46 protein-coding genes, 1 pseudogene and 1 riboswitch (2 of these 48 running past the window's edge) are annotated in these 57,671 nt (G+C 72.5%); of the genes and pseudogenes, 21 read left to right on the top strand and 26 right to left on the bottom strand.

What is annotated here, in order from left to right:
* On the bottom strand, positions 1 to 558 hold the 5' portion of the coding sequence (locus OYE22_RS16385; RefSeq protein WP_277321097.1) for a DUF72 domain-containing protein. Its footprint begins 345 nt before the window's first position; the window shows 558 of its 903 coding nt (coding positions 1–558); the start codon lies at positions 556 to 558; its stop codon lies off the left edge, out of view.
* A 145-nt stretch (positions 559 to 703) separates the two neighbouring features.
* On the opposite strand from OYE22_RS16385, the gene OYE22_RS16380 reads away from it, so the two are divergent.
* Positions 704 to 1,624 (top strand): Cof-type HAD-IIB family hydrolase, encoded by a 921-nt coding sequence (locus OYE22_RS16380; protein ID WP_277321096.1) that lies wholly within the window; start codon positions 704 to 706, stop codon positions 1,622 to 1,624.
* Between the two features lie 40 nt (positions 1,625 to 1,664).
* Here the strand turns inward: OYE22_RS16380 and OYE22_RS16375 are convergent, their stop codons facing one another.
* The gene (locus OYE22_RS16375) at positions 1,665 to 3,167 is read right to left on the bottom strand and encodes an MFS transporter (RefSeq protein WP_277321095.1); all 1,503 of its coding nucleotides are present in this window, start codon (positions 3,165 to 3,167) and stop codon (positions 1,665 to 1,667) included.
* Between the two features lie 281 nt (positions 3,168 to 3,448).
* Between OYE22_RS16375 and OYE22_RS16370 the strand changes: the two genes are divergently transcribed.
* Entirely contained in the window at positions 3,449 to 4,156 is a 708-nt protein-coding gene (locus tag OYE22_RS16370) for a TetR/AcrR family transcriptional regulator C-terminal domain-containing protein (protein ID WP_277321094.1), read from the top strand.
* A 232-nt stretch (positions 4,157 to 4,388) separates the two neighbouring features.
* On the opposite strand, the gene OYE22_RS16365 is transcribed toward OYE22_RS16370, so the two are convergent.
* The 5 genes from OYE22_RS16365 to hisC form a co-directional block, all read right to left on the bottom strand.
* Complete coding sequence (locus tag OYE22_RS16365) at positions 4,389 to 6,197, bottom strand: GAF domain-containing protein (protein ID WP_277324168.1); 1,809 nt, start codon at positions 6,195 to 6,197, stop codon at positions 4,389 to 4,391.
* 238 nt (positions 6,198 to 6,435) lie between these two features.
* The gene (cydD, locus tag OYE22_RS16360; RefSeq protein ID WP_277321093.1) at positions 6,436 to 10,233 is read right to left on the bottom strand and encodes a thiol reductant ABC exporter subunit CydD; all 3,798 of its coding nucleotides are present in this window, start codon (positions 10,231 to 10,233) and stop codon (positions 6,436 to 6,438) included.
* Between the two features lie 253 nt (positions 10,234 to 10,486).
* Complete coding sequence (gene cydB / locus OYE22_RS16355; protein ID WP_277321092.1) at positions 10,487 to 11,491, bottom strand: cytochrome d ubiquinol oxidase subunit II; 1,005 nt, start codon at positions 11,489 to 11,491, stop codon at positions 10,487 to 10,489.
* Positions 11,492 to 11,515: 24 nt separating this feature from the next.
* Positions 11,516 to 13,117 (bottom strand): cytochrome ubiquinol oxidase subunit I, encoded by a 1,602-nt coding sequence (locus tag OYE22_RS16350; RefSeq protein WP_277321091.1) that lies wholly within the window; start codon positions 13,115 to 13,117, stop codon positions 11,516 to 11,518.
* A 564-nt stretch (positions 13,118 to 13,681) separates the two neighbouring features.
* Positions 13,682 to 14,767, bottom strand: a complete 1,086-nt coding sequence (gene hisC / locus OYE22_RS16345) for a histidinol-phosphate transaminase (protein ID WP_277321090.1) — start codon at positions 14,765 to 14,767, stop codon at positions 13,682 to 13,684.
* Positions 14,768 to 15,127: 360 nt separating this feature from the next.
* Between hisC and OYE22_RS16340 the strand changes: the two genes are divergently transcribed.
* From OYE22_RS16340 to OYE22_RS16330, 3 genes are all read left to right on the top strand, one after another.
* Positions 15,128 to 16,228 carry a LacI family DNA-binding transcriptional regulator gene (locus tag OYE22_RS16340; protein WP_176162861.1) on the top strand — a complete coding sequence of 367 codons (1,101 nt, stop codon included), beginning with the start codon at positions 15,128 to 15,130 and terminating at the stop codon, positions 16,226 to 16,228.
* A gap of 1,063 nt (positions 16,229 to 17,291) precedes the next feature.
* Complete coding sequence (locus OYE22_RS16335; RefSeq protein WP_277324167.1) at positions 17,292 to 18,410, top strand: metallophosphoesterase; 1,119 nt, start codon at positions 17,292 to 17,294, stop codon at positions 18,408 to 18,410.
* A 189-nt stretch (positions 18,411 to 18,599) separates the two neighbouring features.
* A complete protein-coding gene (locus OYE22_RS16330; RefSeq protein ID WP_277321089.1) occupies positions 18,600 to 19,490 on the top strand; it encodes a hypothetical protein in 891 nt (296 codons plus the stop codon).
* Between the two features lie 216 nt (positions 19,491 to 19,706).
* Here OYE22_RS16330 and OYE22_RS16325 read toward each other — a convergent pair whose 3' ends face one another.
* Entirely contained in the window at positions 19,707 to 20,606 is a 900-nt protein-coding gene (locus OYE22_RS16325; RefSeq protein ID WP_277321088.1) for a LysR family transcriptional regulator, read from the bottom strand.
* 76 nt (positions 20,607 to 20,682) lie between these two features.
* Here OYE22_RS16325 and OYE22_RS16320 point away from each other — a divergent pair, with 76 nt between their 5' ends.
* Positions 20,683 to 21,396 carry a hypothetical protein gene (locus OYE22_RS16320; RefSeq protein WP_277321087.1) on the top strand — a complete coding sequence of 238 codons (714 nt, stop codon included), beginning with the start codon at positions 20,683 to 20,685 and terminating at the stop codon, positions 21,394 to 21,396.
* A 183-nt stretch (positions 21,397 to 21,579) separates the two neighbouring features.
* Here the strand turns inward: OYE22_RS16320 and thiC are convergent, their stop codons facing one another.
* Entirely contained in the window at positions 21,580 to 23,370 is a 1,791-nt protein-coding gene (gene thiC, locus OYE22_RS16315) for a phosphomethylpyrimidine synthase ThiC (RefSeq protein ID WP_277321086.1), read from the bottom strand.
* Positions 23,363 to 23,521: riboswitch (TPP riboswitch) on the bottom strand. Its footprint overlaps the gene before it by 8 nt.
* Positions 23,522 to 23,820: 299 nt before the next feature.
* Here thiC and OYE22_RS16310 point away from each other — a divergent pair.
* A pseudogene (locus OYE22_RS16310) lies at positions 23,821 to 25,275 on the top strand (YibE/F family protein); the annotation flags it as partial.
* Positions 25,276 to 25,446: 171 nt separating this feature from the next.
* On the opposite strand, the gene OYE22_RS16305 reads toward OYE22_RS16310, so the two are convergent.
* The 4 genes from OYE22_RS16305 to OYE22_RS16290 form a co-directional block, all read right to left on the bottom strand.
* The gene (locus OYE22_RS16305) at positions 25,447 to 25,884 is read right to left on the bottom strand and encodes an SsgA family sporulation/cell division regulator (RefSeq protein WP_187060338.1); all 438 of its coding nucleotides are present in this window, start codon (positions 25,882 to 25,884) and stop codon (positions 25,447 to 25,449) included.
* Positions 25,885 to 25,986: 102 nt separating this feature from the next.
* A complete protein-coding gene (locus OYE22_RS16300; protein WP_277324166.1) occupies positions 25,987 to 26,796 on the bottom strand; it encodes a helix-turn-helix domain-containing protein in 810 nt (269 codons plus the stop codon).
* 364 nt (positions 26,797 to 27,160) lie between these two features.
* Positions 27,161 to 27,382: a DUF5326 family protein gene (locus tag OYE22_RS16295; protein WP_187060337.1), complete on the bottom strand. Its 222-nt coding sequence runs from the start codon at positions 27,380 to 27,382 to the stop codon at positions 27,161 to 27,163.
* Positions 27,383 to 27,857: 475 nt separating this feature from the next.
* On the bottom strand, positions 27,858 to 28,175 hold the full coding sequence (locus tag OYE22_RS16290; RefSeq protein ID WP_277321085.1) for a cupin domain-containing protein: 318 nt from the start codon (positions 28,173 to 28,175) through the stop codon (positions 27,858 to 27,860).
* A gap of 43 nt (positions 28,176 to 28,218) precedes the next feature.
* Here OYE22_RS16290 and OYE22_RS16285 point away from each other — a divergent pair, with 43 nt between their 5' ends.
* The 4 genes from OYE22_RS16285 (at position 28,219) to OYE22_RS16270 (ending at position 32,148) form a co-directional block, all read left to right on the top strand.
* The gene (locus OYE22_RS16285; RefSeq protein ID WP_277321084.1) at positions 28,219 to 28,596 is read left to right on the top strand and encodes a phage holin family protein; all 378 of its coding nucleotides are present in this window, start codon (positions 28,219 to 28,221) and stop codon (positions 28,594 to 28,596) included.
* A 251-nt stretch (positions 28,597 to 28,847) separates the two neighbouring features.
* The gene (locus tag OYE22_RS16280; RefSeq protein WP_277321083.1) at positions 28,848 to 30,098 is read left to right on the top strand and encodes a cystathionine gamma-lyase; all 1,251 of its coding nucleotides are present in this window, start codon (positions 28,848 to 28,850) and stop codon (positions 30,096 to 30,098) included.
* Between the two features lie 407 nt (positions 30,099 to 30,505).
* Positions 30,506 to 31,411, top strand: a complete 906-nt coding sequence (locus tag OYE22_RS16275) for a LysR family transcriptional regulator (protein ID WP_277321082.1) — start codon at positions 30,506 to 30,508, stop codon at positions 31,409 to 31,411.
* 212 nt (positions 31,412 to 31,623) lie between these two features.
* Positions 31,624 to 32,148 carry an NUDIX hydrolase gene (locus tag OYE22_RS16270; protein ID WP_277321081.1) on the top strand — a complete coding sequence of 175 codons (525 nt, stop codon included), beginning with the start codon at positions 31,624 to 31,626 and terminating at the stop codon, positions 32,146 to 32,148.
* Positions 32,149 to 32,229: 81 nt separating this feature from the next.
* Here OYE22_RS16270 and OYE22_RS16265 read toward each other — a convergent pair whose 3' ends face one another.
* The 3 genes from OYE22_RS16265 to OYE22_RS16255 all read right to left on the bottom strand — a co-directional run bounded on the left by OYE22_RS16265 (position 32,230) and on the right by OYE22_RS16255 (position 37,690).
* A complete protein-coding gene (locus OYE22_RS16265) occupies positions 32,230 to 34,107 on the bottom strand; it encodes a pyridoxamine 5'-phosphate oxidase family protein (protein WP_277321080.1) in 1,878 nt (625 codons plus the stop codon).
* A gap of 226 nt (positions 34,108 to 34,333) precedes the next feature.
* Complete coding sequence (locus OYE22_RS16260; RefSeq protein ID WP_277324165.1) at positions 34,334 to 35,986, bottom strand: globin domain-containing protein; 1,653 nt, start codon at positions 35,984 to 35,986, stop codon at positions 34,334 to 34,336.
* Positions 35,987 to 37,048: 1,062 nt separating this feature from the next.
* Positions 37,049 to 37,690, bottom strand: a complete 642-nt coding sequence (locus OYE22_RS16255) for an HAD-IB family phosphatase (RefSeq protein WP_277321079.1) — start codon at positions 37,688 to 37,690, stop codon at positions 37,049 to 37,051.
* Positions 37,691 to 38,005: 315 nt separating this feature from the next.
* On the opposite strand from OYE22_RS16255, the gene OYE22_RS16250 reads away from it, so the two are divergent.
* Positions 38,006 to 38,509: a DUF2269 domain-containing protein gene (locus OYE22_RS16250; protein ID WP_277321078.1), complete on the top strand. Its 504-nt coding sequence runs from the start codon at positions 38,006 to 38,008 to the stop codon at positions 38,507 to 38,509.
* Here OYE22_RS16250 and OYE22_RS16245 read toward each other — a convergent pair.
* Entirely contained in the window at positions 38,499 to 39,797 is a 1,299-nt protein-coding gene (locus OYE22_RS16245) for an MFS transporter (protein ID WP_277321077.1), read from the bottom strand. The two genes, OYE22_RS16250 and OYE22_RS16245, sit on opposite strands and share 11 nt — an antisense overlap.
* 397 nt (positions 39,798 to 40,194) lie before the next feature.
* On the opposite strand from OYE22_RS16245, the gene OYE22_RS16240 reads away from it, so the two are divergent.
* Together OYE22_RS16240 and OYE22_RS16235 are read left to right on the top strand one after the other, a co-directional pair.
* Entirely contained in the window at positions 40,195 to 40,611 is a 417-nt protein-coding gene (locus tag OYE22_RS16240; RefSeq protein ID WP_277324164.1) for a MarR family transcriptional regulator, read from the top strand.
* A gap of 21 nt (positions 40,612 to 40,632) precedes the next feature.
* Positions 40,633 to 41,106, top strand: a complete 474-nt coding sequence (locus OYE22_RS16235) for a GNAT family N-acetyltransferase (protein WP_277321076.1) — start codon at positions 40,633 to 40,635, stop codon at positions 41,104 to 41,106.
* Positions 41,107 to 41,372: 266 nt separating this feature from the next.
* Here the strand turns inward: OYE22_RS16235 and OYE22_RS16230 are convergent, their stop codons facing one another.
* Together OYE22_RS16230 and OYE22_RS16225 are read right to left on the bottom strand one after the other, a co-directional pair.
* Entirely contained in the window at positions 41,373 to 42,818 is a 1,446-nt protein-coding gene (locus OYE22_RS16230) for an SGNH/GDSL hydrolase family protein (protein WP_277321075.1), read from the bottom strand.
* Between the two features lie 658 nt (positions 42,819 to 43,476).
* Positions 43,477 to 44,904 carry a serine hydrolase domain-containing protein gene (locus OYE22_RS16225; RefSeq protein WP_277321074.1) on the bottom strand — a complete coding sequence of 476 codons (1,428 nt, stop codon included), beginning with the start codon at positions 44,902 to 44,904 and terminating at the stop codon, positions 43,477 to 43,479.
* Between the two features lie 350 nt (positions 44,905 to 45,254).
* On the opposite strand from OYE22_RS16225, the gene OYE22_RS16220 reads away from it, so the two are divergent.
* A complete protein-coding gene (locus OYE22_RS16220; protein ID WP_277321073.1) occupies positions 45,255 to 45,662 on the top strand; it encodes a VOC family protein in 408 nt (135 codons plus the stop codon).
* A gap of 257 nt (positions 45,663 to 45,919) precedes the next feature.
* Here OYE22_RS16220 and OYE22_RS16215 read toward each other — a convergent pair whose 3' ends face one another.
* The gene (locus OYE22_RS16215; protein WP_277321072.1) at positions 45,920 to 46,633 is read right to left on the bottom strand and encodes a helix-turn-helix transcriptional regulator; all 714 of its coding nucleotides are present in this window, start codon (positions 46,631 to 46,633) and stop codon (positions 45,920 to 45,922) included.
* A gap of 281 nt (positions 46,634 to 46,914) precedes the next feature.
* Between OYE22_RS16215 and OYE22_RS16210 the strand changes: the two genes are divergently transcribed.
* Entirely contained in the window at positions 46,915 to 47,643 is a 729-nt protein-coding gene (locus tag OYE22_RS16210; protein WP_277324163.1) for a phenylalanine--tRNA ligase beta subunit-related protein, read from the top strand.
* A 947-nt stretch (positions 47,644 to 48,590) separates the two neighbouring features.
* Positions 48,591 to 49,121, top strand: coding sequence for a DNA-binding protein (locus tag OYE22_RS16205; protein ID WP_277321071.1), 531 nt, complete (start codon positions 48,591 to 48,593; stop codon positions 49,119 to 49,121).
* A gap of 39 nt (positions 49,122 to 49,160) precedes the next feature.
* On the opposite strand, the gene OYE22_RS16200 is transcribed toward OYE22_RS16205, so the two are convergent.
* Complete coding sequence (locus OYE22_RS16200) at positions 49,161 to 49,817, bottom strand: M15 family metallopeptidase (protein WP_277321070.1); 657 nt, start codon at positions 49,815 to 49,817, stop codon at positions 49,161 to 49,163.
* Positions 49,818 to 49,956: 139 nt separating this feature from the next.
* The gene (locus OYE22_RS16195; protein WP_277321069.1) at positions 49,957 to 50,439 is read right to left on the bottom strand and encodes a hypothetical protein; all 483 of its coding nucleotides are present in this window, start codon (positions 50,437 to 50,439) and stop codon (positions 49,957 to 49,959) included.
* A 1,042-nt stretch (positions 50,440 to 51,481) separates the two neighbouring features.
* On the opposite strand from OYE22_RS16195, the gene OYE22_RS16190 reads away from it, so the two are divergent.
* The 4 genes from OYE22_RS16190 (at position 51,482) to OYE22_RS16175 (ending at position 55,231) form a co-directional block, all read left to right on the top strand.
* Complete coding sequence (locus OYE22_RS16190; RefSeq protein ID WP_277324162.1) at positions 51,482 to 52,783, top strand: DUF5933 domain-containing protein; 1,302 nt, start codon at positions 51,482 to 51,484, stop codon at positions 52,781 to 52,783.
* Between the two features lie 404 nt (positions 52,784 to 53,187).
* On the top strand, positions 53,188 to 53,748 hold the full coding sequence (locus OYE22_RS16185; RefSeq protein WP_277321068.1) for an RNA polymerase sigma factor: 561 nt from the start codon (positions 53,188 to 53,190) through the stop codon (positions 53,746 to 53,748).
* Positions 53,745 to 54,794 (top strand): hypothetical protein, encoded by a 1,050-nt coding sequence (locus OYE22_RS16180; RefSeq protein ID WP_277321067.1) that lies wholly within the window; start codon positions 53,745 to 53,747, stop codon positions 54,792 to 54,794. The genes OYE22_RS16185 and OYE22_RS16180 overlap by 4 nt, the downstream gene beginning before the upstream one ends.
* Positions 54,795 to 54,844: 50 nt before the next feature.
* Complete coding sequence (locus OYE22_RS16175) at positions 54,845 to 55,231, top strand: hypothetical protein (protein WP_277324160.1); 387 nt, start codon at positions 54,845 to 54,847, stop codon at positions 55,229 to 55,231.
* Here OYE22_RS16175 and OYE22_RS16170 read toward each other — a convergent pair.
* From OYE22_RS16170 to dnaB, 4 genes are all read right to left on the bottom strand, one after another.
* On the bottom strand, positions 55,146 to 55,742 hold the full coding sequence (locus tag OYE22_RS16170; RefSeq protein WP_277321066.1) for a hypothetical protein: 597 nt from the start codon (positions 55,740 to 55,742) through the stop codon (positions 55,146 to 55,148). The genes OYE22_RS16175 and OYE22_RS16170 overlap by 86 nt on opposite strands.
* A gap of 120 nt (positions 55,743 to 55,862) precedes the next feature.
* The gene (locus OYE22_RS16165; protein WP_277321065.1) at positions 55,863 to 56,258 is read right to left on the bottom strand and encodes a hypothetical protein; all 396 of its coding nucleotides are present in this window, start codon (positions 56,256 to 56,258) and stop codon (positions 55,863 to 55,865) included.
* Positions 56,259 to 56,362: 104 nt separating this feature from the next.
* Positions 56,363 to 56,695: a hypothetical protein gene (locus tag OYE22_RS16160; protein WP_277321064.1), complete on the bottom strand. Its 333-nt coding sequence runs from the start codon at positions 56,693 to 56,695 to the stop codon at positions 56,363 to 56,365.
* A 170-nt stretch (positions 56,696 to 56,865) separates the two neighbouring features.
* Positions 56,866 to 57,671, bottom strand: the 3' portion of a protein-coding gene (gene dnaB / locus OYE22_RS16155) for a replicative DNA helicase (protein WP_277324159.1). It continues 673 nt past the right edge of the window; 806 of the gene's 1,479 nt are visible here — the last part of the coding sequence; the start codon falls outside the window, past its right edge — the gene reads right to left on this strand; it ends in the stop codon at positions 56,866 to 56,868.

Genomic DNA, 57,671 nt, shown 5'->3' with positions numbered 1-57,671 from the left:
CAGCAGGTCGGCCGTCGCGGCTTCGCGGCCCTCCTGCCACCAGCCGGGGTGCCGGAACTCCACGGCCATCGGCCAGCCTGCCGCGCGTTCACGGCACCGGCGCAGGTACGCCTCCGCCGACCTGCCGGGCGCGAGGTGGGGCGGGAACTGGAAGAGCACGGTCCCCAGCCGTCCGGCGTGGCGCAGCGGTTCCAGCGCTCCGCTGAACCGGCTCCACGCCTCGTCCAGCAGCCCCGGGTCGGTGCCGGCCCGTGGCCCCTGTCGGGCGAGCGCCGGACGCAGGTCGGCCGGCAGCGCGCCGGCCCGGGTCGGGTGCCCGGTGAGCAGGGAGAACGCCTTGACGTTGAAGCGGAAGTCGGCCGGTGTGCGCGCGACCCAGAGCTGGCTGTTACGCGCGCTGGGCAGGCCGTAGTAGGTGGCGTCCACCTCCACCACCGGAAACTGGCTGGCGTAGTGCCGCAGTCTGCCCTCCGCGTCCCGGTGACCCGTCGGGTACCAACCGCTGGCCACCAACGCCTTGTCCGTCCACGAACAGGTGCCGACCCGTATCCGTCCCATGCCGCCCGTCTTCCCCGGCCCCGGCCGCGCCAACGTCCCCCGACGCCCACCGGTCCCCTCTGCCCCACCACTGCCCCGCCCGCCAGGGGGCGCGCGCAGGCCCCGGCGCGCCCGTACGCACACCAGTGCGGGGCGATGCGGAAGGATGGCAGGCGTGACCCCAGCTACCGAGCAGCAGCCCGAGCCCCCCGCGACCGACGGCGCGGCCGCCGCCCCCGTGGCCGACGGCGCGCCCGCCGTCCCCGTGCCCCCCACCGTGCCCCGGCTCATCGCGACCGACCTCGACGGCACCCTGTTGCACGACGACAAGTCCGTGTCCGATCGCACCGTCGCCGCCCTGGCGGCCGCCGAGGCCGCGGGCATCGACGTCTTCTTCGTCACCGGTCGCCCGGCCCGCTGGATGACCGTCGTCAGCGACCACGTACACGGTCACGGCCTGGCCATCTGCGCCAACGGGGCGGCCGTCGTGGACCTGCACCAGGGTCCCCGGTTCGTCCGCGTGCGCCCGCTGCTGCCCGACGACGCGCTCGCCGTCGTGCACGCGCTGCGCGCCGCCGCGCCGGGTACCGCGTTCGCCGTCGAGCGCACCGGTGGCATCCACCACGAACCGCAGTACCCGCCGCTCTCGTTCGACGCCGCCCTGACGCTGGGCCCCGTCGAGAAGCTGCTGTCCGAGGACGCGGACCAGGCGGAGCAGCCCATTCTCAAGCTGCTCGCCTACCACCCCGACCTCGCCCCGGACGAATTCCTCGCCCTGGCCCGCGCGTCCGCCGGGGCGCACGCCTCGTTCACCCGCTCCAGCCCCAGCGCCCTCCTGGAGATCAGCGCCCTCGGCGTCAGCAAGGCCAGCACGCTGGAGCAGTGCTGTGCCGAACGCGGCATCACCCGCGACCAGGTGATGGCCTTCGGGGACATGCCCAACGACGTGGAGATGCTGACCTGGGCCGGCATGTCGTACGCGATGGCCAACGCGCACCCCGCCGTCCTCGCCGCGACCGACCGACACACGCTGGCCAACAACGAGGACGGCGTGGCGGCCGTCATCGAGAGCGTGCTGAACCGCTGAGGGGCCGGCCGGGCGCGGCGGGAGCGGGCCGTCGAGCCCGTCAGGACAGCGGCGCGGCCTCCCCCGCCCGCTCGTGCTCCGTCCCCCCGCTTCGCGGCGTGCCCGTACCGCGCGCCCGGCGGACCAGCGTCAGCAGCGCGACGACGCACGCGGCGCCGAGCAGGATGCCGAAGGCGACGGTGAGCGCGGTGGTGTAGCCGTGCACGGTGGCCGCGGTCGGCGTGGGGTGTCCGGGGCGGGCCAGGTACGAGGCGGCGGCGCTGGCCGCGACCGTGTTGAGCAGGGCGGTGCCGAGCGCCGCCCCGAGTTGCTGGGCCGCGTTGTACGCCGCCGACGCGGCCCCGATCTCGTGCCACCGCATGTCCGCCGTGGCCAGGCTGGCCGTCGGGGGCATGACACAGCCGAGGCCCAGCCCGGTGAGGACCAGCGCGGGCGCGAGGTAGAGCGGCAGGATGTGCGCGCTGTCCGCCGTCAGCCAGGTCAGCAGGAACATCCCGGCCGCGGCGGCGAGCAGCCCCGGCACGATCAGCGCGGCGGGCGGCACGCGGCCGTGCAGCTTGCCGGCGATGAAGGTGGAGCCGACCAGGGCCGCCACGGCGTTGATGATCAGCGTGAGACCGGCCTCGACCGGCGAGTACCCGAGCACCGTCTGCGTGTAGTAGCTCATGAACAGGTAGAAGCCGAACATCGCGACGAACATCAGGGTGATCGCGGCGAACGCGGCGCCGCGGGCCCGGTGCGCGAGCACGCGCGGCGGCAGCAGCGGGTGCGGGACGCGCGCCTCGACGGCCGCGAACGCCGCCAGCATCAGCACCCCGCCGACCAGCAGCGCGAGCACCCTGACCGACGCCCACCCGTGCGGCTCGGCCTCGTTGAAGGCGTAGACGAGGGCGGCGAACCCGCCCGCGCTGAGCAGGGCGCCCGCGACGTCGAGCCGTCCCCCGTCGCGGACCGGGCCCTGCCCCGGCACGAGGGCCGTGCCGCCCACGGCGAGCAGGGCCAGCGGCACGTTGATGTACAGGCACCACCGCCAGCTCGCGTACTCCGTGAGCAGCCCGCCCGCGACCAGGCCGAGCGCCGAGCCGGCGGCGCCGACGGCGGCGAACACGCCGAAGGCGCGGCCCCGTTCGCGCGGGCCGGTGAAGGTGATCGTCAGCAGCGAGAGGCCGGCCGGCGCGAGCAGCGCGGCGAACACGCCCTGCAGGGCCCGCGCCGCGAAGAGCAGTTCGGCGTTGGTCGCGGCACCGCCGAGCGCGGACGCGGCGGCGAAGCCCAGCAGGCCGACGCGGAACGCGCGTCGGTGCCCGAGCGCGCCGCTGACCCGCCCGCCGATCAGCAGCAGTCCGCCGAAGGCCAGCGCGTAGGCGGTGATGGCCCACTGCCTGCTCGCGTCGGACATGTCGAGCGCGCGCTGCGCGGACGGCAGCGCGATGTTCACGATCGTCCCGTCCAGGACGACGAGGAGCTGGGCCGTGCTCACCGCCAGCAGCGTCCACCAGCGCCGCCGCCCCGCTGAGGCCGGCTCCCCCGACGTTTCTTCCATGATCCACGCACCGCCTAACAGTGTTCGGAATTACCTAACGACGTTAGAGACGCCGAACAACGTACTACACTGGCCCGACCGGTCATGGCCTCCGAGGCGACCGCACCGGCCGGCGACCATCCCCGGCCGGGGGCACGGGCGGAACCATCCGGCCGACCACGGCGGCGGCGGGCCAGGCAGGACAGCGGACCCGCAGACGACCGGCGCTCCGGTGCGGCGGCGGAACCGGTGGGACAGCGGAACGGCTCGGGCGACTGGGCGGCTGACGAAAGTGGGACACCGTGGGTGAGGCGCGCGGCCAACGCGGCGGCGGGGACGTACGGAGCGTGTGGTTGCGGCCACCGCGCACCTCGCGCGGCGAGCCCCCGCTGTCCCGCGCGCGCATTGTCGAGGCCGCCGTCGCCCTGCTCGACGAGGAGGGCATCGACCGGCTCACCATGCGGCGGCTCGCGGAGCGCCTCGCCGTCATGGCCCCGTCGCTGTACTGGCACGTCGACACGAAGGACGACGTCATCGACCTCGCGGTGGACGCGATCTTCGGCGAGGCGCCCCTGGCCGCGGACCGGACCGGGGACTGGCGGGCCGACGTGACCGCCGTACTGACCGCGTGGCGCGCCGCGCTGCTACGCCACCCGTGGGCCGCCGCGGTCCCCGCCCGCCGTCGGCCGACCATCGGCCCGCACTTCCTGGCCTGGATGGAGATGCTCCAGGCCACCCTGGTGCGCGCGGGCTTCACAGAGAAGGGCCTGTCGGCGGCGACCTGGGCGCTCTACAACCACGTGATGGGCTCGGCCGCGTCCGAGACGGCCCTGCGCATCACGGACGAGGAACGCCGGTTGGGTCAGGAGCAGTTGCGGGCCAACAGCGACCGGTACCCGACCCTGGCGGAGCGCGGCTACCTGTACGACGACGACTGGGACGGCAGCTTCACCACCGGCCTCGGCTACCTGCTCGACGGCCTGGAGGCCCAGCTCAGACAGGCCCCTTAGCCCGCCCTCGGGCGTCTAGCCCCCCGACCTCCCGCGTTCCCCGGCTCGCCGGGCTGCTGGACTGGCAGGCGGGTTCGCGCCCGTCCCCCGCGCCCCGCCGCGCACCCGACCTCGCGTACGCCCCACCCGCGCACGCCCCCGAACCCACCCGCACGCCCGACCAGCCACCGGCGCTCACTCGCCCGCGACCCCGGCCCCGGGCCCCGGCCGCGACCCCGCCCCCGGCCCCGGCTCAGAGCGGCGCCTCCCACACCACGGTCGTCCCCCTGCCACCACCACCGCCACCGCTCTCGCCCGCGCCACCGGCACCGGCACCAGCACCAGCACCAGCACCAGCACCAGCACCAGCGGCACCCTCGCCGCCGCCGGAGGCCGCTCCCGCCGCGTCCCCGCCCCGGGCGAGGCCGGGCCCGTAGCCGCTGGAGCCGCCCAGCGCCTCGGCGCGGCGGGCCAGGTTGCGCAGCCCGCTGCGCCGGCCGCCCTCCGCGATGCCCACGCCGTCGTCGGAGACCGTCAGGCGTACTCCGTCGCGCCCGTCGGGCAGCCGCACCGTCGCGTCCACGACCACCTCGATACGTGAGGCACGGGCATGCCGGAACGCGTTGGACAGCGCCTCCCGCAACGCCGCGATCAGGTTCTTCCCGGTCAGCTCGGACACCCGGGCGTCCACGGCGCCCACGAACACGGCCGACGGCTGGAAGCCCAGCGGCACGGCCGCCGTCCCGATCTCCCGTAGCACCCGAGTCCGCAGTCCGGCCGGCGCCTCGGTCGGGCCCTGTTGGAGGGCGAAGATCGCGGTGCGCACCTCCTGGATGGTGGCGTCCAGCTCCTCCACAGCCTTGCCGATCTTGTCCTGGACCGCCGGCACGATCGCCTTGCGCTGCGCGCCCTCCAGCATCATCCCGGTCGCGAACAGCCGCTGGATGACCAGGTCGTGCAGGTCGCGCGCGATCCGGTCGCGATCCTCGTACACCGCGAGCCGCTCCCGGTCCCGCTGGGCTTCGGCGAGGACCAGCGCGAGGGCGGCCTGCGCGGCGAACTGCGTGGCCAGGGTCCGCTCGGTCTCCGTGAACGGACGCGCGCCGCGCTCGCGGGGCGTGGTCAGGATGCCCAGCACCCGGGAGCCGCTGCGCAGCGGCAGCATCATGCTCGGCCCGAACCGCTCGGAGATGCTCGTCGTCATACGCGGGTCGGTCGCCGAGTCCTCGACGAAGATCGGGTCACCGCCCATCAGGTGCGGCACGATCGGCGCCTGGGGCGAGACGACCGTGCCCAGCAGGCCCATCGGCTCGTCGGCGTCCACGGCCACGATCTCCAGGCCGCCGGCCTCGGTCGGCAGCAGCACGATGCCCGCCGTCGAGGCCGCCAGCCGCCTGGCCTTCTCGGCCACGACGACCAGCGCGTCCTCCGCGTCGTTGGCGGACAGCAAGGCGGTGGTGACGGCGACCGAGCCGTCGATCCAGCGCTCGCGCTGCCGGGCCTCCTCGTCGCGGCGCGCGTTGATGATGGCGAGCGCGGCCTCGACCGCGAGCACCCGCACCAACTGCCGGTCCGACGCGCTGAACGGGCCACCGTCGTGCTCCGCCAGGTAGAGGTTGCCGAAGCTCTCCCCCTGGGCCCGGAGCGGCACCGCCAGGAAGGTGCGCATCGGCGGCCGGCTGGCCGGGAAGCCCGCCGCGTACGGGTCGTCCGTGAGGTCACCGAGCCGCACCGGCTCGGGCGGCTCGGCGAGCCCACTCGGCAGTCCGGGCGCCCCCGCCTCCCCCTCGTCCGCCAGCGCCGCGAGCCGCTCGCGGACGTCGGCGCCTACGCCGTACGAGACGAAGTCGGAGAACCGCGTGCCCGAGGCGGTCAGGACGCCGATGGCGGCGTACCGCGCGTCGACCAGTTCGGCGGCGGTCTGCACCAGCCGGTCGAGCGTGACGTGCAGGTCGAGGCCGGCGCCGACCGAGCGCATCGCCTCCAGGAGGCGCGGCACGCACGCGGTCAGCTCCGCTGGCAGGCCGCGCAGGCCGCGGGTGGCGGCGGTGGCGGCCTCCAACGGGTCGCGCGGCCCGCCCCCCACCGCGCCCCGGGCCGCGGCTCCCGTCGCTTCCGCTTCCGCTCCGGCCGCCGCTGCCGTCGGGCCGGCTGATTCGCTGGGCTCGGGGGCCCCCGTGACTGCCATGGAGGCGAGCGTAGTTAGTCCCTTTTGGCAGGGAAAGTGTCAGCTTCGGCCCGGTGTCGGAGCCACCTCCCTGGCCCCCTCGTCCAGCGGCTCCCGACCGCCGCGCGCCCCGTCACACCCCCACCGCAGCGGCACGCCCGTTCGCGCCGCCGCCTCCCGCCGTGCCGGACGGCGGACCCGCCACGGCATGCGTGCCGTGACCGGCCTCCGTGGCGCGCTCGCGCTCCAGCATCCGCCGGAACGGGCCGGGCGCCCGGACCAACTCGTCGTACGTGCCCCGCTGCACCACCCGCCCCGCGTCCAGCACCAGCACCTCGTCCACGGCGTCGAGCCCCGCCAGCCGGTGCGTGATCAACACGGTCGTACGCCCCTCGGTGGCCGCCAGCAGATCGCGGGTCAACGCGTCCGCCGTCGGCAGGTCGAGGTGCTCGGCGGGCTCGTCGAGCACCAGTACGGGGAAGTCGGCGAGCAGCGCCCTGGCCAGCGCCAGCCGTTGGCGCTGGCCACCGGAGAGCCGCGCGCCATGCTCGCCGACCAGCGAGTCGAGGCCGTCCGGCAGCCCGTCCGCCCAGTCGAGCAGCCGGGCCCCGGCCAGCGCCGCCCGCAACTCGTCCGTGCTCGCCCCGGGGCGGGCCAGCCGCAGGTTCTCCCGCAGCGAGCTGTCGAAGAGGTGCGCGTCCTGCGCGCACAGCCCGACCAGCCGGCGCACCGCGTCCCCGGAAAGGCCCGTGGCGTCCGCCCCGGCCAGCGTGTACGTCCCCGCCTCCGGGTCCAGGAAGCGAAGCAGCACCTGCGCGAGCGTCGTCTTGCCCGAGCCGGACGGCCCGACCACGGCCACCCGCCGCCCGGCCACCAGCTCCAGGTCGAACCCGGCGAGGGCCGGCCGCCGCTGCCCCGGGTAGCGCGCCGTGAGGCCCCGTACGACCAGGGGGTGCGGCTGCTCCGGCGGGGCCGCCGCCGGGTCCGGCTCGCGGACCGGCGACGGCGCGTCCAACACCTCGTGGACCCGTTCGGCCGCCCGCCGCACCCGCTGCCGGTAGCGCACGGCGCCCGGCAGGCCGCCGACCGTCTCGAAGGCGGCGAGCGGGGTGAGGACGACGACCGCGAGCCACAGCCCGTCCAGCCGCCCGTCCCGCACCGCCTGTACGCCCACCCACGCGGTGGCCGAGACCGTGATGCCGCAGCTCAGCGCCGCGAGCCCGGCCCCGAGCGCGCCCGCGCCGGCGGCCCGCCGCGCGATCGTGGTGAGCAACCCGTCGGCGCGGCGCACCGAGGCCGTACGGGTGGGTAGCGCGCCGGCCACCGTCAGCTCGGCCGTGCCCGTCAGCAGATCGACCACGCCCACCGACAGCGCGCCGCGCGCGGGCGCCAACTGCCGCTCGGTATGCCGGGCCCACGCGCTGGTCAGCAGCGGCACCCCGACGCCGGCCGCCAGCAGCCCCACCGCGAGCAGCGCGCCCGCCTCCGGCAGCAGCCAGGTCATGAACCCGACGGACGCGGCGCCCACCACCAGGGCCGAGCCGACCGGCAGCAGCCAGCGCAGGAAGTAGTCCTGCATCGCGTCCACGTCCGCGACCAGCCGGGACAGCAGATCTCCGCGTCGGCTCTCACGTAGCCCCGCGGGCGCGAGCCGCTCAAGGCGTCGGTAGACCGCGACCCGCAGGTCGGCCAGCACGCGCAGCGCGGCGTCGTGCGAGACGAGCCGCTCCGCGTAGCGGAAGACCGCGCGGCCGATGCCGAACGCGCGGGTCGCGGTCACGGCCACCATCAGGTACAGCACCGGCGGCTGCTGCGAGGCCCGCGAGATCAGCCAGCCGGATACGGCCATCAGCCCGACGGCGCTGCCCAGCGCGAGGCTGCCGAGCAGCAGGGCGAGCGCGAACCGCCCCCGCCGCTCCCGGCCCACCGCGCGCACCAGGGCCAGCGCCCCGCGCTCCCGCCGGCCCGGGCCCGCCTCGGGCGCGACGTGCGGGCGCCGCCCGCCCTCGCCCGAGGCCGGCTCCACCGGCGCGCCACCGGCGACCGGACCCACCGGCTCGACCGCCGCCCGGTCCGACTCCGAACCGTCCCGTTGCTCCGCTACCGGCCGGGCCACGCCCGCGGGCCGGCCGTCGGCGACCGCCCGCGCGGCGCGAGCGGTCGCGCCCGTGGCCGCCGCGGCCGGCAGCGCGTCGCGCCCATCGGACGGTGTCGCCTCGGTGGTCGGTCCGACGCGGACCACGCGGTCCGCGATGGCCAGCAGGGCCGGTCGGTGGACGACGAGCAACACCGTGCGGCCGACGGCCAGCCGGCGTACCGCGTCCACCACGAGGGCTTCCGTCTCGCCGTCCAGGTTCGCGGTCGGCTCGTCGAGCAGGAGCACCGGCCGGTCGGCGAGGAACGCCCTGGCCAGCGCCAGCCGTTGCCGCTGGCCCGCGGACAGGCCCACGCCGTCCTCGCCGATCACGGTCTGCGGCCCGTCGGGCAACGCCGTGACGAAGTCCAGCGCGCTCGCGTCGCGCAGCGCGCCCCGTACCGCCTCGTCGTCGGCGTCCGGGCGGGCCAGCCGCACGTTCTCCGCGATGGTGCCCGCGAACAGGTAGGGCCGCTGCGGTACCCAGGCCACCTGGTCCCGCCAGGCCCGCCAGCCCGCGTCCGTGAGGTCGGCCAGTGGCGTGTCGCCGACGCGCACCCCGCCCCGCTCCACGCCGCTGCCCGGGCCCACGAACCCGAGCACCACCTGAAGCAGGGTGGACTTGCCCGCGCCGCTCGGCCCGACGACGGCCACGGTCTCACCGGGCGCGACGGTGAACGAGGTCGCGTCGAGGGAGGGTTCGGTACGCCCGGGGTGTCGCACCACCAGGCCGTCCACCACCAGCGCGGCCGACCGCGCGTCGGGCACCCCGACCGAACGCCCCGGGCCACCGGCGGACGAACGGCCCGCCGCACCACCGGACGCATCGGGGCTCCCCGCCGCGCCGGTCTCCAGGACGGCGAAGACCTCGTCGGCCGCCGCCAGCCCCTCCGCCGCCGCGTGGTACTCGGCCCCGACCTGGCGCAGCGGAAGGTACGCCTCGGGCGCGAGGATCAGCACGACGAGCCCCGCGTACAGGTCCATGTCCCCGTGCACGAGCCGCATCCCGATGCCCACCGCGACCAGCGCCACCGACAGCGTCGCCAGCAGCTCCAGCGCGAACGAGGACAGGAAGGCGATGCGCAGCGTCCTGAGCGTCGCCCGTCGGTAGTCGGAGGTGATAGCGCGGATGGACTCGGCCTGCGCCTTGGCCCGCCCGAACACCTTGAGCGTCGGCAGCCCCGCCACGACGTCGAGGAAGTGCCCGGAGAGCCGGGAGAGCAACCGCCACTGCCGGTCCATCCGATGTTGGGTGGCCCAGCCGATGAGCATCATGAAGACCGGGATGAGCGGCAGCGTGATCACGATGATCAGCGCCGACACCCAGTCCTCGGTGACGATCCGGGCCAGCACCGCCAGCGGGACCACCACGGCGAGCCCGAGCTGCGGAAGGTAGCGGGCGAAGTAGTCGTCCAGGGCGTCGACGCCCCGGGTCGCCAGCGTGGTCAGCTCGCCGGTGCGCTGGGTGCTCAGCCAGCCGGGCCCGAGTTCGGTCGCCCGGGTCAGCAGCCGCATCCGCAGCTCGGACTTGACCTCGGCGCTGGCCCGGTGCGCGGCGAGTTCGGTCAGCGAGGCGACCGCCGCCCGCCCTACCGCGACGCCGACCAGCAGCATCAACGGCGTCGCCAGCCCCTCGACGGACTCGCCGCGCTGGAAGGCGCCCACCACGATCTCTGCGATGAGCATCGCCTGAGCGATGACCAGTCCGGCACCGACCAGCCCGAGGGCGACCGAGGCGAGCAGGAAGAAGCGGGTGGCGCGGGCGTAGTGCAGTAGCCGTGGGTCGATTGGTTTCACGTGAAACACCGACCTGGTTTCACGTGAAACACGCACGCGGACCGTTTCACGTGAAACAGGCGCGCGGACGGTTTCACGTGAAACACCCGACCGGCCCACCGCCGCCCACCGGCCGTGGCCACGCCCGCGCTGACACCGGCCAACGCGGCCCCGGCCCGCATCCGTTCGGCTCCGACACCGCCGTACCTCCCGGCCCTCGCCACGCACCCGCTCACCGCACACTCCCCGCGTCGGCCCGTCCGTCGCGCAGACATCAGTGCGCGTCGACGGGGATGTGCTGGGTCCCGATCCGCTGCCGGAACACCCAGTACGTCCACGCCTGGTAGGCGAGCACGACGGGGGTCATGACGCCCGCGATCCACGTCATGATCTTGAGCGTGTACGGGCTGGACGCGGCGTTCTCGGCGGTCAGGCTCCACTGCGCGTCGAGCGAGGAGGGCATGACGTCCGGGAAGAGCGACAGGAAGAGCATGGCCACGGCCGCCGCGATGGTGACCCCGGAGAGCCCGAAGGCCCAACCCTCGCGACCCCGACCGTTCATCACCAGCGCCCCGGCCAGCGCGAGCACGGCGATGACCAGCGCCACGAGGCTGCCCGTGCCGCCCGAGTCGAGCTGCGTCCACACCAGGAAGGCCGCCGCGAGCGCCGCCGTCACCAGGCCGAGCCAGCCGGCGAGCCGGCGCGCCCGGGTGCGGATGTCACCGACGGTCTTCAGCGCCGCGAAGACCGCGCCGTGGAAGGTGAACAACGTCAGTGTCACCAACCCACCGAGCAGCGCGTACGGGTTGACCAGGTCGAGCAGGTTGCCCGCGAAGTTCTTGTCCGCGCCGATCGGCACGCCGCGCACCATGTTGGCGAACACCGCGCCCCACAGGAACGCGGGGATCAGCGAGCACCAGAAGATGGCCCGCTCCCAGTTGCGCTGCCAGCTCTCCTCGCTGCGCTTGTGCCGGTACTCGAAGGCCACGCCACGCACGATCAGGCAGACCAGGATGACGAGCAGCGGCAGGTAGAAGCCGCTGAACAGCGTCGCGTACCAGTCGGGGAAGGCCGCGAAGGTGGCGCCGCCAGCGGTCAGCAGCCACACCTCGTTGCCGTCCCAGACGGGCCCGATGGTGTTGATCAGCACGCGGCGCTCGGTGCGGTCGCGGGCGAGCAGCTTGGTCAGTACGCCGATGCCGAAGTCGAACCCCTCGAGGAAGAAGTAGCCAGTCCACAGGACGGCAATCAGCACGAACCAGACGTCGTGGAGGTGCATGGTCGGTCTCCGTTCCAGCCGTCGTCAGTACGCGAAGGTCATCGGCTTGTCGGCGTCCTCGGCCGACGCGGCGTCGCCGCCACCGGCGGCCCCGGGGTCGCCCGGCTTGGGGAAGCGCAGCTTCGGGTCCTTGGCCGGTGGCTTCTCGTCCACGTCGGGCCCGGCCTTGGCGTACTTGGCCAGCAGCTTCACCTCGATCACCGCGAGCACGCCGTACAGCAGCGTGAACACGCTCATCGAGATCACCACCTCGGTCTGGCTCACGCCTGGGGACACCGCGTCCGAGGTGCGCATCAGCCCGTAGACCACCCAGGGCTGGCGGCCCATCTCGGTGAAGATCCAGCCGAAGGAGTTGGCGATCAGCGGGAAGCCCATGGTGAGCAGGCCGATCCGCCAGGACCAGGTGGTGAAGAAGGCACTCATCTCGCGGTTCTTGGTGAGCATCAGCCGTGGGACCTCGTACTCGCCGGTCCGCTTGTCCGGCGCGAGCCACAGCTTTCGGCGAGTGGTCCACAGGCCGATCACGCCGGCGGCGAAGGAGGTCATGCCGAACCCGATCATGAGGCGGAAGCCCCAGAAGGTCATGAAGATGCTCGGGATGTAGTCCTCGGGCTCGCCGCCGTAGAGCTTCGCCTCCCGCTCGGCGATGTCGTTGATACCGGGCACGGAGGCCGAGAAGTTGTCGTGCGCGAGGAAGGAGAGGATGCCGGGGACGCTGAACTCGACGCTGTTGTGGCCCTCGCTCACGTCACCGACCGCGAAGATCGAGAAGGGCGCCGGCGCCTCGGTCTCCCACAGCGCCTCGGCCGCGGCCATCTTCATCGGCTGCTGCTCGAACATCACCTTGCCGAGCCGGTCACCGCTGATCGCGGTGCCGAGCCCCGCGATCACCGCGATCACCAGCGCGGCCCGCAGCGAGGAGCGCATCGCGCCGACCTGCCGACGCTGCTTCTCCGGCAGTTCCTCGCCCCGGTCCTGGGCCCGCTTGGCACGCAGCAGGTGGTACGAGGCGATACCGACAACGAAGGCCGCACCGGTGAGGAAGGCCGCGGTCAGCGTGTGGAAGACGACGACCAGGGTGGTGTTCTGGGTGAGCACGGCCCACATGTCCGTCAGCTCGGCCCGCCCGGTGGCCTTGTCGATCGAGTAACCGACGGGGTGCTGCATCCAGGAGTTGGCGGCCAGGATGAAGTACGCGGAGAGCGTGGTGCCGATGGCCACGATCCAGATGCACGCGCAGTGGATCTTCTTCGGCAGCTTGTCCCAGCCGAAGATCCACAGCCCGATGAAGGTGGACTCGAAGAAGAAGGCGATCAGCGCCTCCATGGCGAGGGGAGCGCCGAACACGTCACCGACGAAGCGCGAGTAGTCGGACCAGTTCATGCCGAACTGGAACTCCTGCACGATGCCGGTGACGACACCCATCGCGATGTTGATCAGGAAGAGCTTTCCCCAGAACTTCGTCGCGTGGAAGTACTTCTCCTTGCCCGTGCGCACCCAGGCGGTCTCCAGACCGGCCGTGAACGCCGCGAGGCTGATCGTCAGCGGAACAAAGAGGTAGTGGTAGACGGTCGTGATGCCAAATTGCCACCGTGCCAGGGTCTCCGGAGCCAGAGCCAGGTCCACGTCGTGTCTCCTTGCCGTCTTGCTGAGCCGCGCACCCGCCGGGGCGATCCACCCCATTGATCACGGTCAAAGGGGGACGCATCGACGAGCTTGTGAACGCGTTCACATTCACAAGGAATTATGACGCACATACTTTCGTCAGCCCGCACCGGGGGTGCCCCGCCACCGCCCCGCCGGCGACCCTCCCCCGGCCCGCACCCGAGCGGCCCCACCGGCGCGACGAGCCGACCCGCACGCCCCCGTACCGCCGAACACCCCACCACCAGCGCGGAATACGGCTCCCCGACCACCCCGACGCCACGCCCGGCCCCTGACCACACCCCGCCCGAGCCCACCCGGCACCGACCGGGCCGGTCCCGCGCCCGTATGACGCGGCACACCCTGTGGCAAACGCCACTCTCCGCGCCCACGGGCGTACGGCGGCACGCGGGAGACGGCACACGAAAGGGCGCGGCCGAAGCCGCGCCCTCGTACCACCGTGCCGGCGGTGCCGGTTCCCCGGAACACCGCGCCAGCGGCGCCGGACCCCCGGCCCGCTCAGGGCTCCGGGGTCCGGCGGCCCGCTCAGATCTCCTTGCGGAACGCCTCCGCCGCCTTCAGGAACAGGTCGTTCGCCTCGGTCTCGCCGATCGTGATCCGCACGCCGTCGCCCTGGAACGGCCGGACGACCACGCCACCACGCTCGCACGCCGCCGCGAAGTCCAGCGCGCGGTCGCCGAGCCGCAGCCAGACGAAGTTGCCGTGCGACTCGGGCACGGTCCAACCCTGCGCGACGAGCGCCTCGTAGACCCGGGTCCGCTCCACGACCAGCGCCGCCACCCGCTCGCTCAGCGCGTCCTCGCTGCGCAGCGACGCGATGGCCGCCTCCTGCGCCACCTGCGTCACACCGAACGGCACCGCCGTCTTGCGCAGCGCCGCCGCCACCGGGTCGTGGCCCACCGCGAAGCCGACCCGCAGCCCGGCCAGCCCGTACGCCTTGGAGAAGGTTCGCAGCACACACACGTTGGGGCGGTTCCGGTACAGGTCGATCCCGTCCGGGACGTCCTCGTCGCGGATGAACTCGCGGTACGCCTCGTCCAGCACGATCAGGATGTCGGACGGCACCTGGTCGAGGAAGCGCTCCAGCTCCGCGCGGCGGACCACGGTGCCGGTCGGGTTGTTGGGGTTGCAGACGAATATCAGTCGGGTCCGCTCGGTGACCGCGGCCAGCATCGCGTCCAGGTCGTGGCCCTCGTCGGCCGTCAACGGCACCGGCACCGGCGTCGCCCCGGCGATCTGCGTGACGATCGGGTACGCCTCGAAGGAGCGCCAGGCGAAGATGACCTCGTCACCCGGGCCGGCCGTCGACTGTACGAGCTGCTGCGCGATGCCCACCGAGCCGGTGCCGGTGGCCAGGTGCTCGATCGGCACCTCGAACCGGCTGGACAGCTCCGCCATCAGCCCGGTGCAGGCCAGGTCCGGGTAGCGGTTGAGCGCACCGGCGGCGCGCACCGCCTCCTCCAGGACGCCGGGCAGCGGCGGGTAGGGGTTCTCGTTCGAGGACAGCTTGTACGTGGTCACGCCACCCGGCGCCGCCGCCGCGGGCTTGCCTGGCTTGTAGGTCGGAACGCCGTCGAGCGCAGCGCGCAGCTTGGGGCTCTTTTCAGACACCGCAGATCCTCCTTGGACCGTACCGGGCACAGCAGTCACCTGTCAGACACGCAATACTGTTTACCTTATGAGGATTCCCCCGGGTGCCGTAAAGACCATGGGGAGCGCCCTTCTCCTGGCTGTGCGCCGGTAGCGAGCGCCGTGGCGCGCATCACCCGTGAGAGTGAGTTGAGACCTCTCCGAAACATAAGCCAATCAGCAGGCACGACCGTCGCGTGGCCGAGCAGAGACCTAGCAGAGCAGCCAACTGCCTTTACTTCCAAGGTTTTTAAGGGTTGTTGCTCATGCAGAATCGTGCCTGTTGACAGTGGATTACCGATTCCTCCGAACGCACCCCTCGAGCCCTACTATCGGCTCGCCATGACAGCAGCAGGGAAGCACCAGGTGAGCCGGTCGACCGGCCGCCGGCTGGGGCGAGCGGGCATCCGGGACGTGGCCGCCGCAGCCGGGGTCTCGATCACGACCGTCTCCGACGCGCTCAACGGCAAGGGACGGCTACCGGACGCCACCCGTCGCCACGTCCGCGAGGTCGCCGACCGGCTGGGCTACCGCCCCTCCGCCGCGGCCCGCACGCTCCGTACCGGCAAGTCAGGTCTCATCGGACTGACCGTGACCACGTACGGGGATGAACCTTTCACCTTCACCGAGTTCGCCTACTTCGCCGAGATGGCCCGCGCGGCCACCTCCGCCGCGCTGGCCCGCGGCTACGCCCTCGTCATCCTGCCCGCCACCTCGCGCCACGACGTGTGGTCCAACGTGGCACTGGACGGCACCGTGGTCATCGACCCCTCCGACCAGGACCCGGTGGTGGCCGAACTCGTACGCCACGGCATCCCCGTCGTCTCCGACGGGCGCCCGGCCGGCTCGCTGCCCGTCACCGCCTGGGTGGACAACGACCACCAGGCGGCCGTGTGCGGGCTGCTCGACCACCTCGCCGAGGCGGGCGCCCGCCGCATCGGGCTCCTCACCGGCACCACCACGGACACCTACACCCGGCTCTCCACCTCCGCGTACCTCTCCTGGTGCGAGCGCGTCGGCCAGGACCCGGTGTACGAGGAGTACCCGGCGCACGACCCTTGCGCGGGCGCCGTCGCCGCCGACCGGCTGCTGGCCAGACCCGACCGACCGGACGCCGTCTACGGGCTCTTCGACCCCAACGGCACCGACCTGCTCGCCGCCGCCCGGCGCTACGGGCTGCGCGTCCCGGACGACCTGCTGCTCGTGTGCTGTAGCGAGTCCAGCGTCTACACCACCACCGACCCGCCGGTCACCACCCTCTCCCTCAAGCCCCGCCGGATCGGCACCGCGGTCGTCCAACTCCTCATCGACGCCATCGAGGGCGTGGACGCCGGCGGCCCGGTCGAACAGGTGATACCGACCGAGCTGATCGTGCGCGCGTCGTCGCAGCGACGGTCGCCCCGGACCACCGTGAGCGCCCCGCGCGGACCCGCGGGCGCCTAGCTCCGCGCGCGCCCCCGGCCTCGCTCCCACCACCCCCTCCAGCCGCCCCGCGCCCCGTACCCCACGGCACGCCCGCCCCCTCGCCCCACCCGGCCCCGCTGGGCCGGCCGGCCCGCACCCGATCCGGTCGCCACCGCCTCGTGGCGCCGTAATGCGCCCCTGCCAAGCGGCCAATTCGGGAGAAATGGCCGGCGAACCCTGCGCTCGACCCATTTCGCGACCCCTGGTGCGTCACAACCCCCGACGGTCATTCCTATGATGGGCGGACGACACCGCGGACCGCCGTCGACCAGGCAAGGTCCAGAAGGTGCACGGCGGCGCGATGGTGGAGGGGTCGATGACTCAGGGGGCCGGTCTGGGACCCACGGCACGGACCACGTCTTCGCCTCCGGATGCGGAGCACGACGCGCGGCCCGACCAGGGCGAAGCGGAACACCCGCCCGCCCCAGCAGCACACCCCGCCCCGGCACAGGTCAACCCCGCCGCGCCGCAGCCGGGCCCGGGGCGCGCGCCCCAAGGACCGCTCGGCGCGCAGCCGGAGGGTCCTCACGCCCGCGCGGCGCACGCCGGCGCCCCCGATGGCGCCACCACGCAGCCCCCGGCCCCCGCGCCCACCCTCCGCATGACCCACGTCAGCCCCGCCTCGGCGCGGGTGCGCCCCCTCGCGGCCGGCTCCACCCCGCAGGCCCCGTCCGCCGCCCAGCCGGGAACCACGGTGCGGGACCAGCAGGCGCCCCGGACCCCGGCCCCCCGCGCGCCGCAGGCGTACGCCCCCCAGGCGGCACCGGCCTCCCAGGCCGCCCCGGCGGCCCCGCAGCCGAACGCGCCCCAGGCCACGCCCCGTCCGACCACACCGCACCAGCAGCACGAGCCCCACCCGCCGCACGCACACCAGCAGGGCGCCCCCGCGCCGCACCCGGCCTCCGCCTCCCAGTCGGCCACCCGGCAGCCCAGCAACCCGCAGTCGTACGCACCGGGCCAGGGCGCGCCCGGCCACCCGACGCCCCCCGTCGACCCGTCCCAGCCCGGGGCCCAGCCCCCGGGTCACGCCGCGCCCGCGAGCGTGCCGGGCCAGGGCCGTGGGCACGCCGTACCGCCGGCCGAGTACGCGCCGGGCACCGTACCCGCACCGCGGCAGCCGGCCGCCGTGCCCCCGGCCCAGGCCACGGCCGGCGCGGCCGACCACCCGGGCGCCCCCGCGCACGCCGACCCCGAGTACACCCCGACCGAGCGCGACCTGCCCGTCATCGCGCGCGGTGTGGGGCCCGGCAGCACGATCGCCGACCTGTCCACGGCCGGCTTCGCCGACGCGATCGAGTCAGAGCCCGCGGCGGCGCCCGCGCGCGCCGACCGGGAGGGGCTCGGCCCGCTGTTCGTCGTCGGCGACGTGCACGGCTACCTCGACGAGCTACGGGCCGCGCTGGCCGAGCAGGGCCTCATCGACGCCGAGGGCAACTGGTCGGCGGGGAAGGCCAGACTCTGGTTCCTCGGCGACTTCACCGACCGGGGCCCGGACGGCATCGGCGTGATCGACCTGGTCATGCAGCTCTCCGCCCAGGCCGCCGCGGCCGGCGGCTACTGCAAGGCCCTGATGGGCAATCACGAACTGCTGCTCATCGGCGCCAAGCGCTTCGGTGACACCCCCGTCCAGTCCGGCGCCGGCACCGCCTCCTTCCAGGCCGCGTGGCTGCTCAACGGCGGCCAGCGCACCGACATGGAACGGCTTGAGGACCACCACGTGCAGTGGATGTCCCGGCTCGACGCGATGGTCGAGGAGGACGGGCACCTGCTGCTGCACTCCGACACCACCGCCTACCTGGAGTACGGCGACTCCATCGAGGCGGTCAACGACACCGTCACCGAGACGCTCCAGCGCGGCGACGCCGACGAGTGCTGGGACCTGTTCCGCAAGTTCACCAAGCGGTTCGCCTTCCGGGACGAGGCCGGCGCGATGGCCGTACGCGAACTCCTGGACACCTACGGCGGCGAGCGCCTGGTCCACGGGCACAGTCCGATTCCGTACCTGCTCGGCGAGGTCGGTGCCGAGGACGCCGACGGCGAGGAGAGCCGGCCGCTGGTCAGCGGCCCGCACGTGTACGCCGACGACCTCGCCATCGCCATGGACGGCGGCGTCACGATGGCCGGAAAGCTCCTTGTCGTGCAATTCCCCCTGCGTGGTTGAAGGTTAGGCCGTCGGGTAGGCGGGCAATGAGGAATCCCACCCGTGCGGGGCGATTTTCGGATAGCACCCTGTCATCCCGCACCGCGACAGCTCTACCATCGGCTTATCCGTAGCAGGCTCTCCTCCGTTCCCGCCCGTGACCGGTAACAGCCGGTATCAAGGCCCTACGGAGCATCGGGGGATGCACCCATGAACAGCGCTCCATACCTGCTCACCGAGGATCGCCCGGACTTCGAGCGCGTTCTCGACGAGGCGCTGCGCGCGACAGAACAACGAAACCCTGGCCTGAACACCACGGGCCAACGACTCAGCACACACCAACTGCGCACGATGGCGCTCAACGCGTCGACCGCCATATCGGCGTGTGCGGCGACCGAGTACGACCGGTACGTCCAGGCACGGAAGTCCCTGGGCACGCCCCTGCCCCCGCCCCGGCCGGAGGGGAGCGAGGGCACCCCGCCGGGCGGCACGGTCTCCCCGGGCGAGCCCGGGGGTGACGGCACCGACGGGTCCGGCGCGGGGCTCGTGGCCGTTCTCGCCGTGCTGGCACCGGTGCTCGCCGGCGCCGCCGCGGCGATCTTCCTGATCGTCGGCTACGTCCTGCGGGTGTTCGCGCCGGACGCGTCCGTCGGCCAGCCCCTGGTCACCGCCGGCTGGGTGTTCGCGGCCTGTGCCGCGATCAGCGCCCTGATCGCCGGGGCGGGGCTCCTGGTCACCGCCCTGCGCAACGGTGGCGGCCGGCGCGCCCGAACCCGGGCCGCGGAGGTGGACCGGGCGCGCGAGAAGTGGCAGCGGGCCCTGTTGGAGCGGGGCATGGTGCCGTTCCTCAGCGAGGCGATGGCGAACGGCGAGGCACCGACGGGCCCCGAGCACGGTGGCGGCGCCGCGGGCCCGGCACCCTCCGCCGACCACCGACCGCCCCGCGCCACCGCGCCCAGCCGCACGCCCCACCTGGGCTACAGCCGCCCCGGCTTCACCAGCCCCGGCGACGGTGGCTCCGACCCGGCCCCGGGCCCGCGCTACAGCAGCCCGGACTTCACCAGCCCGGATTTCGGCGGCCGGGACCACCGGCCGTCCTAGCCCGCCCCGGCGAGCGCTCGCGGCGCGCCCCCGCGCGGCGAGCGCGTCCGGGTGGCGAGCGCGTCCGGGTGGCGGTGGGCGAGCCGTACGGCCCACCACTCAGCCGGGCACCTCCTACGAAGCCGGCCGCCGCCGATCCGGTCCCACCGACATCGACCACACCCACTCGGCCCCGGCCGGTCTCGGTGAGGGGCCGTCCGGTCCCGGCAAGGAAGGTCACGACGCGGCTGCCGCGCGGTCGGCGATGAGGCCGGCCAACTGCCGTACGTATTCGGCCGGGTGGGCGGTGTGGACGAGTTCCGTACGGTGCACCAGGCGGGGCTCGTCGGCCGGCACGGCGGTCACGTCGGGGAGCGTGGCGGCCAGGGAGAGGGGGAGGGCCGCGAGGCCAAGGCCGGCGGCGGCCAGGGCGGCGAGGCCGTGCAGGTCGGTTCCCCGGTGGCGGACGCGAGGGCGGAACCCCTCGGTTCGGCAGACGACACGGAGCCGGTCGAGCGGGATGGCGGTGCCGGGGGCGTCGATCCACTGGGCCTGCGTCAGGTCGGTGAGCCGGACCGAGCGGCGCCGGGCCAGCGGGTGGTCGGTGGGGAAGAGCACGGCCAGCGGCTGCTCGGCCACCGCGAGCGTGGTCGTGGGGCCGAGGTCCGGCAGGGGGAGCGGGTCGCTGGGTGCGGCGACGCCGTCGACGAGGCCGAGGTCGGCGCGGGCGGTGAGGACCTCCTCGATCACGGCTTCCCGGGCCAGGATTCGTACGTCGAGTTCCAGCAGGGGGATGGCCGCCCGCAGTTGGGCGAGGGCGCGTGCGACGGCGGTGGACAGGGCGGGGGCCGAGCAGGCGACCGTCAGGTGGGCGGGCTGGGCGTGGTGCAGCCGGGCGACGTCGGCGCGGGCGGCGTCCAGCCGCAGGAGCAGCGCGGGGGCGTGCTCAAGCAGCCGCGCCCCGGCCGGCGTGGGCGCGACGGGCCGGCGTTCGACCAGCCGGGCGCCCAGGTCGGCTTCGAGCGCTGCGACGTGTTGGGAGACCGCGGACTGGGTGTAGCCCAGGGCCTTGGCGGCACCGGAGAAGGAGCGGTGGTCGAGCACCGCGACGAAGGTGCGCAACAGATGCGTGTCCATGCGCATCAGGATCACTTATACAGGGTGCAGGAATCATCGTTGGACGCGATACGTGCTGGTCAGCAGGATGGGGAGCATGAACCTCACAGCACGCGTCGCGCTGGTCGCGGACCGCTCCGACGCCGTTCGCTCCCACGCCCGCATCCCCGGCCTCCTTGAGGCCCTGCGCGTCAGGGACGGATGGGACCTGGACGCCTACTGGATCGCCACCCAGGACGCCGACGAGACGGTGGCGGACGGTTTCGACGCGGTCTGGGTCCTGCCGGGCAGCCCGTACCGCAGCGAGGCCGGCGTCCTGGCCGCGATCCGCGGGGCACGCGAGAGGGGCGTCCCCTTCCTGGGCACCTGCGGCGGATTCCAACACGCCCTCCTGGAGTTCGCGCGCGGCGTCTGTGGCCTGGACCGCGCCGCCCACGCCGAGAACGACCCGGAGGCACCGGCGGAGGACGCCGTGATCGTCCCGCTGGCCTGCTCGCTCGTCGGCCACGAGGGCGTCGTCCGCCTCTCCCCCGGCTCCCGGGCCCGCGACCTCATCGGAGCCGACCGCGCCCGGGCGCGCTACCACTGCGACTACGCGCCCAACCCCGACTACCTGGACACCCTGCGCGCCCACGGCCTGGCCTTCACCGGCACCGACGAGGCGGGCGAGGTCCGCGTCGTCGAACTGCCCGACCATCCCTTCTTCCTGGCCACACTCTTCCAACCCGAACTGGACGGCGACGGCACCCGGGCCCATCCGCTGATCGCCGGCCTGGCCGAGGCCGCCGTCGGCCACGCTCGCGCTCGATGACCCGTGCCCCCGAGCCCGCCTGGACGCGCTCCTGCTCCGCCCCTACCTCCGGGCGTGCACCGTGCCCCGGGCCCACGCTCGAAGCCCCCTGGCCCACCCCGCCGAGGCCGCGCCCGATTCCGGCCCTCGACGCGCCCGAGCGCCGTCCCGGGTGGGTCGGGACGGCGCTCGGGGAAGGGGCGGTCAGTCGGCGATCGGCAGGTACACCCGGTTGCCGGCGGCGGCGAACTCCCGGGACTTCTCCGCCATTCCGGCCTCGGCCGCGGCGGCGTCCAGGGCGCCGCCGTGCTCGCGGCGGATGTCCTGGGAGATCTTCATCGAGCAGAACTTCGGCCCGCACATCGAGCAGAAGTGTGCCGTCTTGGCGGGCTCGGCCGGCAGGGTCTCGTCGTGGAAGGCGCGGGCCGTGTCCGGGTCGAGGGCCAGGTTGAACTGGTCCTCCCAGCGGAACTCGAACCGCGCGTCGGAGAGCGCGTCGTCCCATTCCTGGGCGCCGGGGTGCCCCTTGGCCAGGTCGGCGGCGTGGGCGGCGATCTTGTACGTGATGACGCCGGTCTTCACGTCGTCGCGGTCCGGCAGGCCCAGGTGCTCCTTGGGCGTGACGTAGCACAGCATCGCGGTGCCCCACCAGGCGATCATCGCGGCGCCGATGCCCGAGGTGATGTGGTCGTACGCGGGCGCGATGTCCGTGGTCAGGGGGCCGAGCGTGTAGAACGGGGCCTCCTCGCAGATCTCCTGCTGGAGGTCGATGTTCTCCTTGATCTTGTGCATCGGGACGTGGCCCGGGCCCTCGATCATGGTCTGTACGTGGTGCCGCTTGGCGATGGAGTTCAGCTCGCCGAGCGTCTTCAGCTCGGCGAACTGCGCCTCGTCGTTGGCGTCCGCGATGGAACCGGGGCGCAGCCCGTCACCGAGTGAGAACGTGACGTCGTACGCCGCGAGGATGTCGCACAGCTCCTCGAAGTTCTCGTAGAGGAAGCTCTCCTTGTGGTGCGCGAGGCACCAGGCCGCCATGATCGAGCCGCCGCGCGAGACGATGCCGGTCTTGCGGCGGGCGGTGAGCGGCACGTACCGCAGCAGCACGCCGGCGTGCACCGTCATGTAGTCGACGCCCTGTTCGGCCTGCTCGATGATGGTGTCCTTGTAGATCTCCCAGCTCAGCTCCTCGGCCCGGCCGTCCACCTTCTCCAGGGCCTGGTAGAGCGGCACGGTGCCGATCGGCACGGGGGAGTTGCGCAGCACCCACTCGCGGGTGGTGTGGATGTTGCGACCGGTGGACAGGTCCATGACCGTGTCCGCGCCCCAGCGGGTCGCCCAGGTCATCTTCTCCACCTCCTCCTCGATGGAGGAGGTGACGGCGGAGTTGCCGATGTTGGCGTTGACCTTCACCAGGAACCGCTTGCCGATAATCATCGGCTCGATCTCCGGGTGGTTGACGTTGGCCGGCAACACCGCGCGGCCGGCGGCGATCTCCTCGCGGACCACCTCGGGGGAGACGTTCTCGCGCAGCGCGACGTACTCCATCTCCGGCGTGACCTCGCCGCGGCGCGCGTACGCGAGTTGGGTGACGGCCTGTCCGTCGCGGCCCCGGCGGGGCTGGCGGGGGCGGCCGGGGAAGACCGCGTCGAGGTTCTTGAGCCCGCCGCGCGGCGAGGTGTGCTTGATGCCGTCGTCCTCGGGGCGTAGCGGCCGGCCGGCGTACTCCTCGGTGTCGCCGCGGCCGATGATCCAGTTCTCGCGCAGCGGCGGCAGCCCGCGCCGCACGTCGGTGTCGATGTTCGGATCGGTGTACGGGCCCGAGGTGTCGTACAGCGTGACGTCTCGGCCGTTGGTGAGGTGCACTCGCCGCACCGGGACCCGCAGGTCGGGGCGCGAGCCGCTCAGATAGCCCTTGTGCCATCCGATGTCGCGCGGCGCGCCGTCGGTGTCGTTCGCCTCAACGGAGGCAGGCGTGTGTGCGTCAGATGCGGTCATGAGACCTACTCCCTACGCCGGCATTACCCGGTAACAGGTTCGGCGGTCGACGCAGCCGTTTCCGCTGGCGGTTCGCCGGTGTCGACCGGTCGTCCCGTACGGAGGTCAGCGCCCTCTCAGCCCGGTGCTCCGAGCTCCCGCGATTGCAAAGGTGCCACCACGCTAACCGCTCCCCGGCGGATTGGGCCAGGGGGCCTTGCGATGATCGGACCATGACTCCCACCGAGCCAGGGCCCCAGCGGCGGCCGCACCCCCCACGCCGGGCCGCCCGCCCCCGGACGGCCACCCGGCCCCGGCCTCCCCCCACCGCCACCGTCGTCCCCACCGCCCGGCCCCGCGGAGCCGGGCGCGGGCGGCGAACGGCCCACGGGCGGAGCCGGGTTCGACGGCGAACCCACCGGCCACGACCACGAGTCCGGTCCCGGGCCCGGGTCTGGACCCGGGACCGGCGGCGGACACGGGCATGGGCACGGCCATGGGCACAGCCACAGTCACGGTCCCGCCGCTCCGGTGTCGCGGCATCTGCGCAAGGTGATCGCGGCGGTGCTCATCCCGTTCAGCGTGGCGGTCGCGGTCGGGCTCGCCGTGCTGTGGCCGGGCGGGGCGCCGGGCCACAAGGGCGATTCGGGCCTCGGCTTCGACCGGACGACCGAGTCGGGGCGGGTGGTGCGGATCGACCAGGTGCGCTGCGCGGACGTGCACGCCCAGCCGCAACAGCCCCCGCCAGGGCAGCAGTCGGGCGACCCGGCGGCGGGGGGCGCGGCCAAGGACGAGATGTGCGAAAAGGCCACGATCGAGGTGACGTCGGGCAAGGACAAGGGCCGTACGTTCCCCGAGATCGTGCAGCCGTCCGCGTCCCGGCAGTTCGAGAAGGGCCAGAAGCTCATCCTGGCGTACGCCCCCAAGGCGCCCAAGGAGCTGCAGTACTCGGTCTCCGACGTCGATCGGGAGATGCCGATGGCGCTGCTTGCCGGGCTGTTCGCGCTGGCCGTGGTGGCGGTGGGGCGGCTGCGCGGGGTGTTCGCGCTGGTGGCCCTCGCGATCAGCTTCGGGGTGCTGACGCTGTTCATCCTGCCCGCCATCCTGCAGGGCTCGAACCCGCTGGTAGTGGCGGTGGTCGGGGGCAGCGCGATCATGCTGGTGGCGCTGTACATGTGTCACGGGCTGACCGCCAGGACCTCCGTCGCGGTGCTCGGCACGCTGATCTCGCTGCTGCTGATCGGCCTGCTCGGCTCGCTGTTCATCGGCTGGGCCCACCTGACCGGCAACACCGACGACCAGACCGGCCTGGTGCACGGGCTCTACCCCGACATCGAGATCCAGGGCCTGCTGCTCGCCGGCGTCATCATCGGCTCGCTCGGCGTCCTCGACGACGTGACCGTCACCCAGACCTCGGCGGTGTGGGAGCTCAAGGAGGCCGACCCGTCGGCACACTGGCGCACGTTGTACGCGGCGGCCATGCGCATCGGGCGGGACCACATCGCGTCGGTGGTCAACACGCTGGTGCTGGCCTACGCGGGCGCCGCCTTGCCGCTCTTGCTGCTGTTCTCGATCGCGGACAGCGGCGTGAGCACGGTCGCGACCAGCGAGATCGTCGCCGAGGAGATCGTGCGGACCCTGGTCGGCAGCATCGGCCTGGTGGCCTCGGTGCCGGTGACCACCCTGCTCGCGGCGCTGGTCGTCTCCGCGGACCGCAGCCCGGCGAGCGTGCCGGCCACGGCGGGCGGGGCGGGCTCGGCGGGGGCGGGGCGCGGGGTCGGCGCGGCGGTCGGCCGGCGGGCTGACGGCGGCGCCGGCCCCGCGCCCGTTCCGGCGCCGAACGCCGGGTCCGGGCCGGGCGCGCCGGCCGGGCGCGGCGCGGGCCTGCCGGGGCGCGGGAAGGGCCGCCGCCGGCGGGCGAAGTAGGGCGCGGGGGGAGAGGCGGCGGTCGGTGGGGGCCCGGGGACGGGGGCCGGCGGCCGGTGGCGCACGTGGGTGCGTGGGGGGCTCGAAGGGCCGCCGGAGCGCGGGCACGTAGCGCCTACGGGGGCCCAGGCGAAAAAACGTCCAGGCAACTCACCGTGACCAGCGCCCATCTCACCCTGCGTAACGGTCCCCCGCCAGGATGCGGTCCAACACCGCGTCCAGGCTGCAGGCCGGGTCGCTCGCCTCCTCCTCGCAACCGAACGGAACCAGTCGGTCCGTCCGGTCCAGGAAGGCCACCAGCGGTGCCGCGCCGACCCGGAACAGGGCTCCCTCGGCGCCGACTTGGAGCCGGATCAGCACATCCGAGAGTTCGTCCGGGCCAGTTGGGCAGATGTGCACGTCGCCCTCGCCGATGGGCCCGCAGAGCCCGTCGAGGAGCAACTCCCGGGCGAAGGCCCAGCTCACGGGGGCATCGCCGGGAAGGTGGAAGGTGAACCGCACCGCGTACGGATCGGCCTTGTCGTAGCCGAGATCGACCGGAATGCGGAAGGAGAGCTCCTCCGAGACGAGGAAGGTCATCGTCACCTCTGCCTGGACTGTGTCACGCATCGTTCGCCGCCCCGAGTCGGTGGGAATGGCCAGGTTTCAGCCAACCTGGCCCTCTTGACGCCATCGTCCGCTAACACTCAGCGGATCACAAGGAGTGAGTTTTCAGATACTGATAGAGAACGACAGGGAGCCGATAAGCGCTCCGACTCTGGAGCGTAGCGAATCGACAGCGGGGCGGAGTCGTTCCGCTCTGGCCAGGGGGGTGGAAACCGCCAAGGTCGCCGCCGTCTCGCCGACTATCAGGGGGAGGGCCGCGCAGACCGTGCCGAGCGCGTACTCCTCGCGTTCGCAGACGGGCTGAAGGGGCCGTCTCGCGGCGCACCGGCGGTGGAATCCTGCCTCGTCACGCACCGAGTACGGGGTGAGGGCCCGCACCGGGTAGCGCGCGAAGTGGTCGGCCCGCTCGGCCTCGCCCAGCTGGGCCAGCAGGCACTGACCGATGGCGTGCGCGTGCGCGGTCTGCCGGAAGTCGGCCCACTCTTCGACCACTGGCGCCCCGGGCGCGTCGGCGGTGGCGAGCACGTCCACCTCACCCTCGCGGTACACGGCGAAGTAGACGGCCACTCCGAGTTCGCCGGCGAGCGCGGCGACGATGTGGGCGACGCGGCCGGACGGGCCCGGCCCCGCACCGGGCTGGCTGAGCTGCCGGTCGGGCTGACGGTCGGACTGCCCCGGCTGGTCGGGGAGCGCCGGCGACCCCGCGCGGCCGGCGCCGAGCCTTCGGACGGCGTCGCCGTAGCGGAACAGGCCGTTCTCACGGTGGAGGTAGCCCTCGTGGGCGAGGGTGCGCAGCAGGTGGTACGCGGTCGGCAGCGGCAGGCCCGCCTCGCGCGCCAACTGCTTGGCTGGCGCCCCGTCCGCATGCGCGCCGACGGCCTCCAGGAGGCGCAGCGCGCGTTGGACGGAGCTGATGAGCGTCGGTTCGGAGGGGGTGTGAGCCGCCTTCGGCCGGGGCGGAGGCGGTTCGCCGGCCGCACGCGTACGCGGGTGCGTTCCCGTCTCGTGGACCGGTCGGCGCGGCGGTCTCGTGCCTGCTGACACCACAGTCACCCCCAGGGCTGCGGGCGGGCGCGCACCCGCCGGGCGGGGGCCGCCCCCGCCACCGCTGCGTCACCCGGCTCGCGCGCCCCGTCGGGGCTCGTGCCGGACCGCAACGTTTCCGCACTCTAACCGGAAGATGGGCTTCTGGTTAGGTAAGTGGTGGGATGCCGTGCAATGCGTCATGTACGGGGCCAGAACGCGCCGTTGAAGGTCTGCACCAGGGGTGCTGTGGTCCCTACCAGTCGTCCCGCGACGACCGGGAGGAGGACGTGAACTTGCGCACCACGTAGACCAGACCGCCGATGACGGCGACCAGCAGTAGTGCCCGGAACAACAGCCAGGCCACGAAGCCGACGACGCTGGTGATCAGACCGCCGAAGACCACGATGACGAGAAGCGGCACGACGACCCACTTCACCCACCACGGAAGGCCCTGGAGTATCTGCTTCGCGGCCACGATGGCTCCCTGCTTTCTGTTCGCCCTGCTCGATCCCGTGATCTCGCTGCTTCGCTGGTCTCCCCCTCGTACTCCCGATGCTAGAGCGGCGCGGCGGCCCGTGGGGCGCGGACGGCCCCCGTACTCCCCTGACCCGTCCCCTACGGGTCCGCCGCCCCGGTCTGGCACCCACGGGCTACGTCGGGTACCCGGCGGAGGGCCGCCGGCCTGGTGGGGCCAGGGCGAGGGGGCCCGCGGTCGTGGCTCGGGGGCAGTCAGGGTCGGGCGGGTCGGACGGGGGCGGGGGCGCTGGCCGGGGGACGCGGGGCGACGCTCCGGGAGACGCGGGCGGCGGGGCTCCGGGGAACGCGAGGACGGGCGGGGTACGTGGGGACGCACCCGCCGGGCGACCGGGCGGGGGCGGCCAGGGGGCGGGGCGGGAAGCCCCGGCCCGTGCGCGCCCGGCCCGTGCGCGCCCCGCGCCGGGCGCGTCGGGTCAGCTCTCGGGCGGCGAGAAGACCACCATGACCCGCAGGTCCTCCGAGATGTGGTGGAACTTGTGCGGCACGCCGGCGGGCACGTACACGACGCTGCCGCGCGCGACCGGGGTGGTCTCCGTGCCCACGGTGATCGCCGCGCGGCCGCTCACCACCAGGTACACCTCGTCCTGCCGGTGCGGCTGCTGCGGATCGGTGCTGCCCGCGTCCAGCGCGTACAGCCCCACGGACATGTTGCGCTCCCGCAGGAACTGCAGGTACGCCCCCTCGTTGGCGGCGCGCTCCGCCTCCAGCTCGTCCAGCCGGAACGCCTTCATGCCCTCTCCACCCCTTGCTGTCTCATCTGCAACGATCGCTTCCATGAGGAATTTCGTAGTAAAGACGCTCGCCAACGCGGCGGCCCTGTGGGTCGCCATCTGGCTACTCAAGGACATCACCTTGACCGGCGAGAACACCGGCCGCAAGACGGTCACCCTGATTCTGGTGGCCCTGCTCTTCGGGCTGGTGAACTTCGTCGTCAAGCCGGTGGTGAAGTTTCTCTCGTTTCCGCTGTTCCTGGTCACCCTTGGCCTGTTCACGCTGGTCGTGAACGCGCTGATGCTGATGCTCACCTCGTGGCTGGCCGACACGATGGACCTCAGCTTCCACGTGGATGGCTTCGGTGCCGCCTTCGTCGGCGCGCTGATCATCTCGATCGTCTCCTGGGCCCTGAACGCGGCCCTCCCCGACCGGGACTGACCCCGTGGCGCGGTCAGGCGAAGCCCGCGGACGACGGCCCTCCGGAAGCCGCCCCCGGGCCACCCCTCGGACCGGTGGCCCGGTGGGCGCGCCCCCGGTGGCCCGCCCCGGGGCCGCGCGGCACCCGCTCCCTGGCGCGGCGCCGAGCGGGTCGGAGCGCCTGGCCGGGCGCGGAGGCCGGAGGCAGGCAACACACGCCGCAGGAGGCGGACGCACGAGCGGCCCTCGCGAGGGCACGGAAGGAGCGGACCATGGGCGACCCGTCTGAGGAGAGCACTCCACAAGCCGAGGCACGGGCCGAAACGCGCGGTGAGGCGCGGGCCGAGGCGCGCGGCGACGGCACGCGCGCGGTGCGGGCCGGGCTGCCCGAGCCGGCCGCGTACGAGCCGACGTTGCCCGGGCCCGTCTTCGCCGCCCACTTCCACCTGCCCGGCGACGCGGACCCGCTGGACGGCCCGTACACCTACGGCCGGGACGCCAACCCGACCTGGACGCTCCTTGAGCGGGCCCTCACCGAACTGGAGTGCCCCGCCGAAGCGGGCCCGACCGCCCCCGGCTCCCCGCCGCGACCCGAGACCGTCGTCTTCGCCTCCGGCGCCGCGGCGATGTCGGCCGTGCTCTTCTCGCAACTACGCCAGGGCGACACGGTCGTGCTGCCCTCCGACGGCTACCACCTGCTGCACGCGCTGCGCGACCGGCTCACCGGCTACGGCGTCACCGTGCGCACCGCCCCCACCGGTGGCGACGCGCAGCTCCCGCTCGTGGACGGGGCGCGGCTGCTGTGGCTGGAGACGCCGTGCAACCCGAGCCTGGACGTCTGCGACGTCCGGCGGCTGGCCTCGGCGGCCCACGAGCGGGGCGCGCTGGTGGCGGTCGACAACACGTTGGCTACGCCGCTCGGCCAGCGCCCTCTCGCGCTCGGCGCCGACTTCTCGCTGGCCAGCGGCACCAAGGCCCTCACGGGCCACGGCGATCTGCTGCTCGGCTACGTCACCTGCCGCACCCCGGAGCTGGCCGCCGGCGTACGGGCCTGGCGCAAGAGCGTGGGTGCCGTTCCGGGCCCGATGGAGACCTGGCTCGCCCACCGTTCGCTGGCCACCCTCCAACTCCGCGTCGACCGACAGGCGGTGACCGCACTGGCCCTGGCGCGCCTGCTGCTCGACCGGCCCGACGTCACCGGCGTGCGCCACCCCGGCCTGCCCCAGGACCCCGCGCACGAGGTGGCGAAGCGGCAGATGCGGCACGGCCGCTACGGGTGCGTGGTGTCCTTCGCCCTCCCCGACCGCGCCCACGCCCAGCGCTTCCTGGCCGCCCTGCGCCTGGTGAGCGACGCGACGAGCTTCGGCGGCGTACGGTCGACCGCCGAGCGGCGCGAGCGGTGGGGCGGGGACGACGTACCGGAGGGCTTCATCCGCTTCTCGGTCGGCGTGGAGGACACGGCCGACCTCCTCGCGGACGTACGACAGGCCCTGGACGCGGCGGCCGACGGGGCCGCGACGTAGGAGAGCCGGCTATGAGGTGCGGGGGTGTGGTGGCGCACGGGGGGCGCGCGGTGACGTGGCGCTGGTTGTCGCCGGGGGGTGCGCGGAGGCGGGTGCCCGGGGCGGCGGTCGCGCGGAGGTAGCGGACGCGCGGGGGCGGCGGACTCGCGGGGAGTCGGAGCTCACTTCAACGCGGCGGGCTCGGGTTGTGGGCGCACGGGGCGGGCTCGGGCGCGGGTGGCCCGGACGCGGTGCAGGCTGGCAGAACCTCCCCCCTCGTGGCTCTGCCAGCCACGGTTCAACGCTCATCGAACCGCGCGACCTAGGCTAGTTGACTCTGCGTCAGTGTCCAATCACCCTAGCGACATGAAGCTATCGACATATTTATAGTTGGGGTATGGCGGGGCGACCAATGCTGAGGGGAATCGATGGACCTGGCCCTGCTCCGTACGTTCATCGCGGTCTACCGCGCCGGCTCGCTCACCCGGGCGGCCACCCTGCTCGGTCTGTCGCAGCCGGCGGTCACCGGTCAGATCCGTTCGCTGGAACGCCAGTTGGGGCGTCCCCTCTTCATCCGCAAGGCCCGCGGTGTCACCCCCACCAGCGCCGCCGACGAACTCGCGCAGCGGTCCGCGCCGCACATCGACGCGCTCCTGGAGATCACCGAGTCCGACAGCGCGGACGTCACCGCCCGGCGCACGTTGCACCTCGGCGGGCCACCGGAGTTCACCACCCTGCGCGTACTGCCCGCGCTCGCCCACCTCGCGCTGGACGGCCTCGACATCCGCGCCGCGTTCGGCACCGCCGACGAGATGTTCGCCGGCCTGTCCGCCAACCAGTACGACCTGGCCATCACCACGGTCCAGCCGCGCGGCCGGCTGTTGACCGCGACGCCGCTGTGCGACGAGGAACACGTACTGGTCGCCGCCCCGCGCTGGGCCGCCCGGCTCGGCGCGTCCCTGCTGCGCGCGGGCGGCGGCCCCGCGGTGCTGCACCGCGCGCTGGAGCCGGTGCCGATGGTCGAGGTGCACGAGAGCCTGCCGCTGGTCACCTCGTACTGGGCGGCCGTGTTCGACGCGCCCGTCACCGCCTCCGCCACGATCATCGCGCCCGACCTGCGGGCCGTGCTCGCCTGCGTGATGGCGGGCTCGGGGGTGGCCGTCCTGCCGCGCTACCTGTGCATGGAGGCGTTGGACAAGGGCGAGGTGGTGTCGCTCATCGACCCACCGGTGCCGCCCCTGCGCACGTACTTCCTGGTCAAGCGCACCGGCTCGCCGGCCCCGCACCTCGCCCGCGCCCACGAGTGGCTGCTCCGCGCCGCCGTCGACTGGTGAGCCGGTAGGTGAGTTGATCGGGGGGCCGGCTGGCGAGTGGGCCGGCGGGCCGCTGGCGGGCCGGCTGGTACGCGGTGCCGTGCGCGAGCGGTGGATGGCTGACCGGCGGCAGGAGCGGGCGGGGGAGCGGAGAACGCGGCGGGCGCCGGTGTGGGGGCTTCTACCAGGCCGCGAGGGGTTTCGCGAGGCGGCGCGCGCGGCAGACCTCCCCTATGACCGAACGGCCTGTGGTCAAGCGCACCGCCCGCGCCATCCTGCTCGACGGCGACCTCGACGCCGACGCCACGCCCCAACTCGTCCTGATCAAGCGGACCAAGCCCGGCGAGGCCCCGTACTGGATCACGCCGGGCGGTGGCGTGGAGCCCGAGGACCCGACGGTCATCGACGCCCTGCACCGCGAGATGGACGAGGAACTCGGCGCCAAGGTGACCGACGTGGTGCCCGCGTTCGTGGACACCGTGCCGATCGACGCGGCCCGCGACACCCTCCCCGAACAGGGCGTTCCCGACGAGGGCGTCAAGGTCCAGCACTTCTTCGCCTGCCGGCTCGCCTCGATGGACCTCAGCAGGCGGCACGGCCCCGAGGTGGACGCCCCCCGCGGCGAGTACGAGGTGGTGCGGGTGCCGTTCACCCGTGAAGGCATCGCCTCGGTGGGAGTGGTGCCGCCGTCGCTCCGCGACTACCTCGACGCCAACATCGAGGGCGTACGGGCGCTGCTCGCCGGCGACCTCGGCTGACGCCCCTCGCCCTGGTTGGCGTTTCTCGCCTCGGCTGGCGTTTCTCGGGCTGCCGCGGCCCTTGGTTTCTCCCCTCGGAGGCTAGGCGGGGTGTGGGCCCGATGGGCGCGGGCCGGTGTGGGGTGGCTCGCATATGTCGGATGTGCCGGATAGCAACGAGGGTGCCGGGGAGTCGTCCGTCGCGGGTCGGGGGGCGCTGAGAGGAGGCTTGGGGCCGGAGTGCGGCTCGACGAACCAGCCCGCGAACGGCTCTTGCTCTCCCTCTTCGGCCGCGAGTGGCTGCCGCGCGCGGTCCAGCACCCGCTCCACCGTCTCCTGCCACACCTGGCGGTCCTGGTCCCCGTGCCATCGCCGACCCTCGTCCCAGACCGCCTGCCCCTCGCTCTGCCCCTCGCTCGGACCGCGCTCCCGCCGCTGGTCCGGGTCCGCACCGATCGCCGGCACGGACAGGTTCGGCGTTCCGGCCGGCGGCTCTGGCAGCAGCGGGGGTTGAGGCAGGGGTGCAGGTTGGGGCAGGGGTGGCGGCTGAGGCAGGTACGGGGGCTGCGGCGGTGCCAGCGCGTCGGCCGCGGGCGACGGCAGGGCCGGGGGCCAGGGTGGCGACGGGGGGCCGGCCGCGAGGAGGGGATCGGCCGGGAGGGATGGGTCGCTCGGGGACGGTGGGTCGCTCGGGAGCGGTGGGGGCGGGGGCCAGCCCGTGGCCTCGGGGGTGCCGGACGCGGGGGCGTCCCAGTGTCGCGCGTCGAGCGGGGTTGGCGGCGCGGGCGGGAGGTCGTCCCGGTTGTCCCGGCCACGGGGGGTCTCGGGTGAGGACGTCGTGGTGGGCTCGGCCGCCGACCGACCGGGGACCTGATCTTGTGGTCGCCACTGGCCGGCGAGTTGACTCCGGGACAACTGGGCGGTGGGCCGGTCCCACGCCCCCTGCGAGAAGTCGGCCGGTTCCCAGGGTTGTCGCTGGTCGAGAGGTTGGTCGCGGCTCTGCTGCCGGTCGGCGGGCTCGTCCTGGCCCGGTGGTTGCCACCGCTCGGCGTACTGGTCCCAGGGTTGCTCCGCAACGGCTGGCGGGTGCTGGTGCTGGCCCTGGTGTGAGGGCTGGTCCGCGTGTGGGGGCTGGTCCGGGTGTTGTGACTGGCCCGAGTGTTGAAACTGGTGCTGAGGCTGTTGCTGGGCGGGCGGCTGGTCTTGGGGTTGCTGATGAGCGGGCGTCCGGGCCTCGGCTCCGAGCGACGCGGGCGCCTGGGATTGCTGCTGGTGCTGGTGAGAGACCCGCGAGGCGTGGGACGCCTGGGGGTGGGGCTCCGGCGCGCGGCCGGCGGAGGCCGGGCGCGGGTCCTGCTTGCGGCCCCGGCCCGGCCCGCGACGGTCCTGGCCGCGACGGGCGCGCGCGGCGGCGGCCGTACCGAAGTAGTCGCCGCCCTTGCGCCGGTTGTCGTCCGTGCCCCAGGCCCGCCCCTCGCCGTGCGGCGCGCGCTCCACCTTGGCCAGGTGCGGGATGTGCTTCGAGCAGTGCACGTACGCCTCGTCGACGGTCACCTCGACCCACACCACGGCCCGCCGGCCGGGCACCGGGTCGACCGGCAGGGACGGGCGCTCGGCTCGCATGTCGTCGTCCGCGACCACCCGGGCCCGACCGTTGATGTGCAGGCCGATCCGGTCCTGCTGGAAATCCAGCAACAGCAGGGCCACGTGCGGATTCTCCTCGATGTTTCCGAGGCTCGCGAAGACGCCGTTTCCCCGGTATTCGGGATAGGCGACGGTACGGTCGTCCAACACCTGGAGGAATCCCGGAGATCCGGCCCGGAACGTGTTGTCGCATTCACCCTTGCCATCCGAGGTCGCCAGGAAGAACATTTCCTGGCGCCGCACGAACTCCCGCATGCGCGCGTTGAGGTGGCCGAGCATCTGCTCGTCGTAAAACCGCTCGGCCCTTTCCTCACTGCCGAGCCGTTCCTGCAGCACGCGCTCCCCTCGACTACCCCACGCCTGTTCGGGCTGGCCGTGGGCGTCCCGATCGGATTCCGCGTGCGTGCGGCGTTCCACGTCGGGCGCGGTTTCTCGCCGATGGTCCGGTGTGCCCTCAGCGGTGCGTTCCGGACCGGTCTCCACGTATTCCACAGTTTCGAGTCCTCATTCGCTCCTCGTCCCCCCGCCCTTACCGCCCCAGGCGCCATCGCGCGCCCGTCGGCTAGTCGAGCGCCCCCACCAGTTCCTCAAGCGAGTCGTGGCGGATGCGGTGCCGCGGTATTCCGATGCCGCGCAGGGTGCTAACGCCGCTGCGAATCAACCCGGGCGGTCCCGAGAGATAGGCGTCGAAGGCGTTCCACGGCCCGTACTTCCGCACCGCGTCGGGAAGCGGTCCGCGCAGTCCGCTGGTGGGTCCGTCCGATATGACGGGGCGCACCGAAAGCCACGGATGTTCGCGCTCAAGGCGCGTCATGGTCTCGATGTCGTAGAGGTCGTGGTCGCTGCGGGCGCCGTAGAAGACCTCGACCGGGCGCTGTCTGCCGTGCACGGCGACGTCTTCGACGAGCGCCTTGATCGGTGCGATGCCGGTTCCGCCGCCGAGGCACAGCAGCCCGTTGTCCGTCTCGTGGTCGACCACCATCGAGCCGGCGGGCGCGCCGAGCTTGATCACGTCACCCGGGTTGGCGTGGTGCACCAGCGATGTGGAGACCCAACCGGCCGGAACGGCCTTGACGTGGAACGACAACAGCCCGTCCGATCGCGGTGCCGACGCGAACGAGTAGTGCCGCCACACCCGTGGCCACCAGGGCGTCTCCAGGCTCGTGTACTGGCCGGCGCGGAACGGGTACGGCTGGTCGGGGCGCACCGTGACCACCGCGATGTCGGGCGTGCGCAGCTCGTGGCGCACGATCTCGGCCTGCCACCAGGCCGGCGCGTGCAGCTCGTTCTCGGCCGCGGCGTCGATCATCGTCTGCGAGATCGTGGTGTACGCCCGTACCCACGCGGCCTCCGCCGCCTCACCCCAGGTGTTCGGCGCGTACCGGGCCAGCGCCCCGAGCAGGCTCTCGCCCACCGCCGGGTAGTGCTCCGGCTGCGTGCCGTACTTGCGGTGGCCCCGGCCGAGGTGCGTGAGGTACTCCTCAAGGAGCGCCGGCTCGTCGGCGTGGCGCGCGGACGTGAGCAGCGCCTTGAACAGCCGGTCGCGCTGCGCGTCCATGGCCGCCGGGAACATCTCCCGCAGCTCCGGGTGGTTGAGGAAGAGGAGCGCGTAGAAGTACGAGGTGACCTTGTCCGAGATGGGCTCGATCTCGGACAGCGTGCGCCGGATGAGCTGGGTGTCGGCTGACGTGCTCTCCGGCAGGTCCGCGAACGCCCCCGCCGGGCGTGCGGCGTGGCCGGCCGGCTCCGCGTCGAGCGGCGAACCGAAGCCCGGGCGGCTCAGCGGCGAACCGGGCCCTGACTCCCCGGCGCCGGGCGGCGGCACCGCGGCGGCGCGCGGGACGATGTCGGCACCGCCGGTGTAGCGGGCGGCATCGGGGGAGCGGTTCCCGTCCGGGCCACCGCCAGGACCGCGCGCCGGCACCGGCCGCAGGCCGTCGAGACCTGTCTGACCAGCTCCTACCGCCATCCCCGTACTCGCCGCCGCGCGCGGCTCACCGGCCGGTGCGGTGGGGTGGTCGGCAGGCGCGGTGGGGGTGGTGAGCGAAGGGGCCGCCACCCGCTCGGGGGCGGGCGCGAGGCCGGCAGCGCGGCTCGCGGGGGCCAGCGGGGCATCGGCGGCGGGCACGGACGCGGCCCGTCCGGCGGCGGGCACGGGCGCGGAGCGCTGAGCGGAACCGGCGGTGATCGCCTCCGCTTCCGGCGCGGGGCGCATCGCGGGCACCGATTCGGACCGGCGTACGTCGCGCCCGGCGGGCGTCGACGACGCCGTGGGGGACGCGGACGAGCCCGTGTCGGGGTACCCGGGAGAGCTGGGGTGGGTCGGGCTCGCCGGCGCGCCGGCCGCCGCACCGCGCTGGTGCGGCTCGGCGGCGCGCTGGTGCTCCCGCTGCTGCTGTGCCGCGGGTGTCTCGTACGAGCCGGGGCGTGGCGCGGGCGACGGGGCACCCTGGTTCGCCCCGCGACCCACCGGCCTGATGGCCGCCACGGAACGGCCGCGGGCTCGCGCGCCCTCGGCCTCGGCCGCCGCGCGCGGCGCGGCCCCGTCGTCCGGACCGCTCGCCGAGTGCGCGCTCGCCGGGCCGCGCTGGCCACGGGCGGGCGCGTCGGCTACCTGCCTGGTCGGAGTGAACCAGCCTCGTTCACGGTTCTCGCCATGGGTGTCGCCAGAACCACCGGACTCGCTGTCGTCGGCTGACGTGGTGGTCGGAGCGTTCATGGTTGCCTCGCCTCGAACATCTCTCTGCCGGACTTCGTCAGTCTGCGTCGCTGTCAGTCTTCGCCGTGCGGCCTCACCCGCCGTCACGGCGGGCCACCAACACCACACGCCATCTCGGTCCCGCCCGCCCCTGCTCCCTCCCCGTCGCGGGACCCCTTGTTCAGCGACACACGTACGGTGAGCGGTCCACGCCGCCCACTCGCATTACGGCCCCGTGACATTTCACGCATATCGCGCGGGACCAGTTCCCGAACCGTGCCTCGGACCTCTCACGCGTACCGCCTGCCCCCCGCCGGCCGTCACACTCAGCGCTCTGTGACCCGAGCGGTGATACGCCCTGGTGCGTGGCGCTTCGTCGGCCAGCGTGACACCCCTCGCGCACGGCCCGCGGCAATAGCCTGAACTCCCGGTTCCCGTACTCCCGTTCCCGCTAGGCTGGGCTCACCGGTGTACCCCCCGGGGGGTGCCGATGGCGTTCTTGCGTTCGAACGGGGTTGACCATACCCGCCCCGGTTGAATGCACAAGCCCCGTGCCGGCCGGCCCTTATGTCCGTCTTATCAGGGCAAGGGACGGCGGTTGCTGGTCAATTCGTACGCGTCGCGCAGATCGCGCCCCACATAGGCATATGAGGCGATCCCCGTCAGGTGCCGGTCGGCGTTGACCGCGACGGATGTCGGCAGCACCGCGAACAACTCGGCGTCCGACATGGAGTCTCCATACGCCACACATTCCGACCGCGTCACCCCGAACCTCTCACATAGTTCATCCGCGATCTTCACCTTGGCCGCCGGATTGAGAATGCCGTCCGGCCGCACCGGCTCTCGGAAGGGGACGGCCGGAAACACCGAACCGTAGGTCGCGTGTGCTCCCCACTCCAGCAGGCGTCGCACGAAGAAGTCCGGCGACAGCGATATCACCGCACACCGTTCACCGCGTGCCGTGATATCCGCCCATACCTCGCGTATTCCGTCCAGCCATGGCGCCCCCTCGAACGCGAGCGCCACCTGTGCCTCCGTGAGCTCCGTCCACAACTCGCGCACGCGCAGGGCGAACTCCGGCGGCCCCAGCACCTGGCGCGCGAACGCTCGCTCCAGGTCGGCGATCTCCTGCTCAAGGCCCAGTTGTCGAGAGATCTCGATGGGCGCGGCCGACCCGTACATCAGCGTTCCGTCGAGGTCGAACAGGTGAAGTCTGGTCATGTCTGTCGAGCGTAAGCGCACCGCGGCCCACGGCATCGCCCCCTTGTCCCCTTGGCCGTCCCCTCGTACGTCTCGCTGGCCGCTCCCTCGTGCGTCTCCCTGGCCGCCCCCTCGTGCCCCGCTGTCTGTTCCTCCTGGCTCCCCGCCCGTCCCCGTCCCCGTCCGCGTGGCAGGCGTATCGCACCCGGCCTCGCTGGCCACGGGCCGCTCGGTTCGGGGCGGTGGTGGTGGCGGGCGGACTGCTCCCCGTGGAGGCCCCGTGGATACTCCCGCCGTGTGACGCCGCGCGGGGCTGGCCACGGCACCGTGAGGGACATGCGTCAGCTCACCAGACCCACCCGTCGTGCCGTTCTCGTCGTCCATGTCGTCGTCTCCGTCGGCTGGCTCGGGGTGACGTGCGGACTGCTCGCCCTCGCCGTCGCGGGGGCGGCCGCCGACTCGGCGGAGGCCGCCGAGGCCGCGTACCGGGCGATGAAGGTCTTCGGCGATTGGCTGGTGATTCCGCTGAGCCTGTTGGCCCTGGTCAGTGGACTGGTACTCGCGCTGGGCACACCCTGGGGGCTGGCTCGGCACCGCTGGGTCTACACGAAGTTCTGGCTGAACCTCGTCACCGCCGGGCTGTCCGCCTTCGCCCTGCGGGGCCACATCAACGAGGCGGCGGCCCAGGCGGTGGCCGGTGGCCACGTCGCGAACCCGGTCGACGTGATCATCCCGCCCGCGGTGGCCCTGGCCACCTACGTGTTCATCACGGCCATCTCCGTGCTCAAGCCCTGGGGGCTGACGGCCAGGGGCCGCCGGCACCGGCGTGTCAGGTCGTGAGGTCCGCCGCCGACTGCGGCGTCACGTCGCCCGCCGACGCCCGCACGGTGGGGTCGCCCACCCCGGCGGCTCCGGCCTCCGTGCCGGCTGTGGCCGGCCCGCCGGTCCGCACGACTCGGCTCCGCGCGGCCGGGGGCTCGCCCTCCTGCCGGCGCTCCAGCCAGGCCGCGAAGACCGCCACGCCCAGGGCCGACAGCGCCAGGCCCACGCCGACCACGTTGGGCGCCGTGTACCCGAAGCCGGCGGATATGACGAGCCCGCCGAGCCACGCGGCCAGAGCGTTGCCGAGGTTGAAGGCGGCGATGTTGGCCGCCGACGCCACCGTGGGAGCCTCGGCGGCGTGGTCCATGACCCGCTTCTGGAGCGGCGGCACGGTCGCGAAGCCGAAGAGGCCGATCAGCATGAGGGTGATCGCCGCGAAGACCTTGTGGTGGGCGGTGAGGGTGAACAGTCCGAGCACCGTGGCGAGACCGACGAGGCTCGCGTAGAGCAGCGGCATCGCGTGACGGTCGGCGTACCGGCCCCCGATCACGTTGCCGGCGACCATGCCGACGCCGAAGAGGGCGAGCAGCCACATCACGCTGGACTCGGCGAAGCCCGCCGTCTCCGTCATCATCGGCGTGACGTAGGTGATGGCCGCGAACACCCCGCCGAAGCCCAGCACCGTCATCGTCATGGCGAGCCAGACCTGCGGGTTACGGAAGGCGCCGAACTCCTTGCGCAGCTCGGGCGTCGCCGGCTCGGGGCGGGCCGGAACCAGCTTGGCGATGCCGAGCAGGCCGAGCACCCCGAGGCCCGCGACGATGAAGAAGGTGACGCGCCAACCCGCGTGCTGACCGATCAGCGTGCCGGGAGGAGCGCCGACGACGTTGGCGAGCGTGAGCCCCATGAACATGCTGGCGATGGCGCCGGCCCGCTTGTTCGGGGCGACCAGGTCGGTGGCGACCACGGAGCCGACGCCGAAGAACGCCCCGTGCGTGAACGAGGCGAGCACCCGGCCCACGAGCAGCACGCCGAACGCCGGAGCCAGCGCGGTGAGCAGATTGCCCGCGATGAACAGACCCATCAGCATCAGCAACATCTGCTTGCGGGGCAGCCGCGTGCCGATCGCCGTCATGAACGGCGCCCCGACCACGACCCCCAGCGCGTACCCCGTGACCGCGAAGCCCGCGGTCGGGATCGACACCCCGAAGGAGTCCGACACCTCGGGGAGCAGCCCCATGATCACGAACTCGGTCGTGCCGATGCCAAAGGCACCGACGGCCAGGGCCAGGAGCGCGAGCGGCATAACGGCACCCTCCAGAACGTTGCGCGCAGCAGGTACGAGCACACACAATAATTGCAGACGCGGGATGATTGCAAGCGCTGGCTATTTCACGGGTGGCCTATCCTGGTTCGTACGACACCGAAGGGGGCGTCTCATGGCACACCAGCTCGGCTCGGCCACGGATTACCGGCAGAAAACCGACCAGGGCGAGGACCGGGACCCGGACCGCGAACAGACCCCGACTTCAGCCGCCCGGCGGACGGACCAGGCTCCGGCCGGGGCCGCCAACACCTCACCGCGCTCCCCGTCCTCGGAAGGGGAGTCGGCTCACGCGCGGGAATCGGGCCACGCGCCGGAGGCCGGGCGTGACGACCCGCCCGCGCCGCCCGGGCGTGCCCTCGCTCACAGTTGGTGCGCGCTGTCCGCGCTGCACAGCCGCCTTGAGGCGCACATAGAGCGCGCGCTGGAGGCCGCGGCGGAGCTGAGCGTGCGGGAGTACTCCGTGCTCGACGTGTTGAGCGAACAGCACGACGGCGAGGGCGGCCACCTGCGCATGAACCAGCTCGCGGACGTCGTCGTACTGAGCCAGAGTGCCACTACGCGCCTGGTCAGCCGGCTGGAGGAGCGTGGCCTGCTGGTCCGCTACCTCTGCCCGACCGACCGCAGGGGCATCTACACGGACGTCAGCGACGATGGCCGGAAGCTGCTGGAACGGGCGCGGCCGGTGCATGACGCCGCGCTGCGAGAGGCCCTCCAGGAGGCCGCCAAGCGACCCGAATTGGCGCCTTTGGTCACGGCTGTCCGTACTCTGGGGCCGGCATCGAAACCCGTATGACCGGGGCGTAGCCTCCGGATCATGAGCGATTTCGAGCAGTCCGGAGCGGCGGTCGAGTTTCGGCGGGCGCGGGCGGAGGACATTCCCGCCATCGTGGCGATGCTGGCCGACGACGCCCTCGGCGCCCAGCGCGAGTCGCCCGGCGACCTCACGCCCTACCAGGCGGCCTTCGAGCGGATCGCCGCCGACCCCAACCAGTGGCTGCTCGCGGCTGTCCGCGACGGTCGCCTGGTAGGCACGCTGCAACTCACCTTCATCCCCGGCCTGTCGCGGCGCGGGGCGACCCGCTCGATCATCGAGGGGGTGCGCGTCCACGGTGACGAGCGCGGCAGCGGGCTCGGCACCCAGATGATCGAGTGGGCGATCGACGAGTCGCGCCGTGCGGGCTGCCAGTTGGTGCAGCTCACCTCGGACGCGACGCGCATCGACGCGCACCGCTTCTACGAGCGGCTCGGCTTCGAGGCGTCCCACCTCGGGTTCAAGTTGCAACTCTGAACAGTCGGCAACGGTCCGAAACGGGTCGGGTCGGGTCGGGTCGGGTCGGGTCCGAACGAGCCCATGGGCGTGCGGTGCGGCGGTCGGGCCGGACGGGGACGGATCGGGAAGGGCCGGGACGGGCACGGGCTTCGGCCCGCCGTCTGGACGGCGGGCCGAAGCAGAACTCTGGGAGCCCGTGGGCGATCGGTATGGATGGATGGACGGACGGGCGGCGAGGCGTAAAAGAGCGGTCGCGACTGTTCAGACAGAGCGGTCGCGGCTGTTCAGATGGCGTCGAGATCGATCGCCTCGGCCATGGCGCGGTAGCCGGCGTCGTTCGGGTGCTTGTGGTCGCCGCTGTCGTACGCGGGGTTGAGCGCCAGCGGGTCCGCCGGGTCGGCCAGCGCGGCGGCGAAGTCGACGTACGCGTCGAACTCGCCTGACGTGCGTATCCACGTGTTGATCTGCTGTCGCTTCGCTTCGGCACGTGGCGTGTGGTACTCCGCCCCCTTGAACGGCAGGATCGTCGCGCCCACCACGCGCACCCCCTTGGCACGGGCTCGGGCGATCAACTCGCGGTATCCGTCGATCAGTTCTGTGGCGGAAAGTTGCGGATTCGGCTTGTAGGTGGGCAGGTCCACCTCGCTGAAACCGATGTCGTTGAGCCCCTCGAAGACGATCACCGAACTCACCCCGGGCTTGTCCAGCACGTCCCGTTGGAAGCGGTCAAGGGCCCGGTCCCCGTACCAGGCCGAGTCGTTGAGCAGCAGGTTTCCACCGATCCCCGCGTTGAGCACCGGGCGCGCTCGGCCGGCGGCCGACAGCCGCTCGGCGAGCTGGTCCGGGTAACGCTTGTCGGCGTCCACGGTGGAGCCGAACCCGTCGGTGATCGAATCGCCGAACGCGACCACGGCTCCCCTCCGGGCCGCGCCGGGCCGCGACGCGTCGCCGGGGCCGTGGCCCTCGAGTCCGGTACCGCCACCCGCCCGGGCCGCGGATGCTGAATGGGCCGAAGCCGCTGTCTGCGCCCGCCCGGCCACTCGCCCTGAGTGCGGCGCGTGCGGCGATCGGGCGCCGGTCAGCTCGACGTCGGAGAGGTAGTACCAGGAGCGGGTGCGCTCGCGGAAGGCGGAGCCGGTGCGGTCTCCTCGGTGATCGCCCGACGCGCGGTAGCTGTGGGCGTACGCCTGCGCGTGGAAGGTCGCGGGGCCGGTGGGCTCGGCGAAGTACAGCGTCACGGTCACCGTGTCGAAGGCGCTGACCCGCAGCGGGGCCGCGTCGCTCGCGCCCTCGCCACCGGCCGGGATCGTCACCGACGGACGGTTGCCGAACGTCAGCTTCCGCAGGGTCTCGGGCCGCACGGCAGCGCCGCCGGCACTGCGCGCGATGGTCGCACCGGAGATCCTGAGCGGCTGGTCGCCGTAGCGGTTGGAGAGCTTGATCCGCGCCGCGCTCCCACCGTCGGTGACCCGCACGACCTGGCGCACGGTCTGGCGGTCGAAGCCCGCTTCGGACCAGTTCTCCTCGAAGCCGGCGCTCGGCCGCTGCACGGGCGCCGCCCACCCCGCCGACCAGGTCGTGGCCGCCCGAGCGCGATCCGTATCGGACGAGCCGGGGGATGTCTGCGGCGAGGCCGTGGCCCGGGGGCGGGCGCCGGCCACGCCCGATGTGGCGAGTACGGCGGTGAGTGCGACGAGCGAGATGGCAAGGCGCGACGACGCGGTACGCATGGCTGTCCTCCTGGTGGGAATGGGGCGCGGCGCGAGTGCGGTGGGTCCGCGGTGGCCTCGCGAGCCGCCTGGAGAACAGCCTGTGGTGCGCCGGGCGCGCCACCCAGCCACCGCCGGCGCGTAGGACGGCCGTGCGTACGCATGCGGTGCGTACCACCGCCAGGGTCAGGCTGCGCGCCCCTCTTACGGGCAAGGCTCTGACCTGCGAAGGGGTTCCCTGGCGCGGTGCGTCTCTGGCCCGGTGCGTCTCTTTCCGGGCGCGTCTCTTGCCGGGTGCGTCTGTGGTCAGGTGCACCTCTGACCGCGTCCACCCCGCCGTGGCGGTTGGCGGCGGGGTGGACGACTGCGGGTCTGTGGGCCTATGGCCTATGGACCTGCGGGTCTGTGGGTCTGTGGGCCTGCGGTTGGGGTGCTGTGCGCGATCGGGTGGGGCGTGTGGCCCCCGTGTCGTGCGGACCTTGGTGGCCGGTGAAGTGCGCCGGCGGGCGGCGGGCGGGGGCAGGATGGTCGCGCACTACCTCGGGTTTCAGGCCGTCAGGCAGTAGCCATCGGGAGGAATCGTCGGACAGTAGCCGTCAGGTGGCGGACATGTTCGCGTGGCGTTCGGGCACGCGCGCCCCGTACACGATCGGCTGCGGTCGGCTGCGGTCGCTTGCGGTCAGAACCCGCGCCAGCCCTCCGGGTCGAGTGCGCCCGGCACCGACTCCGCCGGCTCGTAGGGCTTCCGGGAGAAGACGAAGGTGCCGAGGTCGAGGTGGAGCTGCGAGTCCGGGCCCTCGGTGTGGTGGGGTTGCTCGGTGCGCACCACGCGCAGCGTCTCTCCGGCGTAGTAGCCGTCGAGCCCGACCCAGGTGCCGTCCCGCTCCGGGCGGAAGCGGGAGCCGCGCCCGCCGCCCCGCAACGGGGCGAGTTCCAGCCAACGTTCGGCGCGCAGTCGCAGGACGAAGGGGGTGGTGCCCCAATACCAGGGGCCAGTCAGCGATAGGAGTTCCGCGTCCACGTCGGGCAGCGGGCGCCACGGTTCGGGGATGGGCGGTTCGTGCTGCGCGACGATGCCGATGAGATCTGCGGCCAGGTTGGCGATGGACGGCCCCGAGGTCGCGTTGGCCAACGTGACGCCGGCAAGGTTCTCGTCCGGGCTGACCCACACCGTACTGAGGAAGCCGGGCATGGAACCGGTGTGGCCGAAAAGGAGCCGCCCGTCCCTGCGGGCCAGTTGCAGTCCCAGCCCGTAGCTGCCATCCCACACCGCGCCCTCTGGCGCGTTGGCGGGCCGGCGCATTTCGGCCAGCGTCGCGGCGTTGAGCACGCGGTCATCGCCCCGCGCGAGAAACGCCACATAACGGGCCAGATCCGCCGCCGTTGACCACAGCTGTCCCGCCGGTCCCATCACCCCCACATCCTCGACGGCCTCGCGCTGCATCACGTCCGCCCACGGGTGCACCGCCCAACCGTGCGCGTGCGGGGCCTCGGGCGTGGCGGACGTACGGGTCATCCCGAGTGGCGCCAGCACCTCGCGGCGCAACACCTCGTCCCACGAGGCGCCCCGCAACTGCTCGACCAGGGCGCCGAGGAGCGCGTATCCGGGGTTGGAGTAGTGGAACGTGTGCTCCGCCGGGTGGCGGTGCGGGCGCTCGCCGAACACATCGCCCAGCTCCGGACGCAGGTCACCCGGGGTCCGCTCCCACCACGGGCCGCGCGCCTCGGCGGCGAGGCCGCTGCGGTGGGCCAGCAGTTGGGCGATGGTCGCGTCGCCCACTGACGGATCGGCGCCCTCCGCCGCCAGCCGGTCCGCCAGGTGGACGCGGACCGGGTCGGCCAGGTCGAGCAACCCCTCGTCGCGCAGCCGCATCACGAGAACCGCCACCAGCGACTTGGTGATCGATCCGATGCGGTACTGCGTGTCGGTGTCGGGCACCTGATCGGCCAGCGCGCTCCGCGCCCCCGACCACACCAACTGCCCGTCCCGCACCACCGCCCCCACCAGTGACGGGGTACGTCCCTCGGCCTGGCCGACCGCGAGGCGGTGCAGCAGGGCGCGACGAGTGGCGGGAAGGAGTTCATCAAACGGGGCGGTCTCGGTCATGTTTCTCCTGTCGGCGATCGAACCTGCGGGTCCCGACTTTGGACCCTAGCCACCGGGTCACCCATGCCGACACCGGGAATCGGGGCGCGGTGTCCGTTTGGTCAGTCGCCTGGTCAGTCGACTGGTCAATCAGCGCGTCGTTCGCTTCGTCGTTCGACGTCATTTGATCGGTCGTCCGGCCGCCCGCTTCGGGGCGCGTCGTACAGCCGCGTCGGGCTGCGCCGCTCGACGAGTCGGCGGGTCGACGGCGGGCCGGAGGCGTCGTGTGCGGGACGTACGGTTCGCTCGGCGATCGGGACACGTCCGATTCCTTCAAGACCCTGCCCACTGTGGCTGCCTAACGTGACCGCATGACACCTCGATTCGATCTCATCGGCATGGTCGTGGACGACATGGCCGCCACGCTTGCCTTCTACCGCCGCCTCGGCCTCACCATCCCGGCCGACGCCGACGGCCAACCGCACGTCGAGGCGGAGTTGCCCGGCGGAACGCGGATCGCCTGGGACACCGTGGCGACCGTACGGTCCTTCGACCCCGACTGGACCCCGCCGCAGGGCGGAGGCCACCGGCTTGGCCTGGCCTTTCTGTGCGACGGTCCGGGTGAGGTCGACGCGCTGTACGCGGAGCTGACGCGAGACGGGTACGCCGGTCACAAGGTGCCGTGGGACGCGCCGTGGGGGCAGCGGTACGCGGTGCTCCGCGACCCGGACGGTAACGCGGTGGACCTCTTCGCGCCGCTGGAAGCGGTGGCGACCTAAGAGGGTCTGCTCGATCCTCGCCTGGGTGGCGTCGCGGTTTCCTGTCTGTCGGTCTGGCCTAGCAGGTCTGTTCTGTTTGCCAGGCCGTCTGCCAGCTTCGGTCTGCCAGGTCTGAGCGGCCCGGCTCTTTTGGTTGCTTGGCTGGCCTGGGGGATCTGGGTGGCCGGGGTGGTGTGGGTTGTCCGGCCGAGCTGAGGTCCAGCGTGGAGGTGCCCGCACGGGGGCGCCCGCGCATCGGTGGGCTCCGGCGCGGCGCGCTATTCGGCGGCCAGCAGCTTCGTCACGGGTACGCCCGCCAGTGCGCGCACCTCGCGGGCGAAGTGGGCCTGGTCCGCGTAGCCGACGCGTGCCGCTACCAGGGCGAGCGGCTCCCCCGTACGCGCCAGCTCCAGCGCGTCGCCCATTCTCAAGACCCTGGCCAGGGTCTTCGGCCCGTACCCGAACGCGTCCAGGCATCTGCGTCGAAGCTGTCGCTCACTGAGCCCGATGTCCCGCGCCAGGGCGGCAACCGTGCCACCGGCGCGCAACCCGCGTACCACCCGCGCGTGCGGCAGCGGCGACTGGCCGTCGCGCGCCCGCCCGGTACGCAGCCGCTCGGCGACGGCCTCCTCCAACACCTCTGCCCGGGCCGCCGCCGGCACGGCCGCGATCCGCTCGGCCAGCCGCGCGGCCTCCGCCCGCGGCCACACCTCGTCCAACGGGACCCGGTCGTCCCGCACCGCCGACGCGGGCAGGCCGAACACGGTCGGGCCCACGCCGGGCGCGAACCGTAGCCCGGTGTGCGCCGCCCCGGGCCGGTCGACGAAGAGGTGCGCCCGGGTATCGGGACCCGCCACGAGCAGCCGGCCCGCGGACCAGATCAGGTCCATGCACCCGTCGGGCAACACCCGTGCGACGCCGCCCGCCCCGGCCTCGGCACGGCGCTCCCACACCACCGTCCCCGCACGTCGCGAGCGCCACTCTCGGTACATGGCTCCAGCATGCCTGGCCAGTGACGCGCACCTCGCAACGGAAGGTCCAAGGGACGGGCCACCGGGCGTGCCCCTCGGAACCGACGGGCGTCAGCGTGCCCCGGCCCCTTGGTACATTGCCGGCCCGGCTACCCGATCCGCGCGTGGGCAGCCCGGCCAGAGCACGCGCCGGCCACGACGACGCCCGTCACCGGGCGGGCGGCCGACCGGCCAGCCGTCGCCAGCAGGCGTAACCCATGAGGAGAGAAGTGAGTCCCGAAACGCAGGCCGAGCCGACACCGCTGACCGGCGCGACGGTGGACGCCGTGGGTTGGCTGGCGTCGGTCAGCATCGACCCGGCCGTGGCGGCCCTACGCCCCGACTACCACACTCTGCTCATCACGGCCGAAGGGCTGCGCCCGGGGCCGAGCGACGCGTTCAGCGAGGACATGCTCGCGCGGGCCGAGGTCACCGCGCGCGAGCGCATCGGCGACGGGCCGTTGGAGGAGCACCCGCACATCGCCGCCTGGCGCGAGGCGTTCCGTTCCTTCGGTGCCAAGCCGCAACGTACCCGGCCCAGCGCGGAGGCCCTGTTGCGGCGAGCCACCGACGGGTTGCCGCGCGTGGACCGGCTGACCGACATCTACAACGCCGTGTCGGTGAGCCACTTCCTGCCGCTGGGCGGCGAGGACCTCGACCACTACGCGGGCCCGGCACGACTGGTGCGCGCCGACGGCACGGAGGTCTTCGACACCACGGCGGGCGGCGAACCGGCCACCGAGCACCCCGCCGCCGGCGAAGTCGTCTGGCGTGACGACCTGGGCGTGACCTGTCGGCGCTGGAACTGGCGCCAGTGCACCCGTACCCGACTTACCCATGACACCACCCGCGCCCTCTTCATCCTGGACGCCCTCGGGGCGATGGACGACCAGGCGCTCTCGGCGGCGGGCGAGGCACTCACCGATGCGCTGACCACCAGCAGCCCCGAGGTGAAGATCAACACCCGGCTGTTGCGCGCCTCCACGGCCTGACTTCGGCGCCTGTCGCTCCCTCCCCCTCCCCAGCCGCCGCTTCATCGCCTCTGGGTCTGCTTCGTCACCTTCGGGCGCACTTCGTCACCTTCGGGCTCGCATCGTCATCTCCGGCCCCGCCTCGTCACCTTCGGGCCCCGCCTTGACCTCGCCTCTGCCTGTTCGGTGCCTGCGTCGAACGTCATGCCGGGGCAGCAGGGCGGGGACGGTGCTGCCATGGCTTGGCGTGGCGTTGCTGCGGAGTGGCGGGGCGGCGGAGTGGTGATGCTGCGGAGTGGTGTTGCTGTGGCGTGGCGGTGCTGTGGCGTGGCGGTGGCAGGTTTCGTGTCGGGCTAGGCCGCCTGCTCTGGCTGGCCCGGCCGGCAGTCCGGCCCAACGGGCCGGTCCGGTGGCCCCGGCTCGGCAGACGGGCTCGGTAGCCCGGCCTTACGGACTGGCCCAGGGTGGGCTGCGTTATGGCGGGCTGGCTCGGGAGCGTGCGCCGCGTTGTGGGGCGGGCTGGCGGTACGAGGGAGCGACGTCGGCCTACGGGGGCCCCACCCCTCCCCCCTCCCCCTCCCACCGCCCCTCCCCACCTTGTTCTGCTGTGCACGCGCACCGTTGTGCAACCCGTGCAACCCGTGCAACCCGTGGAGTTGTACCGCAGTTGCCGTTGTTACGCGCCTGGCGTTCAGGAGCGCGTAGTCGTACTGCACGTGCCACGGTGACACGCGTGGCGCTGTGCCACGCGAACCGTGTTGCACACCGCCCGACCTCGTGCCGCGTAGCCGTATCGCGTCCGCCGCAGCCCGGAACCGTGCCGGCCCGTCACTGACCCCGCTCCCATCGCGGTCGCGACCAAAACACGCACAGACTGCGACGCTCAACGCTCTGGACAGCACACCACGCAAACAACCCGTTCACAATAATTCGTTGACAACTTCCCGCACCTCTCGCATCCTTCTCACATGCCCTCGACCAGTGACTCGCCTCGCGAGCAGTCCCCCGCCTTCGCACCGGCAGACCCCGACCGGACACGAGCCGAACGCGTCTACGCCTCCCTCTTTCGCATCGCCGAACGCCACGCGGCCAGCGACGAGCAGCGCCAACGACAGGTGCATCCCTCGATCATCGGGGCGCACGAAGCCATCAGGCTGGTCTCCTTCCTACTCAGCGGGGCCGCGCAACGAGAGGAGGGCGAGCCCGAGGTGGACCACACCGACATCACCGCAGCCCTGACCCTCATCCCGCTGGCGCGGGGCGAGATGGACGAACTGGAGGCCGGTCTCCTCCAGATGGCGCGCGGTCGCGGTATGACGTGGCCCGAGATCGCCTTTGGCCTCGGCCTCGGCACCCCCCAGGCCGCCAGGCAGCGCTACGAACGCCTCCTCGCCCGCACCGGCAGCGAAGCGGAACACCAGGCACCGGCACCAACCAGGAAGTCTCCCGCGACGGCTCCGGCGACAACACCCACGCCGGCTCCACCCGCCGAGCCCTAACCCGCACGCGCCAACATGCCCCGCAGGTCACCCGCCCAGTCAGTCGAGTTCCTTGGGGCCGTAGCAGGCGGCTATCGCGCCACTCTCCAGCGCCCAGTAACGGTCTCCGTAGGACCAGTGCCACCACTCCGTGGGGTAGTTGACCAGTCCCGCCGAGGTGAGCGCGGCGCTGAGGATGTCCCGATGCTCGCGGGCCTCGGCAGTGATGGTGTCCGCCTGCGTGTAGCAGGCGCCCGCGCTCTCCTCCGGTGACGCGTTCATGCGGGTGCCCAGGTCGAGTTCACGGCCGTCGGCGTCGGCGAGGGTCACGTCGACGGCCGCACCAGCGCTGTGCGGGGCTATCTCGGGAGGAGACACGTAGCGACTGGCCGCCGAGCGAACCTGGTCCGCTGACCACTCGGGGTGTTCGGCGCGCAGGCCGTCCGCGTACTCCTCGAAGTACCGGCGCTGCAACGCCGGCGGACGATAGCCCTCAACGAACAACAGCCGCATCCCCCGGGGCAGCTCAGCCTGCGCAGCCCGCAGCCGGTTGAGCACGCCTTCGCGGAGGAAGGCGAAGGCGCCGGCAGCGTCCTCCCACTTCCGTTCGTCGACCAGCAGGGCAGCGTCTCGACGTACGTCCACGAGCGGCTCACCACACTCCTGAACAGGAACGGACGCGACTCTCGGGTCGGACATCAAGACGATCTCAGTCATGGGGCAATCATCACCCGGCCCCGCCCAGCCCGGGTTGGGCTGTGGATAACCCTGCCGATGTGGATAACCCCGCTCACGCGGGGACGCGCGGTAATGAACCTGCGCCACCAGCCGTACGGGCGCCGAGTGGTCCTGGTCCCTACTTCACCGTGTACTTGCACATCGACTTGCCGCCGCTGTTGTCCGCGACCTGCTTTCCGTCAACGGTGATGACGCAGTCCGCCGGGCGCAGCATGCCATCAGGGCCGGTCACGGAGCCGGGCACGACGGAGACGCCGAGGCCGACCTTCTTCTCCGCGTCGGTCTCCAGCGTGATCGTGGACGTCTTCTTCCACGGCAGCTTGGCCTTCTCCATCTTGTTGCTGTCCAGGTTGTAGTAGATCTGCGACGACCCGCTCCCGCGCACCTCCAGCGTGACCTCGCGCTTGACCGCGGCACTGTTGCCCGCCGCCGCGCCGTCCCGCTTCGGGTTCGCACCCCCGCTTACGGACTTGTCGGTCTTGCCGGCCTTATCGGCCTGGTGCCCCTTGCTCTTCTTCGACGAATCGCCGTCGCTCCCACAACCCGCGAGGAGAACCGTGGACAGGGCCACCGCAGCGCCAATGACGATCTTCTTCCGCATGCTTCCCCCTTTTCGAAATGAGCGTCCGATCGTAGTACTCGCTCGCGGGCGGAACTGACACATCCGCAACGCCCACACACGCGCCCGGGCCACCCCGTCCGCCCATTTCACCCCGTTCTCCCCACTCTTCCTGTTCACCCCGCCCACCCCACTCACCCCGTTCATCCCACGCAACGCGCCGTCGCCCGCGTCGCGCCATGCGCCCTACGCCTCGCGCCCGGAGGGCAGTTCACGCCACGACCGAGGGCGCGCACGCGGCACCCGCACCGCAGAGACCCGCGCGTAGCTGGGAACTGGCGGTCGGGCAACGGTCGACGGCCGCGCCGGCCACACGGCCACCATCCGTCGGCGTAGTTCGCCGAGCGTCGGCGCAGCGAGGGCGCACCCACCCCTACCCAACCGGCACCGCCCAACCCTCGCCCCGCCAGAACCCACCCGCACCCCACCCACAGCCCGCCCGCACCCCACTCACGCCTCACTCACGCCCCCCACATCCCGCCCTATCTCGCCCTCACGAGGGAGCCGGCCACCACATCTGCCGTAGGCCGACGTACGCCAACGCCCCGCCCACGCCTCCCTGTTCGCGTTCTTGCGCACACGCACGCGAGACGCCGGATAATCCGTTCGACCCCTCGACGCTCCCCGGAGGCCAGCGATTACCGCCCCCCTTCCCCGAGGCGCCGACCCGGCGACAGCGCGACGAGAGCACAACGCGAGACACAACGGCGCACGACGAGCACGCAGCGAGCACGCAACGGGCGAGCACCGAGCAAGCAGCGATCACGCGACGAGCACAGGATGAACCGGCCTTCGTACCGTCCGTGACCAGCGAAACCCACCCACACCGCTCCTATAGCATGATTGAACTCACGACCATGCCCCTCATTGCCCACCTGCCCCCGGAAACCAAGCTATCCGGCAAGGATGATCTCCTTACTGGGCATCTAACAAATCGGCCAAACAATTGATATCTGTAGCATCGCGGGTATTTACACGAATAAATTTCAAAAGAGCGCTCACCGCATGCCGCCAACCACGGGTGATCCTGTGGGCAGTGGTGAGCGTGGTGGCCCTCGCATTCCTCATCGCGCTGGAGATCGCCGCACGCCACTACGGCGTACGGGGGCCGATCAGCAACCAGGTGCGAGAGGTGATATTCGCTCCTAAATCGGGACCGCTGCTCTACGCCAGCATGGCGTTGATGATGGTGGTGCTCACCTGGCGGGAGCGGTTCATCGCCTTCGGATTCGCGGTCGGCATCGACGTCGTCTTCGCGTTGGTGCGGTGGATCTTCGACGCCAAGATGATGTTCGGCAATGGCGCCCTGTGGGTGCTCCTGGCCTACGGCGTCATCGCCATCACCCGCCGCAGCGGCCGCGAACGCGTCCTGTTGCTGAAGGGCGTCGGGCTCGGCCTGCTGTTGGTGGCCGGCCGGAAGACCGGCGACGCCTGGCTGCTCATCACGTGGAAGACTCGTCCCACGGTGCTCGACCAGTACGTGGCGACCGCCGACCACGCGCTGGGCAGCCCGTCGTGGCTGGTGGGGCGGCTGGTTGAAGCCTCAGGAACGGTCGGCTACCACGTTCTCGACTACGTCTACGCGCAACTCGCGGTAGCCGCGGTCGTCGTCGCGCTCTACCAGCTCCGGCACGTCGCGGTCGATCGCCGTTTCCCCACCCACCACCTGGTGCGCACCTTCCTGGTGATCGGCCTGCTCGGACCGGGCATCTACATGATCTACCCGGTGGTCGGGCCGATCTTCGCCTACGGCGCCGACGGTGGGCAGTACGCGGTGGCCAACCTGTGGCCGGACACGCTGACGCCGGTCGGCGTTCCGCAGAGCATGCCCTTCGACGACATCACCCCGCGCAACTGCATGCCCAGTCTGCACACGGCATGGGCTACCGCGATCTTCATTCACTCCCGCAACAGCTCGCGGTTCCTGCGGTACGCGGGAACGTTCTGGCTGCTCGCCACGCTCGGCGCCACGCTGGGATTCGGCTACCACTACGGTGCGGACATCGTCGCCGGCGTGGTGTTCGCGGTCACGATCGAGGCGGCGCTGCGCACGATCGACCACGACTGGGACCGCTCGGGAATCCGGTTCGTCGCCTACGGCGCGGCGATCTTCACCGCGATGCTGGTGTCGTACCGCTTCCTGTCGGTGGAGATGGCCGACTACGCCTGGGTCTTCGGCCCGCTGCTGATTCTGGCGATGATCTCGGTGGTCTACGGCTACATGCGACTCACGAAGCGGTGGGAGCCGAAGACCGTGCCGGTGCGGGAATCGGAACCCGAGTCGGAAACGGAACCGAAGCCTCAGCCGCAGCCCGAACTCATCTGATCGTGAGCTGACGGGCGTGACCGGGCCCCGCCTGCCTGGCCCGAGCAGGCGGGGTTGAGGGCATGGGCGTACGACGACCAACGGCCTGCTCGCTGAGCACAGCGAGCAGGCCGTTGCGTTGCCCGGCTCGTACGGCTGACGCGGGTTGCACGGCTCACGCGGGTTGTACGGCTCACGCGGTTCGCGCCGGCCGTGCGCGAGGCGCGCGCCCGTGGCGCCCCGGTGGTGGCAGCGGCCGCCGGTGCGAACGTCCCACACCCACACCCACGTCACCATGCGCACCACCCTCCTTCGCACCCTCTTCACGCCGCCCCCACCCGCAGGCACGCCGCGAACGCTCACGGCGGGTGGCGACAAGAAGGGGTGGGGGCCGCGGAAGGCGTGGCCCGTGGAAGGGGAGGTCTGTGGCGACGGACGAGGAACTGCTGACGCGGTCAGGAAGTGACGCGTCGGCGTTCGAACCACTCGTGGAGCGCCATTCGCGCGCGCTGCACGGCTACTTCGCGCGCCGGGCGCCCGGCGCGGCGGACGACCTGCTCGCCGAGGCGTGGCTACGGGCGTACGCGGGGCGCACCACCTACGACGCCGCACGCGGGCCCGCCCGGCCGTGGCTGTTCGGCGTGGCCCGCAACGTACTGGCCGCGCACTGGCGCGGGCAGGAACGGCACGCGTCCACCACCGCCTTCGCCGGCGAGGTGAGCAGCGATCCGTGGCACGCCGTTGACCGGAGGCTGGACGCGGCGGCGGTCGGGCCGCTGATGCGCCAGACGCTGGCCGAGCTGCCGGCCGTGGAGCGGGAGCTGCTGTTGCTGATCGCGTGGGAACAGCTCAGCCCCACCGAGGCCGCGGCCGTCGTCGGCGTGCCCGCGGGCACGGCCAGGTCCCGGCTGCACCGGGCGCGCACGCGACTGCGTGCGGCGCTCGGCCCTTCCGCTCCGTTTTCCCTGACAGGAGACCTCGCATGACCGGGCAGGACACGCACACCGACGACGGCGCCCTCCTCGACTTCCCCGGTGCCGGGCGGTTGCGCGCCGCGGGCCGAGTCGCGCCGCCATCGGCGGACGTCGTCGCCGCGGCGCTGGCCGCGGTGCGATCGGCGGCCAACCCGGCAACGGACGCCGATCGGGCGACAGGCCCCGACCAAGCAAAGGTGCACCACCACGCGAAGCGGACCGGCCGGGCCGGCGGAGGCGATCCCGTCATCGGGCTCGAACGGGAGCCGGTGGCCGAGATCGTCCCGGCTCGGACCTGGCGGCGGCACATGCCGGTGCTGGTCTCGGCGGCCGCGGTGGCGGCGATCGCGCTGGGGGCCACGTTCCAGCCCTGGTCGGACTCGGGTGACGAGCGGGTCACCCCGGCAACGGAGCGGGCGAGGACGGCGCCGTACTGGAAGGTACGGATCCTCCAGTGGAACCGGACCCTCGACCGGGAGCAGCGGCCGGACGAGTCGTACGAGACGATCTGGGTGAGCCGGAACGGCACTCGCGGGAAGCCCGGCAACGGCCTGGTGCAGGACTACACCCGGCAGGACATGGGCGGGACGGTCTGGGTGATCTGCGGCGAACCGGTCGGGTGGGACGAGCTCCGGAAGCTGCCCACCGACCCGGAAGCGCTGCGGTCCCGGCTCGTTGGCGAGGCCACCGGGGACTCGGTGCCCGAGGAACTCTTCGACGGCATCGAGGACCTGCTCGCCCGGTCACCCGCCGAACCCGAGCTACGGGCCGCGCTGTTCGATGTCCTCACCGGCATCCCCGGGGCGCGCGTGACGGAACGGGTCAAGGACAGCACCGGGCGCGCCGGCACGGTCGTCGAACTGGACGCCGACACCTGGCGCCGGCAACTGATCGTCGACACCAAGTCGTTCCACGTCCTGGAGGCCGTGGACCGGGCGCGGAACGACGGCCTGGCCTGGGGAAGCCAGAAGCTCCGGTCCGGGGACGTCATCCACCGCACCACCTACCTCTCGGTCGGCCCCGCCTGGCAGCAGCCACCCCTGTCCCCACTGAGGTAACGATCGGCCGGGTGATCGGCGACCACGCCGCGGTGACGGCGACGAAGTCGATGCCGGGGCACCTGATCGGCGCGTCGGGGGCGTTGGGCGCCATGACCGCGCTGCTCGCGCTCCGGCACGGCACGCCGCCGGCCACCCGCAACCTCGACGAACTCGACCCACGCGTACAACTCGACGTGGTACACGGCGAGCCGCGCACCGATCAGTGGTCAGTGGTCCGCCGCACTGTTCAACTCGTTCGGCTCCGGCGGCCACAACGTCAGCCTCGTCCTCACCAGGTGACGCCGCGCCCCTGCCCCACCACCGCGCACCGCCGGGCGCCGTGCGACGTGCTCGCACCAGCGGCTCGTGTCATCGCGCGGGCATGGTCGGGACGGGGGGCCGGGCCTCCACGACGACCGCGGTGCCGGCCACGGATCGGTCCTCGTGCATGGTGATCTGCTGGCCGGGCCGGACGTGCGTCCAGTGGGAGGGGGTGAGGGGTACGAGGCGAACCGTGGCTCGCCCGCCGGGCTCCAGCACGGGCATGTTCTCGACCCAGAGCCCGGCGATGCTGACCGCGCGCCCGCCGGTGGGCGAGAGGTGTCCGGTGTCCCACATCGGCCGCAGGACGCCGGCGCCGGGGATGGGCGTCGTGCGTCGCGCCTCGGCGGCGGGGCGGAGCGTCAGGTCCGCGCGGATCACACCGTTGCGGAGTTCGGAGCATCGCCAGTGGCACCACGCCGCGCTCCGTTCCAGCCGGAGCTGATCAGCCGCTTCGGCGAGCTGTTCCCAGAAGGCCAGCGGGAGCGAGCGAGCCTCCCCCAACTCCTCCAGCAGGCCCAGGACGGTCTCCCACTCGTCGTGGACGAGGTAGTCCCAAATGTCTCGCACCGTGATGTCGTTCTCGGTGGCGGCCTCTTCCGGCACCAGCAGGGAAGCTGCTTCGAGCAACTCGGGGACGTCCATGCGCTCATCCTCGACCACACGTGCGGCCTGTCGGCCCGATTCCATCTCGCCCAGCACGTTGCACACGCTGTATTCCGTGGAGCACCCTCGCGAGCACGCCGACAGCGCTGGCCATAGGGGTCACAAACCTGCTTCCGCGCCCGTCCGTTCCACCCACTCGCACACGGACGCCGCTCTCTCGATGCGGCTGACGATGTCCTTCTTGGACGCCGCGTCCAAGGTCTCCGGGATCGTGTCGAAGGTGCCGGGTAGGACGTCGAGCAGACCCAAGATCTGCTCTCCAGTGTTGACGGTCAACAGTTGCTGGCACCTCCACTGCAGTGGCATCTCGGGACGGTGCGTAAGCCGCTGCACGATCGTCGGGAACAGGTAGTGCGTCGCCTCCGCGGCGAGGTACTCCCGGAGCCAGTCGACCGGGAGCCGCTGGCTGAAGCCGTGCAGGGCGGCCTCCTGGGCCAGGGCCAGCAGATGAGCGGTGTCGACGGCTCGGACAGTGCGAGGAAGGGTCGAGGTCATGCCGAGATCATGCCAAGGTGCTTCCGCGGAGCCGCGAGGTCACGGTCGGGCCGGATGCGGTCCGCCGACGGGCAGTTCGCACCGCCCCACGCCGCTTGACCTCATCACCTGGCGACGAATCCTGCGGACCGGTCGAGCCGGAAAGGAGAGCCGCTCCGGGCTGGCTCCCAGCCCTTATCCCGTGCCTCTCGAATGCTGGCGGCAACGTGAGCTGGAAGAACCGGCTCCGTCTCGACACCCGCCCAGTTGCTGGGATGGGCCTGGCCGCTGGTGACGAGCAAGGTCGTGCCCGACTGGCTGCCGCTGGCCGCTTCGACCGCATAGGTCATCGGTGTCCAGCAGAGTCCCTGCGGATAGGAGGGCTTCCTGCGGACCCGCCAGCGGTACTCGATCCCGTCAACGGTTATGCGCCGGGAACCCTTCTTGTTCAGCGCCACCTTCACCTCCTTCGCTACCGGACTCCTACGCGGTGCGAGACGTCCGTCTCAGCCGAAATCCGGGATGCCAGGCGACACCTCGAAACCCCGGGTGCCGTTCACCCACGTCATTCAGGTGCCCGAGCGCGACGGTTCCGGCCCGCACGAGGGCGAGAGGGCACCAGCCGCCCCTACGTCTGCGCCATGTCCACGAACCGCGAGTAGTGGCCCTGGAAGGCGACCGTGATCGTCGCCGTCGGGCCGTTACGGTGCTTGGCGACGATCAGGTCCGCCTCGCCCGCCCGGGGCGACTCCTTCTCGTACGCGTCCTCGCGGTGCAACAGGATGACCATGTCGGCGTCCTGCTCGATCGAACCCGACTCACGCAGGTCGGAGACCATCGGCTTCTTGTCCGTACGCTGCTCGGGGCCACGGTTGAGCTGGGACAGCGCGATCACCGGCACCTCGAGCTCCTTGGCCAGCAGCTTGAGGTTACGGGACATGTCCGAGACCTCCTGCTGCCGGCTCTCGGGCCTTCTGGCGCCGCCCGACTGCATCAGTTGGAGGTAGTCGATGACCACGAGTTGGAGGTCGTTGCGCTGCTTGAGACGGCGGCACTTGGCGCGGATCTCCATCATCGACAGGTTGGGCGAGTCGTCGATGTACAGCGGGGCCGCGGTCACCTCGGGCATCCGGCGGGCCAGCCGGGTCCAGTCGTCGTCCGTCATGCTCCCGGACCGCATGTGGTGCAGCGCCACCCGCGCCTCCGCCGAGAGCAGTCGCATCGCGATCTCGTTGCGGCCCATCTCCAGCGAGAAGATGACGCTCGGAAGATTGCCCTTGATCGAACAGGCCCGGGCGAAGTCCAGGGCCAGCGTGCTCTTACCCATCGCGGGACGCGCCGCGATGACGATCATCTGCCCCGGGTGCAGACCGTTCGTCAACGAGTCCAGGTCCGTGAAGCCGGTCGGCACGCCGGACATCTGGCCGCTGCGGG

The organism is Streptomyces sp. 71268, assembly GCF_029392895.1.
Classification (GTDB): Bacteria; Actinomycetota; Actinomycetes; order Streptomycetales; family Streptomycetaceae; genus Streptomyces.
The sequence above is the reverse complement of the archived record's forward strand: the minus strand, read 5'-3'. Positions and strand labels throughout refer to the sequence as shown.

What these genes read in the sequence shown, in the direction of transcription:
- OYE22_RS16255 (WP_277321079.1), bottom strand. Translation starts at nt 37,690, where the DNA reads ATGACCAGACTTCACCTGTTCGACCTCGACGGAACGCTGATGTACGGG.
- cydB (WP_277321092.1), bottom strand. Translation starts at nt 11,491, where the DNA reads ATGCACCTCCACGACGTCTGGTTCGTGCTGATTGCCGTCCTGTGGACT.
- OYE22_RS16330 (WP_277321089.1), top strand. Translation starts at nt 18,600, where the DNA reads ATGAACAGCGCTCCATACCTGCTCACCGAGGATCGCCCGGACTTCGAG.
- OYE22_RS16215 (WP_277321072.1), bottom strand. Translation starts at nt 46,633, where the DNA reads ATGTACCGAGAGTGGCGCTCGCGACGTGCGGGGACGGTGGTGTGGGAG.
- OYE22_RS16250 (WP_277321078.1), top strand. Translation starts at nt 38,006, where the DNA reads ATGCGTCAGCTCACCAGACCCACCCGTCGTGCCGTTCTCGTCGTCCAT.
- OYE22_RS16170 (WP_277321066.1), bottom strand. Translation starts at nt 55,742, where the DNA reads ATGGACGTCCCCGAGTTGCTCGAAGCAGCTTCCCTGCTGGTGCCGGAA.
- OYE22_RS16165 (WP_277321065.1), bottom strand. Translation starts at nt 56,258, where the DNA reads ATGACCTCGACCCTTCCTCGCACTGTCCGAGCCGTCGACACCGCTCAT.
- OYE22_RS16285 (WP_277321084.1), top strand. Translation starts at nt 28,219, where the DNA reads ATGAGGAATTTCGTAGTAAAGACGCTCGCCAACGCGGCGGCCCTGTGG.
- OYE22_RS16340 (WP_176162861.1), top strand. Translation starts at nt 15,128, where the DNA reads ATGACAGCAGCAGGGAAGCACCAGGTGAGCCGGTCGACCGGCCGCCGG.
- OYE22_RS16280 (WP_277321083.1), top strand. Translation starts at nt 28,848, where the DNA reads ATGGGCGACCCGTCTGAGGAGAGCACTCCACAAGCCGAGGCACGGGCC.
- OYE22_RS16305 (WP_187060338.1), bottom strand. Translation starts at nt 25,884, where the DNA reads ATGCGTGACACAGTCCAGGCAGAGGTGACGATGACCTTCCTCGTCTCG.
- OYE22_RS16245 (WP_277321077.1), bottom strand. Translation starts at nt 39,797, where the DNA reads ATGCCGCTCGCGCTCCTGGCCCTGGCCGTCGGTGCCTTTGGCATCGGC.
- OYE22_RS16275 (WP_277321082.1), top strand. Translation starts at nt 30,506, where the DNA reads ATGGACCTGGCCCTGCTCCGTACGTTCATCGCGGTCTACCGCGCCGGC.
- OYE22_RS16290 (WP_277321085.1), bottom strand. Translation starts at nt 28,175, where the DNA reads ATGAAGGCGTTCCGGCTGGACGAGCTGGAGGCGGAGCGCGCCGCCAAC.
- thiC (WP_277321086.1), bottom strand. Translation starts at nt 23,370, where the DNA reads ATGACCGCATCTGACGCACACACGCCTGCCTCCGTTGAGGCGAACGAC.
- OYE22_RS16320 (WP_277321087.1), top strand. Translation starts at nt 20,683, where the DNA reads ATGAACCTCACAGCACGCGTCGCGCTGGTCGCGGACCGCTCCGACGCC.
- OYE22_RS16175 (WP_277324160.1), top strand. Translation starts at nt 54,845, where the DNA reads ATGCCGGGGCACCTGATCGGCGCGTCGGGGGCGTTGGGCGCCATGACC.
- OYE22_RS16200 (WP_277321070.1), bottom strand. Translation starts at nt 49,817, where the DNA reads ATGACTGAGATCGTCTTGATGTCCGACCCGAGAGTCGCGTCCGTTCCT.
- OYE22_RS16260 (WP_277324165.1), bottom strand. Translation starts at nt 35,986, where the DNA reads ATGCGCCCCGCGCCGGAAGCGGAGGCGATCACCGCCGGTTCCGCTCAG.
- OYE22_RS16205 (WP_277321071.1), top strand. Translation starts at nt 48,591, where the DNA reads ATGCCCTCGACCAGTGACTCGCCTCGCGAGCAGTCCCCCGCCTTCGCA.
- OYE22_RS16225 (WP_277321074.1), bottom strand. Translation starts at nt 44,904, where the DNA reads ATGACCGAGACCGCCCCGTTTGATGAACTCCTTCCCGCCACTCGTCGC.
- OYE22_RS16380 (WP_277321096.1), top strand. Translation starts at nt 704, where the DNA reads ATGGCAGGCGTGACCCCAGCTACCGAGCAGCAGCCCGAGCCCCCCGCG.
- OYE22_RS16230 (WP_277321075.1), bottom strand. Translation starts at nt 42,818, where the DNA reads ATGCGTACCGCGTCGTCGCGCCTTGCCATCTCGCTCGTCGCACTCACC.
- OYE22_RS16235 (WP_277321076.1), top strand. Translation starts at nt 40,633, where the DNA reads ATGAGCGATTTCGAGCAGTCCGGAGCGGCGGTCGAGTTTCGGCGGGCG.
- OYE22_RS16325 (WP_277321088.1), bottom strand. Translation starts at nt 20,606, where the DNA reads ATGGACACGCATCTGTTGCGCACCTTCGTCGCGGTGCTCGACCACCGC.
- OYE22_RS16375 (WP_277321095.1), bottom strand. Translation starts at nt 3,167, where the DNA reads ATGGAAGAAACGTCGGGGGAGCCGGCCTCAGCGGGGCGGCGGCGCTGG.
- OYE22_RS16180 (WP_277321067.1), top strand. Translation starts at nt 53,745, where the DNA reads ATGACCGGGCAGGACACGCACACCGACGACGGCGCCCTCCTCGACTTC.
- OYE22_RS16195 (WP_277321069.1), bottom strand. Translation starts at nt 50,439, where the DNA reads ATGCGGAAGAAGATCGTCATTGGCGCTGCGGTGGCCCTGTCCACGGTT.
- OYE22_RS16270 (WP_277321081.1), top strand. Translation starts at nt 31,624, where the DNA reads ATGACCGAACGGCCTGTGGTCAAGCGCACCGCCCGCGCCATCCTGCTC.
- OYE22_RS16220 (WP_277321073.1), top strand. Translation starts at nt 45,255, where the DNA reads ATGACACCTCGATTCGATCTCATCGGCATGGTCGTGGACGACATGGCC.